This window comes from Aquamicrobium sp. NLF2-7, from assembly GCF_022359935.1.
Taxonomy (GTDB): Bacteria; Pseudomonadota; Alphaproteobacteria; order Rhizobiales; family Rhizobiaceae; genus Mesorhizobium; species Mesorhizobium lusatiense.
In genome coordinates this window covers 1,615,001-1,670,316 of sequence record NZ_JAKSED010000001.1, presented here as the reverse complement: position 1 = coordinate 1,670,316, position 55,316 = coordinate 1,615,001, and the positions used below count along the sequence as shown (strand labels likewise).

Below are 55,316 nucleotides of genomic sequence, written 5' to 3'. Positions count from 1 at the left end.
CTCAGGCGTGTCGATGCGGCCCGACTGGCAAGCGAGATCGAAGGATCGATCCGGGCGGTGGAAGAGTGGACGGACAAGCGGCCATCGAGCTTCGCCTATCCCTATGGCTTCGCCACGGCGGCGGGGGAGCGAGAGTTCAGCGCTGCGCGCGAGGCGGGGCTCTCCATTGCCGTGACCACCCGGCCGGGCGTGCTGGGGGCGGCCAGCCCCGGTCAGCCGACAGCGCTGCCGCGGGTGTCGCTGAACGGTCTTTACCAGAAGCCGCGCTATGTAAAGGCGCTGGCTTCCGGCATTCCGTTCAGGCTGATGTGAGGACGGCCGGGCCGCGCTTCACAGGATGAAGCGCGACAGGTCCGTGTTCTTTGCCATCTCGCCGACATGCTTCTGCACATAGGCGGCATCGATGGTGACGGTGGTGCCGTCGCGGTCCGGCGCGTCGAAGGAAATTTCGTCCAGAACCCGCTCCATCACCGTCTGCAAGCGGCGCGCGCCGATGTTCTCGACCGTCGAATTGAGGTCCACGGCGATGCCGGCCAGCGCGTCGATGGCGTCCTCGGTGATTTCCAGTTTCACGCCCTCGGTCGCCATCAGCGCCACATATTGCTTGATGAGGCTGGCTTCGGTTTCGGTGAGGATGCGCACGAAGTCTTCCTTCTCCAGCGCCCGCAGCTCGACCCGGATAGGCAGGCGGCCCTGCAACTCGGGCAGCAGGTCCGAAGGCTTGGAGACGTGGAAGGCGCCCGACGCGATGAACAGGATATGGTCGGTCTTCACCGGTCCGTATTTCGTTGCCACGGTGGTGCCCTCGACCAGCGGCAGCAGGTCGCGCTGCACGCCTTCGCGCGAAGGACCGCCGGAAACGTCGGAACGGGCGGCGATCTTGTCGATCTCGTCGAGGAAGACGATGCCGTCATTGGCGGCCGATTCCAACGCCTGGCGCACAACCTCGTCCTGATCGAGCAGCTTGTCGGACTCGTCGGCGATCAGCAGATCGTAGGACTCCTTGACGGTCGTCTTGCGCATCTTGGTGCGCTTGCCGCCCATGGCCTTCGACAGCATGTCGTTGATGTTGAGCACGCCGATATTGGCGCCCGGCATGCCGGGAATGTCGAAGCCGGGCATGCCGCCATTGCCGGTATCGGCCACCTCGACCTCGATCTCCTTGTCGTCCAGCTCGCCATCGCGCAGCTTCTTGCGGAAGGAATCGCGGGTCGCGGGCGAGGCGGTCTTGCCGACAAGCGCTTCGAGCACACGTTCCTCGGCGTTGAGATGGGCGCGGGCCTTGACGTCCTCGCGCATCTTCTCGCGGGTCAGGCCGATGGCGATTTCGACCAGATCGCGCACGATCTGCTCCACGTCGCGGCCGACATAGCCGACTTCGGTGAACTTGGTGGCCTCGACCTTGACGAAGGGCGCGTTGGCGAGCTTCGCCAGCCGGCGCGAGATCTCGGTCTTGCCGACGCCGGTCGGGCCGATCATCAGGATATTCTTCGGCGTCACCTCTTCGCGCATCTGGCCGTCGAGCTGCTGGCGGCGCCAGCGGTTGCGCAGCGCGATGGCCACCGCACGCTTGGCGTCCTTCTGGCCGATGATGAAGCGGTCGAGTTCGGAAACGATCTCGCGGGGGGAAAAATTGCTCATATTGAATAACTCGTGAAACAGATGCTGCGGCTTATGTATGGGCTGGCAGCCTGTGTACAAGGGCAGCGGGCAGCAACGCGAACAGGCGCCGCCGCAGCGCATGCCAGCCGGCGCTCAGCAGCAGCACCAGCGCACCCAGCACCAGAAGGGTCAGCGGCACCATCACTTCGCCAAGGCCGATCTGCCGGACCAGCGAGCCGAAGGCGATGCCGGCATAGGAAAGGCCGGACACCAGAACGGCGCGACGGTCCACCAGCACGGCCACCACGGCAAGCCCGATGAAGATCGCCAGCACGCCAAGCGACGTTGCCGCGTTCAGGTTTCCGGAGGCGACCAGCCCGCTGATCAGCGGATGGACGACCAGCGGGGCTGCCAGCATGTGCAGCCAGAAGGCGATGTCGGTGCGCCGCGTCAGGCGTTGCGGGTCGCTGAGGTCGAAGCGCATGGCAAGCGCGAAGACCGCGATGCCGCAGACAAGCAGGACAGGGCGCAGGTAGTTTTCCGCAAAATCGGGTGCAATGGCGATCACCAGCGCCAGAACGCTGGCAACGAGGGCGGCGACGCCGGCCGCGAAGGTGATGGGGATGCGGAAACGCCGGTAGTGCAGGGCCGTGGCGGCAATAGTGATGAGCCCGGCAATCACGACGGGCCAGCTGTCCTTCGCTGCCGCGGAGACATTGAAGGCTTCCGTGCCGGCCATGACGATCAGCGTTCCCGAAAAGACGGAAGCCGCATAGACGAGCAGCAGAACGATGCTGGGAAGCGCCATGCGACGCTTGCGGGTGAAATATTCGGCCAGCAGCCAGCTTGCCAGTGCCACGGTGAAGCCGGCACCGGCACCGCCGATGCCTTCCACCGCGAAATAGGAAAGCGCGCCGAGGAAAAGGGCAATGCCGATGGTGACGAAAATGTCACCGAAACCGTTGATGAAGCGGAATTTCTCGTCGTCCGACGGTGCGGTCGCGGGCAGGCCAGTGGCGGTGTTTTCCAGATAGCGCAGCATCTCGACCTGCTGCAGCGTCAGTACGCCCTGCGTAAGAGCGCGCTGGAGCGTGTCGCCGGAGATTGTGGTCTGGTCAGGTATCAGGGCTGCCATTACAGACCTCCCTGCCAGGCCTTCACCGAGTCCAGCGGATAGACCAGCATCAGGACATTCAGGGTGAGATTGTCACGAATGATATAGCCGACGATCAGTTCCGCCGCGACGGCCAGCGTCACGATCAGCCAGACGGGCAGGCGCGCGGCAAGGAAGAAGCCGAACATCATGAACAGCGTGTCGAAAACCGAATTCAGAATGCTGTCGCCGAAATAATCCAGCGAGATTGTCGCCTCGCGATAGCGGTTGATGATGATCGGGCTGTTTTCGAGGATTTCCCATGCGGCTTCGAGCACGATGGCGAAGGAAAGCCGGGTCCACACGGTGGAACGGCGAAACAGCGCCCAGAACAGCAGGTAAAACAGGAAGCCGTGGATGATGTGCGAGAAGGTGTACCAGTCGGAAATGTGCTGGGAGTTCTCGGAACTCACCACCACGCCGTGCCACAGCTTCACGTAGCCGCATTTGCAGATCCAGATGTGGCCCATGAGGCGCAGGATCGCGGCTTGCGCAGCGACCAGCAGCACTGCTGCCAGAACGCCTTTTTTCCAGTCCAGTCCCCAGAGAGGGCGTTCGTGCGGCGCTGTCAGCTCGGTCAAGCGATGTCCCCTTTTCGCGGCGAATCAACGCCATGCGGTCGCCGAGAAGACAACACATAGTGTGGCAAATTGAAGAGGAAAGTTTCGCTGGCCCCCGCGGTGCCTGTGCAAATGCAGGCTCTCAGGGGGAGGGCAAGCAGATCAGTCGCTCGCCACAGGGGGAACCCGGTAGATCACGCTGGCATATTTCGGATGTGTCTCGTGGGCGACGACCTGTCCGCCCAAAGCCTCGGCGATGCGCCGGCTGGAAAGGTTCCGTTCCGCGACGGGGTAGCGGAAAGAGGAGGGTTTCAAGGCAGCCGTGGCCCATCGGGCGACGGCTTTGACGGCTTCGCGCCCATAGCCGTGACCATGCTCGCGCTCGCTGATCCATATGCCAAGCTCGGGTTCGGCAGATTGCGCATCGTGTAGGCCGGCCAGTCCAAGAAACCGGCCGGAGTCCCGGTGACGGATGCAGAAAGTGAGGTCCGAACCATCTGCGATGGCGGGAAGCCATGCCTGCCAGATGGCGTCGAAGGCGGCGCGCGTGGGCGGCAGGTCGAAGCTCATGAACCGTGTCAGGCTGGGGGTGATGGCGACGAAAGTCTCGTCCGCATCCGTGGCGGAGAATGGCCGCAGAATGATGCGGGGCCCATCAATTGCCGCGATAGTCATTCTGCCGCCTCAGTCGTGTTCGTCGCTGTCGAGCACCATCACCATCGCTTCGCCGTCCGGGGTCATGCGCGGGCCGATTGGAAGAAAGCCTGCCTTCTCGTAGGCGCGGATGGCGCGGCTGTTGGCGGGGGCCGGATCGACAAGCAGGCGCGGCGCTCCTTCCTCGAACATCATCTGCGCAAACTGCGCGATCAGCCAGGGGCCATGGCCCTGCCCGATAAAAGAAGGCTCGCCGATGAACTGGTCGATGCCAAGCGTGCCGAAGGGCTGGTCGTCGAAAGGATTGTCGCCGTCTTCCAGATAGGGATCATAGCTCTGGATATAGCCTATGGGTTTGCCGCCAAGCTCTATGATGAAGGGCTCGACGGCAATGCTGTCGATGTGGCTGGCAATGCCTTCCAGTTCCTTGTCGCGCTCGCCCCACCAGCGGGCGACATGCGGCTCGGCCAGCCAGCGCGCCACCAGCGGCAGATCAGCCTGCGTCAGCGGCCGGAATTCGTAGTCCGGCGTATCGTCAGGCTTCATCGAGGGTTTCGACCACGAAGTTGTGGTTGGTGTAGACGCAGATGTCGGCTGCGATCTGCATGGCCTTGCGGGCGATGTCCTCGGCGCTCAGGTCGGTATCGATAAGCGCGCGTGCGGCGGCCAGTGCGTAGTTGCCGCCGGAGCCGATGGCCATGACGCCCTGTTCGGGCTCCAGCACATCGCCATTACCGGTCAGCGCGAGCGACACGCTCTTGTCGGCCACCAGCATCATGGCTTCCAGCCGGCGCAGATAGCGGTCGGTGCGCCAGTCTTTGGCCAGTTCCACGCAGGCGCGTGTCAGCTGGTCAGGATATTGTTCCAGTTTCGCCTCAAGCCGCTCCATCAGGGTGAAGGCGTCGGCGGTGGCGCCCGCGAAACCGGCGATGACGTTGCCGCCCTTGCCGATGCGGCGCACCTTGCGCGCATTGCCCTTCATGATGGTCTGGCCAAGGCTGACCTGTCCGTCGCCGGCGATGACCACCTTGCCGCCCTTGCGCACGGTGATGATGGTCGTGGCGTGCATGGTCAGTTCATTCGACATGTGATGCTCCGATATCGCGCCGCTCCTTCATCTGAAGCAAGCGGCGCATGACGAGATGTTTCGCCTGCTTATTTATGTCGCCGCCACGCGATTGCAAACGCTGCTTTGCCAACTGGCAATCGCATCTTCATGCTGCTAGAAGGCTTGCGTTTTCCAGATTTCCCCCGAGGAAGAGATTTCATGGTCGAACGTTCCGCCGAGGTCAGCCGCAAGACGAAAGAGACCGAGATCACGGTTTCGCTCAATGTCGACGGCACCGGCAAGTCCGACATCTCCACCGGCGTCGGTTTCTTCGATCACATGCTCGACCAGCTGTCGCGCCATTCGCTGATCGACATGACGGTGCGCGCCAACGGCGATCTTCATATCGACGACCACCACACGGTGGAGGATACGGGCATCGTCATCGGTCAGGCGCTGGCCAGGGCGCTGGGCGAACGGCGTGGTATCATGCGCTATGCCTCCCTCGATCTGGCCATGGACGAGACGCTGACAAGTGCTGCGCTCGATGTCTCCGGCCGGCCGTTCTTCGTCTGGAACGTGGAGTTCTCCGCACCGAAGATCGGCACTTTTGACACTGAGCTGGTGCGCGAATTCTTCCAGGCGCTGTCGCAGCACGCGGGCATCACGCTGCATGTGAACAACCGCTATGGCGCCAACAATCACCATATCGCAGAAACCTGTTTCAAGGCGGTGGCGCGGGCGCTGCGCGCGGCGACGGAAGCCGATCCGCGCCAGCCCGACGCCATTCCCTCGACCAAGGGATCGCTGAAGGGGTAGCGATGGCAAGCCATGTCGTGATGCTGCCGCCTTCCGGCAGTCCGCAAAGCAGGAGCGAGCAGGCCATTCTGGTTCGCGACCGCTTTTCGTGGCCGGCTTTCCTTGTCCCACCGCTATGGCTTCTGTGGCACCGGCTGTGGCTTGAGGCCGTCATCGCCATCGCCGTCATGGCTGGGACAACGGCCATTGGCGAGCTGGCCGGCATGGGCGCCGCTGGTTCGCTGATGGGGTTGCTGGTGTCGATCTATGTGGGTCTGGAAGGGCAGGCGATGCGGATCGCAGCGCTTCGCCGTCGCGGCTACACGCAATGGGGCGTCGTCGAAGGCGGCAATGCCGACGAAGCCTATATTCGCTATGCGCATGAGGCTGCCGCCGCGCCGGATGAACCGGAGCCCAGCCCGGCCATCGTTCCCGCAGAAACAACCGGACAGCGTCCGGTCTACCGGGCGGCGCCTGCGCCTTCGCTCGGCCTCATCCCATACGGCAGAAACTGACATGCGCGTTGCCATCATCGATTACGGGTCGGGCAATCTGCGCTCGGCGACCAAGGCCTTCGAACGGGCGGCGCGCGAGGCGGGCATTGCGGCCGACATAGAACTCACGGCGAATGCGGACCGCGTGCGCGGCGCCGACCGCATCGTGCTGCCGGGTGTCGGTGCCTACGCCGATTGCGCCGCCGGGCTGCGCGCCGTGGACGGCATGTGGGAAGCGGTGGAGGAAGTGGCCATTGATAAAGGCCGCCCCTTCCTCGGCATCTGCGTGGGCATGCAGCTCATGTCCGCGCGCGGGCTGGAAAAGACGGTCACGCAGGGCTTCGGCTGGATCGCCGGCGACGTGAAGGAGATCACGCCCTCCGATCCGTCGCTGAAAATTCCCCAGATCGGGTGGAACACGCTTGAGGTGACGCGCGATCATCCGATCTTTGCCGGCATCCCGACCGGGCCGAAAGGGCTGCATGCCTATTTCGTCCATTCCTATCATCTCGATGCGCAGAAGCCGGAACAGGTCATTGCCGTGGCCGACTATGGCGGGCCGGTGACGGCCGCCGTGGCGCGCGACAATCTCGTCGGAACCCAGTTCCACCCCGAAAAGAGCCAGGCGCTCGGCCTTGCTCTCATCGCCAATTTCCTGAGGTGGACGCCATGATCCTTTTTCCCGCCATCGACCTCAAGGACGGCCAGTGCGTGCGCCTGAAGCTCGGCGACATGGAGCAGGCCACCGTCTACAACGACGACCCTGCCGCTCAGGCGCGCGCCTTCGAGGAACAGGGTTTTGAGTGGTTGCATGTCGTGGACCTTAATGGCGCCTTCGAGGGCCAGAGCGTCAACGGTGCCGCCGTTGAGGCGATCCTGAAGGCGACGAAGAACCCGGTGCAGCTCGGCGGCGGCATCCGCACCCTGGCGCATATCGAAAGCTGGCTGGACAAGGGGCTGGCCCGCGTCATCCTCGGCACGGTGGCGGTGCGTGAGCCCGAACTGGTAAGGCAGGCCTGCAAGACGTTCCCCGGCAAGGTCGCGGTCGGCATCGATGCACGCGGCGGCAAGGTCGCGGTCGAGGGCTGGGCGGAAGCCTCGGAACTCGGCGTCATCGAGCTGGCGAAACAATTCGAGGGCGCAGGCGTGGCGGCCATCATCTACACCGACATCGACCGTGATGGCGTGCTGGCCGGCATCAACTGGAATTCGACCATCGATCTGGCCGAGGCCGTTTCCATTCCGGTGATCGCCTCGGGCGGGCTCGCCTCGATCGCCGACATCGTGCGCATGACCATGCCGGACGCCGCGAAGCTCGAAGGCGCGATTTCCGGCCGCGCGCTCTATGACGGGCGCATCGACCCGGCCGAGGCGCTGGCCGTTCTGCGCGGCGAGGCAAAGCCGCAGGCTGCCATGTTCGAGGACCGCTCATGACCCTCAAGGCGCGTGTCATTCCCTGTCTCGACGTCAAGGACGGCCGCATCGTCAAGGGCGTCAATTTCGTCGATCTGGTGGATGCAGGTGATCCGGTGGAGGCAGCACGCGCTTATGACGCGGCGGGCGCGGACGAGCTTTGCTTCCTCGACATCACCGCTTCCTCCGACAACCGCGAGACCATTTTCGATGTGGTGGCGCGCACGGCCGAGCATTGCTTCATGCCGCTGACGGTCGGCGGCGGGGTGCGGCAGGTGGCCGATATCCGCAAGCTCCTGCTGGCTGGCGCAGACAAGGTGTCGATCAATACGGCTGCGGTGAAGAATCCTGAATTCGTGGCCGAAGCCGCCGACAAGTTCGGCAACCAGTGCATTGTCGTCGCCATCGATGCCAAGAAGGTGAGCGGCGAGGGCGAGGCGGATCGCTGGGAAATCTTCACCCATGGCGGACGCGGAAACACCGGCATCGACGCAATCGAATTTGCCCGGAAAGTGGTGGATCTCGGTGCCGGCGAAATCCTGCTCACATCCATGGATCGCGACGGCACCAAGGCCGGCTACGACATCGCCCTGACGCGCGCCGTGGCCGACGCGGTGCGCGCGCCGGTGATCGCCTCCGGTGGCGTTGGCACGCTCGACCACATGGTGGCGGGCATCCGCGATGGTCATGCGACGGCGGTGCTGGCGGCATCGATCTTCCACTTCGGCACCTATTCGATAGCCGAGGCAAAGGCGCATATGGCTGCCGCCGGCATCGACGTTCGACTCGACTCCGGTCCGGTTCGGATTTAAACGGCGCCATGGCCAGTTTCACGCTCTCCGACCTGGAAGCAACGATCCGCGAGCGGGCGCGCTCCGGCGATGCTGATTCCTGGACCGCACGGCTGTTTGCCAAAGGCATGGACAAGGCGGCCCAGAAGCTGGGCGAGGAAGCGGTGGAAACGGTGATCGCAGCGGTTACGAAAGATCGCGACGGCATCGTTTCGGAAAGCGCCGATCTCATCTATCATCTGCTCGTCGTGCTGGGGATCGCAGATGTTCCCTTCGACGAGGTGCTTGCCGAACTCGAACGACGGACCGGACAATCGGGCGTCGCCGAAAAGGCATCCCGCAACCAGCCGGGTTGAACCCCGGAGCGAGGGCTGGAGTCGCGATGGATCAGCTTGCGCCGACCGCACAGTATTCTCCCTATCTGTTTTTTTCGGCGGAAGAGTGGGCCAAATTCAGGGCCGACACGCCGCTGACCCTGACGGGCGAGGAAATCAAACGCCTGCGGTCGCTGAACGATCCGGTCGATCTCGACGAGGTCCGGCGCATCTATCTGTCGATGTCGAGGCTGCTTTACGCTCATGTCGAGGCGAGCCAGCTTCTCGCCAGCCAGCGCCGCGTTTTCTTCAATGGCAAGGGGGTCTCCAAGACGCCCTTCATCATCGGCCTTGCCGGTTCGGTCGCTGTCGGAAAATCGACGACCGCGCGCGTGCTGATGGAATTGTTGTCGCGCTGGCCCTCCAGCCCGAAGGTCGATCTGGTGACGACGGACGGTTTTCTGCTGCCCAACGAGGTTCTGCGGCGCGAAAACCTGATGGAGCGCAAGGGCTTTCCCGAGAGCTATGACGTCGGCGCGTTGCTGCGCTTTCTTTCGGCGATCAAGTCCGGCGAGAAGGACGTGCAGGCGCCGCTTTATTCGCACCTGACCTACGACGTCGTGCCGGGTGCTTTCACCACCATCGACCGGCCGGACATCCTGATCTTCGAAGGGCTGAACGTGCTGCAGACGCGCCATCTGCCGCCGGATGGCAAGTTCGTGCCGTTCCTGTCCGATTTCTTCGACTTCTCCATCTATATCGATGCCGACGAGAAGCTGATCCACGACTGGTACATCGCCCGCTTCATGCGGCTGCGCGACACCGCCTTCCGCAATCCGGATTCCTTCTTCCATCGTTATTCGCAGCTTTCGGAAGGGGCGGCGCAGGCTATTGCCGAGGGGTTGTGGATGAACATCAACCTGCGGAACCTGCGCGAGAACATCCTGCCGACCCGCCCCCGCGCCGATCTCATCCTGCGCAAGGGCGCCGATCACCTGATCGAGGAAGTGGCGCTGCGCAAGCTGTAGAGCATTTTGCAGTCAGACCGAATCGTCTGACATTGCACAAATGCGGCCAAGGGAATCAAGCTGGAGGAGTGGGGATACGCTCGTCAGAGCGCCCGGTGCTCCAGCCCGCCGCTCAGGCGGTGACGCGGCGCAGCGTCAGGTTGATGCGGCCGCCATTCTTCAGCAGCGTGGAACTTTGCGGGTAGATGCGGTCGACGCCATGAAAGGCGAGGCGGCTTTGTCCACCCAGAACCAGCACATCGCCGCTCGCCAGCCTGAGCGAAGCGGTCGATCCGCCGCGCTCTGCGGTACCCACCCGGAAGCGGCAGTCATCACCCAGCGAGACGGACACCACCGGAGCGGAAAAGTCGGATTCGTCACGATCCTGATGCAGACCCATGCGGGCCTTCTCATCGTAGAAATTGACCAGGCAGGCCTGCGGCGGCTTGTCGTGGCCCGCTACGTCGCGCCAGATATCGAGCAGCATTTCAGGAATCGGCGGCCATGGCGCACCGGTCAGCGGGTGCGTGGGCTGGTAGCGATAGCCGCGCTCCTTGTCCGTGACCCAGCCGAGCTCGCCGCAATTGGTCATGCGCACGCTCATTTCCTTGCCGGTGCGTGGCATGGCCGGGACAAAGAGGGGAGCTTCCTGCACCACCTGCCTGATCTCATTGATTAGGGACGCCTGCTGCTGCGGCGACAGGTAAAGCGGAAAATGGCGCACGCCTTCGGGCAGGGTGGGCATCAGTCTTTTCATGGCCTTCAGTTATGAACCACTGAAAAGCAGAACGGCGACCCGAAAGCCGCCGCTCCTTCAGGATATTTTCCGGTCTCAGCCTTCGAGATCGGGAATGCGCAGCACCTGGCCGGGATAGATCTTGTCCGGGTGCGTCAGCATCGGCTTGTTGGCCTCGAAGATGACGGTGTATTTGGAAGCCTTGCCCTTGCCGTAATGGGCTTCGGCGATCTTGGAGAGGTTGTCGCCCTTCTTGACCGTGTAGAAGACGGCTTCCTTGACCGTGGCATCCGGTGTTGCCACCGTCAGCTCGTCGGCCTGAACCTTGGAGACACCCAGCGTGTTGCCGACCGCGATGATCGCCTTCTCGAGTGCCGACTGGTCGGCGACCTGACCCTTGAGCACGGCGGTGTCGCCATTGACCTCGATCTTGACGTCGTCAGTGCCGAGCTTGTGGGAGTCCAGCTCCTTCTTCAGCGCATCCGCATCAGGAGTCTCGTCGTCCCCGAAGCCAAGCTTGGCGCCGACATTCTTCACGAAGTCGAAAATACCCATCGGGTTCTCCTTTTATTAACCATCATTGTCTTCGCAGCTAATTGAGAAAAATGGAAGACGCGCGGGAATTTTCAATCGCTGTCGACCCTGCCGCGCATTTTTTTCACCACCGAGCGGCCTGCCTTGGCTTTCAGCCGGCGTTCCACCGATCCCTTGGTCGGCTTCGTCTTCTTGCGTGGCGGGGGCGGCGGCTCGGCTGCTCTGGCGACAAGCGCCGCCAGGCGCTGGCGGGCGTCGGCGCGGTTCTGCTCCTGAGTGCGAAAACGTGCTGCCTCGATGACGATGACGCCGTCCTTGGTGGCGCGCTGCCCGGCGAGCTTCAGGGTGCGCTCGCGCACCCGTTCGGAAAGGCCGCGGGCATTGGCAGCGTCGAAGCGAAGCTGAACGGCGGTGGCCACCTTGTTGACGTTCTGCCCGCCGGGACCGGAAGCACGGATGAACGCCTCTTCCAGCTCGTCGGGATAGATGACGGCTTCCCTGCCAATGACGATGTTGTCTTCGAATGCCATGTGAGCACTCATGCGGCCTGAGAACCAAAAAGAAAAGGCCCGATCGAAACCGGGCCTTTTGCAGTTGCGGTGTGTGCGCCTTACTCGGCGGCTTCCTGCACCTTCGGGGCCGCGCTCCTGACGGTTGCATCGACATGGGTTTCGAACTTGCCGAAATTGTCGATGAACATGCCGACCAGCTTCGCGGCCTGACGGTCGTAGCCTTGCTTGTCGGCCCAGGTCGAGCGCGGGTCGAGGATCGACTGGTCGACGCCCGGCACCGAAACAGGCACCTCGAAGCCGAAATTCGGGTCGGTGCGGAATTCGGCCTGCTTGAGCGAACCGTCGAGGGCGGCCGTCAGAAGGGCACGCGTTGCCCTGATCGGCATGCGGCTGCCGACGCCGTAGGCGCCGCCGGTCCAGCCGGTGTTGACGAGCCAGCAATCGACATTGTGCTCGGCGATCAGTTCGCGCAGCAGATTGCCGTATTCTGAAGGATGGCGGGGCATGAAGGGTGCGCCGAAGCAGGTCGAGAAGGTCGCTTCCGGTTCAGTCACACCACGCTCCGTGCCGGCCACTTTGGCGGTGTAGCCTGACAGGAAGTGATACATGGCCTGCGCCGGCGTCAGCTTCGCGATCGGCGGCATCACGCCGAAGGCATCGGCGGTCAGCATGATGATGTTCTTCGGGTGGCTGGCGCGGCCGGTGGCGCTGGCGTTGGGGATGAAGTCGAGCGGATAGGCGCAGCGCGTGTTCTCGGTGCGCGAGCCGTCGTCGAAGTCGGGAACGCGCTTCTCATCGAGCACGACATTTTCCAGCACTGTGCCGAAACGGCGCGTGGTGGCGAAGATTTCCGGCTCGGCCTCTGCCGAAAGACGGATGGTCTTGGCGTAGCAGCCGCCCTCGAAGTTGAAGATGCCGTCCGGGCCCCAGCCATGCTCGTCGTCGCCGATCAGCGTACGCTTCGGATCGGCCGAAAGCGTGGTCTTGCCGGTGCCGGAGAGGCCGAAGAACACGGCGGCGTCGCCGTCCGGGCCTTCGTTGGCCGAGCAGTGCATGGGCATGACGCCCTTGGCGGGCAGGATGTAGTTCAGCGCGGTGAACACCGATTTCTTCATCTCGCCGGCATATTTCGTGCCGCCGATCAGAACGATCTTGCGGGTCAGGTCGACGGCGATGAGCGTCTCGCTGCGGCCGCCATGCCTGCTGTTGTCAGCGCGGAAGGAGGGCAGGTCGATGATGGTCATTTCCGGAACGAAACCGGCGATCTCCTCATCGGTGAGGCGGATCAACAGGTTGCGGATGAACATGGAATGCCATGCGAATTCGGTGATCACGCGCGTCGGCAGGCTCAGCGAGCGATCGGCGCCGCCGATCAGGTCCTGCACGAACAGGTCCTTGCCCGACGCATGCTTCAGGAAATCGGCATAGAGCGCGTCGAACTGCGCCGGCGTCATGGCATTGTTGTTGTCCCACCAGACATGGGCTTCGGTGTTCCCGTCGCGAACGACAAACTTGTCCCTGGGCGAACGTCCCGTAAACTGCCCCGTGTCGGCGACAAGCGCGCCATGGGCGGTCAGCGTTGCCTCGCCGCGGCGGACAGCCTCCTCGCAGAGCTCTGCCGGGCCGAGATTGAAATACACCTGTCCCGTCGTGCTGAGACCGAGTGTATCGAGCCCGAGTGCAGGATTGCGTTTGCCGATTTCCGACATGGAAGTCCTTTCAATATACGCGGATGCGATGAGGGAAAGGCTGGCGTTTCCGGAGCCTTTTCTGCTCACAAACAGAAAAAGTCAGTAATTTCAAATCATTAATCGATTTAAAAATTTTGAAAGTTGTTTAAATCGTTTATATGTGTGTAAAAACTCGTCTGCCAGCGGGACAGAAGGCTTGGCGGTTCGTTTTTTGTCGGCTGCAAATGTGCCTGGCGGCCTTGGCGCGGTTGAATGGACGTGCCACATTTTGTACCTAATTTGTCCTGCACAAGCCCTTCTGCTTTTAGAAGGGATACTCGCCCATGAGGGAGCCGCTCGAAATGGCAACGATCGCGCTTGTCGACGACGACCGCAACATTCTGACTTCGGTTTCCATAGCGCTGGAATCCGAGGGCTACAGGGTGGAGACCTATACCGATGGTGCTTCGGCGCTGGAAGGGCTGGCCGCCCGTCCGCCGAACCTCGCTATCCTCGACATCAAGATGCCGCGCATGGACGGCATGGAGCTTCTGCGCCGGCTGCGGCAGAAGACCGATCTGCCGGTGATCTTCCTCACCTCCAAGGATGACGAGATCGACGAGCTGTTCGGCCTCAAGATGGGCGCCGACGATTTCATCCGCAAACCGTTCTCGCAGCGCCTGCTTGTCGAGCGCGTCAAGGCGGTGCTGCGCCGTGCAGGCGCGCGCGAAACCGCCGCCAAAACCCCGAACCAGCAGACCCGTTCGCTGGAGCGCGGCCAGCTGGTGATGGATCAGGAGCGCCACACCTGCACCTGGAAGGGGGTGCCGGTCACGCTGACGGTGACGGAATTCCTCATCCTCCATTCGCTGGCGCAAAGGCCCGGCGTGGTGAAGAGCCGCGACGCGCTGATGGATTCGGCCTATGATGAGCAGGTCTATGTGGATGACCGCACCATCGACAGCCACATCAAGCGCCTGCGCAAGAAGTTCAAGATGGTGGACGACGACTTCGAGATGATCGAGACGCTTTACGGCGTGGGCTATCGTTTCAAGGAAGCCTAGAGCATTTCTGCTTTTCCCGGAATCGCAGAAACGCTCTGACCTTTTGTTTTGAGGCAATTCCGAACGCAAAACCGCTGCGCATTCTTGCTGGAATTGCTATAGGCGCGGCACGCATGAGGCTGCGGGGGCCATGGTCAGCGAAGCACAGCTCAGGAAGCAGGGGGGTGTATCGAGACGCCCCGTGCGCCGTCTTTCGGTGCTGTCGCGGCTGACCGTGCCCGTGCGCCGCTTCCTCGGCCACCACGTCTTTTCCAGCCTCACGCGGCGCATCCTGTTCGTCAACCTTGCCGGCCTTGCCGTCATGGTCACCGGCATTCTCTATCTGAACACGTTCCGCGACGGCCTGATCGACGCGCGCGTGGAAAGCCTGATGACGCAGGGCGAGATCATCGCCAGCGCCATCGCCTCTTCGGCTACGATCGAAACGGATTCGATCAGCATCGACCCGGAAAAGCTGCTGGAACTGCAGGCCGGTGAAAGTCTCGCGCCGGGATCGGACCAGCTCGACAATCTCGATTTTCCGATCAACCCGGAGCGCGTCGCGCCCCTGCTGCGCCGGCTGATCTCCCCCACCAACACGCGCGCGCGGGTCTACGACCGGGACGCCATCCTGTTGCTGGATTCGCGCCGGCTCTACTCGCGCGGCCAGATCCTGCGCTACGACCTGCCGCCTCTGGAAGAGGACAAGCCGAACTTTCTTGAGCGGGCGGAGCGTTTCGTCTTCGACCTGTTCAGGAACCGGGACCTGCCCGTCTATCACGAGCAGCCGGGCGGCAATGGCGCCGCCTATCCGGAAGTGATGAAAGCGCTGACCGGCAGCCCTTCGACGATCGTACGCATTTCGGAAAAGGGCGAGCAGGTGGTTTCTGTCGCCGTGCCGATCCAGCGCTTCCGGGCGGTGCTGGGCGTTCTGATGCTGTCCACCGAGGGCGACATTGACAAGATCGTCGCCGCCGAGCGCAAGGCGATCCTGCGCGTGTTCGGCATTGCCGCGCTGGTCACGGCGCTGATGTCGCTGCTGCTGGCTTCCACCATCGCCAACCCGCTGCGCCGGCTGGCTGCCGCTGCGGTGCGCGTGCGGCGCGGGGTCAAGAGCCGCGAGGAGATCCCGGATTTCTCCGACCGGCAGGACGAGATCGGCAATCTCTCCGTCGCGGTGCGCGACATGACCAATGCGCTCTATGCCCGCATCGACGCCATCGAAAGCTTCGCGGCCGATGTCAGCCACGAACTGAAGAATCCGCTCACTTCGCTGCGCAGCGCGGTCGAGACCCTTCCGCTTGCCAAATCCGAAGCATCGCGTGAGCGGCTGCTGGAGGTGATCCAGCACGATGTGCGCCGGCTGGACCGGCTGATCACCGATATTTCCGATGCCTCGCGCCTCGATGCTGAACTGGCGCGCGAGGATGCGGACAGCGTCGACCTGAAGAAATTCATCACCGATCTGGTCGCGGTCTCGCGCGAGGCGTCGGGCCACAAGAAGCCGGTCGATATCAGGCTTCATGTCGCCGATCTGCCCGCAGGTTTCAAAGGCTACCGGGTAAGCGGCCACGAATTGCGGCTCGGGCAGGTGATCACCAATCTGATCGAGAACGCACGTTCCTTCGTGCCGGAAGAACACGGCGTTGTTTCGATCTCGCTGGCGCGTAAGGGAAATTCGAACGTCATCACCATCGATGATAACGGCCCGGGCATCCGTCCCGATGCGGTCGAGCGCATCTTCGAGCGGTTTTATACCGACCGCCCGTCGAGTGAGGCATTCGGTCAGAATTCGGGCCTCGGCCTGTCGATCAGCCGCCAGATCGTGGAGGCGCATGGCGGCACGCTGACGGCCGGTAACATTCCGGCCGACAAGCCGGGCGAAGTGCTGGGGGCACGGTTCACCATCGTGCTGCCGGGCGAGCTGTGAGCGCCGTCGTGCAGGCCGGGCCGGCGTCGAATATCCATGGCACGGCTGTTGTGGTCGCCGACAAGGGCGTCCTGATCATCGGCCCGTCAGGGTCGGGGAAAAGCACGCTCGCGCTCGCCCTGGTCGACAGGCTTGGCACCCGCGGGCGTTTCTGCCGGCTGGTGGCGGACGATCAGGTTTTTGCAAGCGGCCATGGCGGGCGGCTGGTTTGCCATGCTCCCGACACGATTTCGGGTCTGGCTGAAGTCTGCGGCATCGGGCCGCAAAGACTGGCGGCCAGCGAAGATGGCGCCGTGATTGATCTGATGGTGCGGCTGGTGCCCGATACGGAATTGCCGCGCCTTCAGGAAGAGGCGCATGAAACCGTCGCCGGATGCGTGGTACCGCGCATTGATCTGCCGGCCCGGAATGTCGTTTGTGCGCTGCAGATGCTGGCCGCCTGGCTGAAATTGCCGCCTTTCAGGGCAGAATGATGCTGCAATGCGGCAATATGGCCACCCGAGGTGCACTTTAGGGCTTGTCAACGCGCCACGTCTCGACAAGATAGCGCTCCCAAGTCGCCGGGGTGGCGAGTATAAAAAGCGCTTGTGAAGGGGCCATGACGGGAGCCATCCAACGATGATCGGACTCGTGCTCGTGACGCACGGTCGACTGGCCGAAGAGTTCCGCTATGCGCTGGAACATGTGGTCGGACCTCAGGAACAGGTTGCAACGGTCTCGATCGGTGCCGATGACGACATGGAGCAGCGCCGCCGCGACATTGTCGAGGCGGTGGCCGAGGTGGACACCGGAACCGGCGTCATAGTTCTCACCGACATGTTCGGCGGCACGCCCTCGAACCTTGCGATCTCGGTCATGGAGGCCGGCCGCGCCGAAGTGATTGCCGGCATGAACCTGCCGATGCTGATCAAGCTTTCGAGCGTGCGCAAGAATGACGACATGCAGGCAGCCCTTGAAGAGGCGCAGGCGGCAGGCCGCAAATACATCAATGTCGCAAGCCAGCTGCTGGCCAGTAAATGAGCCGGCACATGAGCATTGAAGCCGATAACATGGAAGAGCTGGCGCGCGACGTGAAGATCGTCAATCAGCGCGGCCTTCATGCGCGCGCTTCGGCCAAGTTCGTGCAGATGGTATCCGGTTTCGAGGCGGAGATTTTCGTCGAGAAGGACGGTACCCGCGTCGGCGGCACCTCGATCATGGGGCTGATGATGCTGGCTGCCAGCCCCGGCTGCTCGGTGCGCGTGATTGCCCGCGGCGCTGATGCCGGCGCGGCGCTGGATGCGCTTGAGGAACTGATTTCCAACCGCTTCGGCGAGGAATGCTGACCGCCGGGGCCAGGCAAGCGCCTCACGGTTCCAGTTCGACATCCCAGTAGAGAAAATCCATCCAGCTTTCGTGCAGATGGTTGGGCGGGAAGAGCCGGCCGTTGTTGTGCAGGTCCTGCACCGTGGGCTGGTAGGGCTTCTGCTGAGGCCACATTCTGGCCTGAGACGGCAGCATGCCCCCTTTTCGCAGATTACAGGGGGAACAGGCGGCGACTATGTTCTCCCACGTCGTCATGCCGCCACAACGACGTGGGATGACGTGGTCGAAGGTCAGATCCTCGGTCGTGTTGCAATACTGGCAGCGGAAGCGGTCGCGCAGGAACACGTTGAAGCGGGTGAAGGCCGGGTAGCGGGAGGGCTTCACATAGGTCTTCAGGCTCACCACGCTCGGCAGCTTCATGGAGAAGCTCGGCGAGGAGATCGCATGCTCATATTCGGCGACGATGTTGACGCGTTCGAGGAACACGGCCTTGATGGCGTCCTGCCATGACCACAGCGACAGGGGATAGTAGCTGAGCGGGCGATAATCCGCGTTCAGCACCAGCGCGGGAAGCCCATCCGGAGATACGGCGACCGTCACCTGTCCAACCTCCTTTGCTGCGTTGATCATGCTCTGGATGTCGCGGATATTCTACGCCTCCCATGACAGTCATGTGAAGCGGATTGTGCAGGTCGCGATGCCTGCAAAACCCCCGTTTTGTGCGGTTTTTCGAGGTTTCAGGCGGGAGGTGCGGCCTCACGCCCCTTCAGTTCGCGGTAATAGGCCCAGAAAAGGCGCGCCGCCACGCCCCGCCATGGGCGCCATGATTCGGCCAGCCGCAGAAGCGGCTTTTCACCCGGGCGCGGGTCTATGGTCAGGGCATGGCCCACTGCGGTCTGCAGCGCGACATCGCGTGCGGGAAAGATGTCGGGATGGCCGGCAGCAAACAGCAGATAGCAATCCGCCGTCCATGTGCCGATGCCGGAAATGGCGGTAAGGCGGCGGTGCGCCTCGGCGGCATCGAGCCGGCAGAGCCCGTCGAGATCGAGGCCCTCCGCCACCGCCGTCGCAGCAGCAAGAATGGAGCGTTGTTTGGGGCGCGAAAGGCCGGCGGTGCGGAAGATGGCTTCGTCGGCCTCCAGCACGGCCTGCGGCGTCAGCGGATCGAGCATGGCGGTGAGGCGGCCGAATATGGCATCCGCACTGGCCCGCGACACCTGCTGCGAGATCAGGATCGAGGCGAGGCTGTGAAAGCCGGGCTCGGAAAGGCGCAGCGGCACGTCGCCGGCGCGTTCGCGTACTATGGCGAGACGCGGATCGAGCGCGACGAGCGCATCGAGACCCTGCGTGATATGTACCATTGTTTCGATGCGCTGCATGGGAATGCTTGTGTTCAGGGTTTGCTTGTGTCGATTGCCCGGCGAGAGTAGCAATCGGCGAGAGCGCCGCACAACCCGATTTGCCGCAGCAGCATGACAGCACCGATCTTTCGCTTCGCACCCAGCCCCAACGGCGAACTGCACCTTGGCCATGCGCTTTCCGCCATGCTCAACGACGATCTGGCGAAGATGGCTGGCGGCAGGCTGCTCCTGCGCATCGAGGACATCGACACCACGCGCTGCACACCACAGTTCGAGGCAGGCATCTATGAGAATCTGCGCTGGCTCGGCATTGCCTGGGAGGAGCCAGTGCGTCGCCAGTCCGCCCATTTAGGCACGTATCGGGAGGTGCTCGCCGAACTCATCCGCGAGGAGCTGGTCTACCCGGCTTTCATGAGCCGGGGGGAAATCAGGACATTTGCGGAAGCGCGGGAAGGGGATGGCACGGGCTGGCCCCGTGACCCGGATGGCGCGCCGCTCTATCCGGGGCTCGACAAGACGCTTGGCTCGCAGGAACGGCAGCATCGCATCGATGAGGGCCACGCCTTCGCTTGGCGGCTGGATATGGCGGCGGCGCTCGCCCGGATTGGGCGGAAGCTGTCATGGCAGGAGTATCAGGATGACGGCCTCGCCGAGGTCGCAACCGTGGAAGCCGATGCCGCCGCATGGGGTGACGTCATTCTGGCGCGTCGTGAAATCCCGACCAGCTATCATCTGTCTGTGGTGACCGACGATGCGCTGCAGGGCGTAACCCATGTGGTGCGGGGTCGCGATCTTTATCATGCAACCGCCGTCCAGCGTCTTTTGCAGGAGCTTCTGGGGCTGCCTGCACCGCTTTATCGCCATCACCGGCTGATTCTGGGCGAGGACGGGCGCAAGCTGTCGAAAAGCATGAAGTCCACCGGACTTTCCGCCCTGCGGACCGCTGGCGCCACGCCGCAGGAAATCCGGCGGCTCGTCGGCCAGTAAGCCCGATGGCCTACAGGTTTTGCTTTGCCTGACAGGGATGAGGCCGCTAAGCCGTGAACAACAATGTCGGTCTGACCGGCTGAAAGGTTTACGATGAAGCGCTTCATCCCATCGCTGTTCGTGGTTCTGTGGGCGACAGGCTTCATCGGCGCGCGCTACGCCATGCCATGGGCGGAGCCGTTCACCTTCCTCGGTGCGCGTTTCGTCATCGCAGCCGTCATCTTCGCCTTCCTCGCCGTCGTCCTGCATGCGCGCAGGCTGCCGGCACGCACCGCCTGTCACGCCATGGGCGCAGGGGTGCTGATGCACGGCGTCTATCTCGGGGGCACATTCTGGGCGGTGCGCCACGGCATGCCGGCCGGCCTGTCGGCGCTGGTGGCCGGCCTCCAGCCGCTGGTCACGGCGGTGATGGCGGGGCAGGTGCTCGGCGAGAAGATCCAGCCGCGCCACTGGCTGGGGCTGGGCATCGGCCTTGCCGGCGTCATCCTCGTGCTGTGGCCGAAATTCGGAGTGGCGGGCAGCGGCATCACCCCGGCCACGCTCGGTGCATCGATCTGTGCGGTTCTGGCGATCAGCGCCGGAACCATCTGGCAGAAGCGCCACGGCTCCGGCGGCGATCTGGTGACGGGAACCTTCTGGCAATATGTGGGCGGCGCGGCCGTCGCCGTGCCCATCGCTCTCCTGTTCGAGACGCGCACCGTGGTGTTCAATGGCGAACTGGTGTTTGCCATGACGTGGCTGGTGCTGGTCCTGTCGGTGGGCGCGATATTCCTGCTGATGATCCTGATCAGGGACGGCGAAATGTCGAAGGTGGGCTCCCTGTTCTATCTGGTTCCGGCGGTGACCGCGCTGATGGCCTGGGCGCTGTTCGGGGAAACGCTCACGCCCGTCCAGATCGTCGGCATGGCCATCACCACGCTGGGCGTTGGGCTGGCCACGGCGCGTGCTCAGGCGCCGACGCGGGCTCGCGCTTCCTGATAGCGGCTGATGGCTGCGTTGAGTTCACCGCCGAGGATGAAGATCGCCGACACGATGTAGAGGAAGACCACCGCGATCATGATCGAGGCAAGCCCCGCATAGGTCGAGGCATAGGACGAGAAATTGTCGATATAGGCGCCAAAGATCATCGAGCCGACAACCCATGCCACGAGGGTAAAGCCGATGCCGGGCAGGATGGACAGAAAGCTGCGCCGCCCGGTCGGCAGCCACATATGCACCGCCAGCAGAGCGCCGATGATGACGGTGGCGGCGATGGTGTAACGCCAGAAGGTGATGGTGCCCATATAGGGGCTGATCCATTCGAAATGCGCTTCCGCCAGCCGCGCCAGCAACGGCGCGAACACCAGAAGCACGCTGATGGCGAAGAACACGGCGGAGCCGATCAGCACGAAAATGAGGCTTTGAATGCGCCGGTAGATGATGCCGCGATCTTCCGTCACCCGGTAGGCGCGGTTCAGCGAGGTGCGCAGGGCCTCGATGCCGTTCGAGGCGAAGAAGGCGGCCAGCAGAACGCCGTAGGTCAAAAGGTCCGTGCGCTGCACGGTCAGCACGTTGAGGACTTCGTTGGCGATGGGCTTTGCGATCTGTTCCGGCCATGTGTCGAACACCAGATGCACGGCGGTGTCGGCGAAGGCCTCCGCACCGAGGAACGATGCCAGCGTGGTCGCGAAGATCAGGAACGGGAACAGCGCCATCAGCGCCGAAATGGCCAGATGACTGGCCATGGACCATCCGTCGTCGTCGTTGAAATGCCCGAGCGCGTCATAGAGAACGCGTTTGACGGCTACAATCCTGCGTAACAATGGCTGGTCCCGTGATTGAATCAAGGCCGCGAATATGGGAAAGGTTGCCCCTGAAAGACAAGCCCCGGGGAAGAATGGCCGGTCCTGACGCACAGTTGCCCACCATCATCGTCACCGGAGCATCTTCAGGCATCGGCGCTTACTGCGCCCGCGCGCTGAAGGCCGATGGCTGGCGGGTTTTCGCCACGGCGCGCAAAAAGCAGGACATCGAAGCGCTGGAAGCCGAGGGCTTCGAAGCCTTCTATCTCGACTATCGCGAGCCAGCCTCCATCGAAGCGCTCGTCCGGGACGTGATGGACCTGACCGGCGGGCGTCTCGATGCACTCTACAACAATGGCGCCCACGCACAGGCCGGGGCGGTGGAAGACCTGCCGGTGGAGGCCCTGCGCGAACAGTTCGAGGCCAATGTGTTCGGCTGGCATGACCTGACGCGGCGCGTGCTGCCGGCGATGCGCGCACAGGGGCATGGCCGGCTGGTTCACTGCTCCTCGATACTCGGCCTGATGCCGGCGCGGCTGCGCGGCGCCTATTGCGCCTCCAAGCATGCGGTGGAAGGGCTGATGCTGACGCTGCGTTTCGAACTGGAAGGCTCGGGCATTCATGTCTCGCTGATCGAGCCCGGCCCGGTGCGTTCCAACATTCACAGGAACGGCATGGTCTGGTTCCTCAAGCATGTCGACTACGGTAATTCTTCCTATCGCGACGATTATCGCGCGCAGATGGAGCAGGTGCGCAGCACCACGGACAAGGTGCGCTCGGAGCCCGCCGTCGTCTACCGGGCACTGCGCCATGCGCTTGTGTCGCAACGCCCGCGCGCGCACTATGTGGTAACGATGCCCGCCAGGGTCGGCGCGCTCATCAAGCGGCTTCTGCCGGCGAACCTGTTCTACCGCATACTTTCGCGGGCCGCCTGAACCCGAAAGCCCGATACAGCAACGGACATCTGCATATGGCAACCGCTTTCAACATCATCGCCGTCGTCTTCATGTTCGCCGTGGTCGTCGTGCTGATCCGCGGCCTGATGAACATGATGCGCGGCGGGTCGGGCAACACGTCCAACAAGCTGATGCAGGCGCGCATCATTCTGCAGTTCGTGGCGCTGGTCTTCCTGCTTCTCGCCGTCTACATCGCCGGCAGGTAAGCCGGCCGGAGGTTATCCCAAGGGGTGTCCCAGAGGTTGTCATGGTCAGGCTCAACAAGATCTACACCCGCACCGGCGACGCCGGCACCACCGGGCTCGGGACCGGCGAGCGGCGGCTGAAATGCGACCAGCGCGTGGAAGCCTACGGCGCCGTGGATGAGGCCAATGCCTGCATCGGCATGGCCCGTGTCCACACGGCATCCGCACATCCTCTCATCGACGCCATGCTGGGGCGCATCCAGAATGATCTGTTCGACCTCGGCGCAGACCTTTCGACGCCGGACACCGGCCGGAAGCTGGACTACGAGCCGCTGCGCATCGTGGCCTCGCAGGTCGAGCGCGTCGAGCAGGACATCGATCTGCTGAACAAGGATCTCCAGCCACTGCGCTCTTTCGTGCTGAACGGCGGAACGCCGGCAGCCGCCGCGCTGCATCTGGCGCGCACGGTGGCTCGGCGCGCCGAGCGCGAGATGGTGGCGCTGGCGCAGCAGGAGGGCGAGCACGTCAACGCGGAAGGCATCCGCTACATCAACCGCGTGTCGGATCTGCTTTTCGTTGCGGCACGGGCCGTCAATGACAACGGAAATGCCGATGTGCTATGGGTTCCAGGCAAGAACCGCTGAGCCCGTATCCACAGGAGCCGCATGTTCATCCCGCTTTATGACACCAACCGTCTGCACCACATACGGTTTGCCTATGTCACGATCGGGCTGATCGCGCTCAACATCGTCGTCTATTGCGTCACGACGCTGGGCGGCCAGGATTTCTCCAACGCCGCGATGCTTGGGCTGGGCTTCATACCGTCGGTCGTCTACCACTATGCCGAGCTGGCGCCGCAGTTCATCGTGGTGCCGGAGCGCTGGAGCTATCTCACCTATTCCTTCCTGCATCTGGATGTCCTGCACCTTGGCGGCAACATGCTGTTTCTGTGGGTGTTCGGCGACAATGTCGAAGATGCCATGGGGCATCTGCGCTTCCTCGCCTTCTATCTGCTGAGTGCTGCGGCCGGCGCCTTGATGCATGGGCTGGTGGCGCCGGAATCGCAGGCGCCGCTGATCGGTGCATCCGGCGCGGTGGCCGGCGTCGTCACCGCTTATCTGATGCTTTATCCGCGCAACAAGGTGTGGATCCTTGCCTTTGCCCGCATTCCGTTGCGGGTGCCTGCCGCGTGGGCGCTGGCGGCCTGGATCGGCCTGCAGTTCGTGATGTTCCTGTGGGCGGGGGAAGACCAGATTTCATGGGCCTGCCATGTCGGTGGGATTCTGGGCGGTGCGGTGCTGCTGCTTCTGTTTAAACGCCGGGACGTGCCTTTGTTCGCGCCGGCAGAAGTGGCTGATGCTGCCGCTGAGGATGACGTAACGTTGGCTCCGGTGGCCGTGAGCGAAGATAAGCCGGCTGCGCGTTGGGGCAGGCAGTAAAGCAGGCAATTCAAACGATTTTGTTTGCACTGCACATATTGACGGGCCAAAGGGCCGCAACTACGGTTCCGCCCGCCTGAGGAAGCCCTCCCGCCACTACAGGGTGCCGCATACCAGTCTATGGCGAACGGGCCTATAGCGAACGGAAATGTCGGCTTTGAACAATTTTGACTGGAAAAGCGCTGTTATGGCGCACCCAAGGAAATCTCGAGAGGTGAGTGCAACATGAAAGTTCTCGTCCCCGTCAAGCGGGTTGTTGATGCGAATGTGAAGGTTCGCGTGAAGGCCGACGGCAGCGGTGTTGAGCTTGCCAATGTGAAGATGGCGATGAACCCGTTTGACGAGATCGCGGTCGAGGAAGCGATCCGCCTGAAGGAAGCGGGCAAGGTTACGGAGATCGTCGTGGTCTCGGTCGGCCCGCAGCAGGCGCAGGAGACGCTGCGCACGGCGCTGGCCATGGGCGCCGACCGCGCCATTCTGGTGAAGTCGGACGAGACGGTCGAGCCGCTGGGCGTCGCCAAGGTGCTCAAGGGTGTGGTCGAGGCCGAACAGCCGGGCCTGGTGGTCATGGGCAAGCAGGCGATCGACGACGACAGCAACCAGACCGGCCAGATGCTGGCAGCGCTTCTGGGCTGGGCACAGGGCACCTTCGCCTCGAAGGTCGAGCTCGACGGCGACAAGGCCAGGGTTACCCGCGAGGTCGACGGCGGTCTGCAGACGGTGGAGCTGAAGCTGCCGGCGATCGTGACCACGGACCTGCGCCTCAACGAGCCGCGCTATGCCTCGCTGCCCAACATCATGAAGGCCAAGAAGAAGCCGCTGGACGAGAAGAGCCCGGCCGATTTCGGCGCTGATGTGGCGCCGCGCCTGAAGGTTGTGAAGACCGAAGAGCCGGGCGGCCGCAAGGCGGGCGTGAAGGTTGGCTCGGTGGCCGAGCTTGTCGACAAGCTCAAGAACGAAGCCGGCGTGCTCTAAGCGAAGCGGAAAGGGACAAAAAATGGCAATTCTTCTGATCGCCGAACATGACAACGCCTCGCTGTCGGACCAGACGGCCAAGGCGCTCTCTGCCGCTCTCCGGATCGGCTCCGAGGTGGATGTGCTGGTCGCCGGCAAGGGCGCGAAGGCTGCCGCCGACGCCGCTGCAAAGCTCAAGGGCGTGCGCAAGGTGCTGCTGGCCGAGGCCGACGAACTGGCCGAGCGTCTGGCCGAGCCGTATGCGGCACTGATCGTTTCGCTGGCCGGCAATTACGATGCCATCGTCGCGCCGGCGACCTCGTCGGGCAAGAATGTCGCCCCGCGCGTTGCGGCGCTGCTCGATGTCGCGCAGATCTCCGAGATCATCGAGGTCGTGTCGGCCGACACCTTCAAGCGCCCGATCTATGCCGGCAACGCCATCCAGACGGTGCAGTCGGGCGATGCGAAGAAGGTCGTGACCGTGCGCACGGCTTCCTTCCAGGCCGCCCCCGAGGGTGGTTCGGCCGCGGTCGAGAGCGTTTCGGCCGCGTCTGATCCGGGCGTGTCGTCCTTCGTGGAGAACAAGCTGTCGGAGAGCGACCGTCCGGAGCTGACATCTGCGAAGATCATTATCTCGGGTGGTCGTGCGCTGGGCTCGGCCGAGAAGTTCCAGGAAGTGATCCTGCCGCTGGCCGACAAGCTGGGTGCTGCCGTCGGCGCCTCGCGCGCCGCCGTCGATGCCGGCTATGCGCCCAACGACTGGCAGGTGGGCCAGACCGGCAAGGTGGTCGCGCCTGAGCTCTACATCGCAGCCGGCATCTCCGGCGCGATCCAGCATCTGGCCGGCATGAAGGATAGCAAGGTCATCGTCGCCATCAACAAGGACGAGGAAGCCCCCATCTTCCAGGTCGCCGACTACGGCATCGTCGGCGACCTCTTCACCATCATCCCAGAGCTCCAAAAGGCGCTTTGACCGCCAAGCGCAATACGTATTAAACTGTCAGGGACGGGGTGGACGCAGTCGCCCCGTCCTTTTAGTTTGCAGTGCACAAATATCAATCAGACGGGGTCAGGAATGAGCAGGATCGGAACGGTCGGCATCGTCGGAGCGGGGCAGATGGGCGGAGGCATCGCGCATGTTTCGGCTCTCGCCGGCTATGACGTGCTCGTCTACGACATTTCCTCCGACCGCATTGAAAAGGGTCTCGCCACCATCAGTGGCAACCTCGCGCGGCAGGTGTCTTCCGGCAAGCTCGACGAGCAGGTCCGCAAGGAAGCGCTTTCGCGTATTTCCGGCGCCCAGTCCATGTCCGATCTGGCCGCCGCCGATCTCGTCATCGAGGCGGCGACGGAAGACGAGACGGTCAAGCGCAAGATTTACGCCGAGCTTTGCCCGCAGCTCAATCCGGCGGCCATCCTTGCGACCAACACCTCCTCCATCTCCATCACGCGCCTTGCGGCGCAGACAGATCGTCCGGAGCGTTTTATCGGCATCCACTTCATGAACCCGGTGCCGGTGATGAAGCTGGTCGAGCTGGTGCGCGGCATCGCCACCGATGACCAGACCTTCGAGACGGCGAAGGCCTATGTGAATGCGCTCGACAAGACGATCACCGTCTCGGAAGATTTCCCGGCTTTCATCGTCAACCGCATCCTCCTGCCGATGATCAACGAGGCGATCTACACGCTTTACGAGGGCGTGGGCTCGGTCGAGGCGATCGATACGGCGATGCGGCTTGGCGCCAACCATCCGATGGGCCCGCTCCAGCTCGCCGATTTCATCGGCCTCGATACCTGCCTGTCGATCATGCAGGTGCTGCATGACGGGCTCTCGGATTCCAAGTACCGCCCGTGCCCGCTGCTGGTGAAATATGTCGAGGCCGGCTGGCTGGGCCGCAAGGCAGGCCGCGGCTTCTACGACTATCGCGGCGAGCACCCGGTGCCGACGCGCTGATTTCTGCTTCACGGCAATAAAAAAGCCCGCTGTTATCAGCGGGCTTTTTTGTTCTTAGGAGAAGCCTTCGCCGATCAGGCGAAGGTGCCGTGGCAGTGCTTGTACTTCTTACCGGAGCCGCAGGGGCAAGGCTCGTTGCGGCTGACCTTGCCCCATGTCGCCGGATCGGCCGGATCGCGGTCCTCGGGGGCGATGACGGCGCTGGCATCAGCGCGCAGCAGCACGGCCGAATCACCAAAATCGTCCTCGCCGGTGGTGGCGTCGATGTGCTGGCCATGCGCCTCCGGCGCCTGGGGGGGAGGAGCATCGGCTGCCTGACGCACCAGCTCGACGCGCATGAGCTGCGCGGTAACAGCCTGACGCAGATTGCCCAGCATGGCCTGGAACAGCTCAAAGGCCTCGGCCTTGTATTCCTGCAGCGGGTCGCGCTGGGCGTAGCCGCGGAAGCCGATCACCGAACGCAGATGGTCGAGGTTGACGATGTGCTCGCGCCACAGATGATCGAGCGTCTGCAGCATGATCGAGCGTTCGACATAGTTCATCACATCCGGGCCGAAGCGTTCGGCGCGGTCCTTCGCGGCGGCCTCGGCTGCCTCGGTAATGCGCTGGCGAATATCGTCCTCGGCGATGCCTTCTTCCTTCGCCCATTCCTCGACGGGCAGGTCGAGATTGAGGTACTGGGCGACCTCGGCGCGCAGACCTGCCAGATCCCACTGTTCGGGATAGGCGTTCTCGGGGATTGCCTTGTTGACGATTTCCTCGATGACGCCGGTCCGCATTTCTGCGATCGTCTCGCCAAGGCCTTCGCCGTCCATCAGCTCGATGCGCTGTTCGAACACCACCTTGCGCTGGTCGTTGGCGACGTCGTCATATTTCAGCAGGTTCTTGCGGATGTCGAAGTTGCGGGCCTCAACCTTGGTCTGGGCCTTTTCCAGAGCCTTGTTGATCCACGGGTGGATGATGGCCTCGTCTTCCTTCAGGCCAAGCTTCTGGAGCATGCTGTCCATGCGCTCGGAGCCGAAGATGCGCATCAGGTCATCCTGAAGCGAGAGATAGAATTTGGAGCGGCCGGGGTCGCCCTGACGGCCGGAGCGGCCGCGCAACTGGTTGTCGATGCGCCGCGATTCGTGGCGCTCGGTGGCGAGAACGTAAAGCCCGCCGGCGGCCAGCGCCTGCTCCTTCAGCCTTGCAATGTCCTCGCGGATCGCCTTCTCGCGCGCCTCGCGCTCGGGGCCGGCTGGCATGTCGCCCAGCTCTTCCTCGATGCGCATGTCGGCATTGCCGCCAAGCTGGATATCGGTGCCGCGGCCGGCCATGTTGGTAGCGATGGTGACTGCGCCCGGCTTTCCGGCCTGCGCGACGATCGACGCTTCGCGCTCGTGATGGCGGGCATTGAGGACCTCGAAGTCGGTCAGCCCGTCCTTCTTCAGCCTCTCAGCCAGATATTCGGACTTTTCGATGGAGGTGGTGCCGACGAGGATCGGCTGGCCCTTGGCGCGCGCCTCCTTGATTTCCTTGACGATCGCCTTGTATTTCTCTTCGACCGTCCGGTAGACCTCATCATCCTCGTCGATGCGCTGGACGGGGAGGTTGGTCGGGATTTCGGTCACTTCCAGGCCGTAGATGTTGCCGAATTCCTCGGCTTCGGTCAGCGCCGTGCCGGTCATGCCCGACAGCTTCTCATACATGCGGAAGTAGTTCTGGAAGGTCACCGAGGCCAGCGTCTGGTTTTCCGGCTGGATCTGGACGTGTTCCTTGGCCTCCAGCGCCTGATGCAGGCCTTCCGAATAGCGGCGGCCGGGCATCATGCGGCCGGTGAATTCGTCGATGATGACGATTTCGTTGTCGCGGACGATATAGTCCTTGTCCCGCTGGAACAGGCGGTGCGCCTTCAGCGCGTTGTTGACGTGGTGAACCATGGCGACGTTCTCGACGTCGTATAGCCCGTCGCCCTTCAGCAGGCCGGCGGCACGCAGCATGCCTTCGAGCTTCTCGGTGCCATCCTCGGTGAAAATGGCTGTCTTCTGCTTTTCGTCGACCTCGTAGTCTTCCGGCTTGAGCTGGATGATGAAGGCATCAACGGTATTGTACATCTCGGAACGGTCCTCAAGCGGACCGGAGATGATCAGCGGCGTGCGGGCCTCGTCGATGAGGATGGAGTCCACCTCGTCGACGATGGCGTAGTTGTGGCCTCGCTGAACCATCTGCGCGCGCTCATACTTCATGTTGTCGCGCAGATAGTCGAAGCCAAGCTCGTTGTTGGTGGCGTAGGTGATGTCGCAGGCATAGGCATCGCGGCGCTCTTCGTCGGAGAGCCCGTGGACGATGATGCCCACCGTGAGGCCGAGGAACCGATGGAGCTTGCCCATCCAGTTCGCGTCGCGCGAGGCGAGGTAGTCGTTGACGGTAACGACATGGACGCCCTTGCCGGTGAGGGCATTGAGATAGGTCGGCAGGGTGGCGACCAGCGTCTTGCCTTCGCCGGTGCGCATCTCGGCGATGCCGCCATTGTGCAGCACCATGCCGCCGATCATCTGAACGTCGAAGGGGCGCATGCCGAGCACGCGCCGTGCCGCCTCGCGCACGGTGGCGAAGGCGGGAATCAGAAGGTCATCGAGGGTCTTGCCATCGGCAAGCTGTTTGCGGAATTCGTCGGTGCGCGCTCTCAGCTGTTCGTCGGAAAGAGCCTTCAGCTGCTCTTCCAGCGCGTTTATTTCCGCAACCCGGGCTCGGGTCGCCTTGATGCGCCGATCGTTTGAGGAACCGAAGATCTTACGGGCGAGTCCGCCAAGACTGACCATGAAATGGCCCTTTCAATTGCAATCCTGAATATCGCGGCAGATGCCGGTTTGCTCCGTCATATCCGCCATTGCGCATTGGGAATACCATAAATCGCTTGGAAAACGGTTATGGACGCAAAGTCGTGGGACAGATAAGAGTCGCCACCACCGATGTCAACGGCACGATCTTTTTCGCATGAATGCGCGGAATTCCGCCACATTTTCGCTAACTGGAAGTGCTTTGAAACAGTTCGCAATCTCCACCGGAGTTTCTTTCATGTCATTTTCGTACCGTCGCGTGTCGCTTGCCAGCCTTGGCATGGCCGTTGGCCTTTCCGCTCTGGCTCTGGCGCCGCTCGCGGCTCAGGAGCAGGCTCCGGCCGCAGCTGCGGCAGAAGCTGCAACCCCGGTCGATCCGAAGGCCGTCGTTGCCACCGTCGACGGGCAGACGATCACCGAAGCCGATCTGGAACTCGCGCAGAGCGAGCTTGCGCAGCAGTTCGCGCAGTTGCCTGAGGCCCAGCGCCGGGCCGCAGCCCTCTCGGCCGCGATCGAGGTGAGGGTGCTGTCCAACAAGGCAATTGCTGAAGGCCTCGACAAGGACGAGGATTTCCAGCGCCGCGCCGCCTTCCTCCAGGCCCGCGCTCTGCATGGCCAGCTGGTCGAGAAGGAAGTTGTCGGCAAGATCACGGATGACGAGATCCGTGCCCGCTATGACAAGGAAATTTCAGCCACCACGCCCGTCAACGAGGTCCACGCCCGCCATATTCTGGTGAAGACCAAGGAAGAGGCCGACAAGATCGTCAAGGATCTGGACGGCGGCGCCGATTTCGAGAAGCTCGCCAACGAGCACACCACCGACCCGAGTGGCAAGACCAGCGGCGGTGATCTCGGCTACTTCGGTCCCGGCCAGATGGTGCCGGAATTCGAAAAGGCCGCCTTCGAGATCGCGCCGGGCAGCTATGGCAAGGAGCCGGTGCAGACGCAGTTCGGCTGGCACGTCATCAAGGTTGAGGACAAGCGCGCCAAGGAGCCGCCGGCGTTCGATGTGGTCAAGGAGCAGGTCAAGTCGCTGCTGATCCGCGACAAGTATTTCGCGCTGGTCAAGGACGCCCGCGCCGCGGCCAAGATCGACATTCCCGACGCTGACCTGAAGAAGGCCGTCGAAAGCGCCGACGGCGAATAAGCCATTTTCCCTGGATGGGGAAACAGAAAGGCCGGTCATGGGACCGGCCTTTTTCATGACGGGCCGTTCAGAACCTTCAAACGCCTTGCGTGACGTTGCGCGATGAGGCAAATCCTGTCGCGTTCCACCTTTTTCAGCCGAGGCCACATGTCCGCTGCCATTTCCCCGCTTGCCCCCAAGAAATATCCGAAAATGCCGGCCATCGAGGGCGTGCGCATGGCGACCGCGGAAGCGGGCATCAAGTACAGGGGCCGCACCGATCTGCTGGCCATGGTGTTTGATGCGGGCACTGCCGTGGCTGGCGTGTTCACCCGCTCGAAATGCCCTTCCGCCCCGGTCGACTTCTGCCGGGAGAACCTGCCCGGCGGCAAGGCGCGGGTGCTGGTCGTCAATTCGGGCAATGCCAACGCCTTCACCGGCAAGAAGGGCCGCGAGACGACCGCCGCCACCGGCAAGGCGGCGGCGAAGGCAGCGGGTTGTGCCGAGGGCGAGGTTTTCCTCGCCTCCACGGGCGTGATCGGCGAACCGCTCGATCCGGCCCGGTTCACGCATCTGCTCGATGCGCTGGTCAGCGATGCAAAGCCCGAGCTCTGGAAAGAGGCCGCCAGCGCCATCATGACCACCGACACCTATCCCAAGGTGGCGACGGCGACGGTGAAGCTTGGTGACGTGGACGTGACCATCAACGGCATCGCCAAGGGCGCGGGGATGATTGCGCCGGATATGGCGACGATGCTCTCCTTCATTGCCACCGATGCGCCGATCGCCGCGCCTGTGTTGCAGGCGCTGCTGTCCGGCGGCACGGCAAAGACCTTCAACGCGGTGACCGTCGATTCCGACACCTCGACCAGCGACACGCTGCTGCTGTTTGCGACCGGCGCCGCTGCAAAGCGCGGCGCGCCTGCCATCAACGACGTGAAGGATCCGCGCCTGTCGTCCTTCAAGCGCGCACTCGGCAAGATCCTGAAGTCGCTGGCCTTGCAGGTCGTGCGCGACGGCGAAGGCGCACGCAAGCAGATCGAGATCACCGTGGAGGGCGCAAAATCGGCACGCTCGGCCAAGCGCATCGCGCTTGCCATCGCCAATTCGCCGCTGGTCAAGACCGCTGTCGCCGGCGAGGACGCCAACTGGGGCCGGGTGGTGATGGCCGTCGGCAAGGCGGGCGAGCCGGCCGACCGCGACCGCCTGTCGATCTGGTTCGGCGACAATCGCCTCGCCCATGAGGGCGAGCGCGACGTTTCCTATTCCGAAGAGGCGACATCGGCCTATATGAAGCGCGATGAGATCGCCATCCGGGTCGATCTGGGCATCGGCAGGGGCAAGGCCACGGTGTGGACCTGTGACCTGACCAAGGAATATGTCACCATCAACGGAGACTATCGGAGCTGACCACCGTGATCCATCCGAGCGAGCAACTGGCTTCGGTGCGCCGCTTCGAGGCGGCGGGCTTCCGCGCGTGGCCGGCTGCCGCTGTCCATTACGATGGCACCTGGGTGATCCGGCTGACCGCCGGGCATCCGGCCAAGCGTCTGAACTCCGTCAATCCGCTCGACCGGGGCGATGTGGCCAGCATTACGGAGCGTGTGGCCCGCGCCGGACGCCGTTTCGAGTCCTATGGTCGTCCCCTCACGTTTCGCGTGTCGCCGCTGGCAGGGCCTGAGCTTTCCGCATGGTTCGATGGCGAGGGCTGGTCCCGCTTCGACGATTCGCTGGTCATGAGCATGCCGCTGGTCGAGGCGCAGGTTGATGAGGCCATCGACCAGATTCCATTGAAGGACATCGGACGCTTCGTGTCAGCTTCGCTGGAAGTGCAGGGGGCGGATGCTTCTCTGCGCGCGGGTCTTTCCGAGATCATCGGCGCGATACAGCCGCAAACCGGACTGTTTGCGATGGAACGCGGCAATGAGCCGCTTGCCAGCCTGATCTGCGTTCACGACGGTGACCTGGCCGGGCTGTTCGAGATTGCGACCCGTGCCGTAGAGCGTCGGCAGGGGCATGGCCGCAAGCTGGTTCTGTCGGCGCTGAAATGGGCGCGCCTGCGCGGGGCGCGGCAGGCGTGGTTGCAGGTGGAAGCCGCCAACGAGCCGGCGCTTGCGCTTTACCGTTCCCTCGGGTTCACCGAGGTCTATCGCTATCACTATCGCCGTCCGCCCGGAGCCTGAAAGCGTGACCGACAAGCCGAGACGTCTTTTGCTGGTCAGCGCCTGCGCGCTCGTCGACGCCGACGGGCGGGTGCTGATCGCCCAGCGCCCGGAAGGCAAGCAGCTTGCAGGCCTGTGGGAATTTCCCGGCGGCAAGGTGGAGCAGGGTGAGACGCCGGAGGAGTGCCTGGTGCGGGAGCTGCGTGAGGAGCTCGGCATCGAGACGCAGATCCCATGCCTTGCGCCGCTGACCTTCGCCAGCCACACCTATGACGATTTCCACCTGCTGATGCCGCTCTATGTGTGCAGGCGCTTCACCGGCACGCCGCAGCCGCGCGAGGCGCAGTCGCTGAAATGGGTGCGCCCGCGCCAGATGCGCGACTATCCGATGCCGCCGGCCGATGCGCCGCTGATCCCCTTCCTGATCGATCTCCTGTAACGCGGCAACGCCTCCGGCATTTCGCTTTAAGGTTGTATTAAGCATGTTCTGAAAAACTGAACATGGCTGCGGTCCTTTGCTGGTCCGTAGGGGTATGGGCAATTTTCCGGGGAGGCCGGTTTGAGTCTCGACAACGACTGGGAAAGAATTCGCGGACGCCGCCAGGCGGTCGTGAGACGCGGAGGCATGGGCGTGTTGCGGCTTTCGCTGCTTTTCGGAACTGCGGCTGCCGCCCTCACCCTGCTGGTAACGCCATATCTGGCAGACAGGACCGCTCGCCAGTTGTCCCGCGCCGAGCCGGCAGGACTTGATTTCATGAGCACGGGGTCTGTGGCGCGTGGCACAAACACATACACCATGCGCAGAAGCGTGCTGCAGGCTTCCAACACCGGCGTCTGCATCATTCGCGCCAACGGCTCACGCAGCGGAGATTGCTGAACCACGGCGCTTTACCCTGCGTTAACGCTGTTGCGTTAACCTTCCTTAATCCCTGCCCGATAGGTTCTCTTTAAAAGAGGGGCATTCGCGCATGGTCGTTCTCATCCGGCAGTTCCTTGCAGACCAGACCGGCACTGCCGCGATCGAATATGGCCTCATCGCTACGCTGATCACGCTTGCCATCATCGTGGCGCTCGGCGGAGCCGCGGATCAGGTAACGGCCATGTGGGGATCGAACGATTCAAAGATCAGCCAGGCCATGAGCGGCCCATAAGGGCCTATTCGCCACGTGCGCACTGGATGATGGCGGCCCGCAACTCGTCCAGTCCCTGATTCTTTTCCGAAGACGTGGCCAGCACGGTTGGGAACGCTGCCGGGCGCTTGCGGATTTTCTGCAATGTATCCTCGATCAGCCGTGGCACGCCGGCGGCTTTGATCTTGTCGGTCTTGGTCAGAACGATCTGATAGGAAACGGCAGCCTTGTCGAGCAGGGACAGCACGTCCTCGTCATTGGCTTTGATGCCATGGCGGGAATCGATGAGCACATAGACGCGCTTCAGCGTCACGCGGCCCTTCAGATAGTCGAACACAAGTTTCGTCCACTGATCGACATGCTCCTTGGGCGCCTGTGCGTAGCCGTAGCCGGGCATGTCGACCAGCGCCAGCGGGGGCAGGTCGGCATCCTGCCCGGAAAAACCGTCGGGAACGAAGTAGTTCAGTTCCTGCGTGCGGCCGGGGGTGTTGGAGGTGCGCGCCAAACCCTTTCTTGAGACCAGCGCGTTGATGAGCGACGACTTGCCTACATTGGAGCGGCCGGCAAAGGCGATCTCCGGCGGGCCTTCGGGCGGCAGGAATTTCATCGCCGGCACGCCGCGGATGAAAACCCAGGGCCGTGTGAACAATGCTATATCGAGGCCGGAGGTTGCCGCCGTGGCAACGCTGGTCTGATCGGGCGCGGTCATGAAATGCCTTTCACGCTGGAACCGCGATCATTCTGGCGAATGTGGGTTCGCTGCTCCAGATATTTCTTTGTAGCCATATTGCTGCGGTGCCGGACGATTTCGTCCGGTCGCCCCACGCTCCGGCCTTGTTAAAGCCGCTTATAAGCGGCCCCATGCGGCTAGTCCAGAAAGCGAATGGTTGGGAAGGTGTTAGCCGGCGGGTGAAATTACGCTGTGCGCACAGGAATTTGGCACTTTGTTGCATGGAATATTGCATAGCAGCAATATGTTGTTAATTTCACGGTCCGACAGTGAAGGTCCGGCGTCGCCGTCCTCATAGGTCGTCAGGTGGCAAGGACTTTTGATGTTCTATCAGCTTTACGAACTGAATCATGCCGCATTGCAGCCGGCCCGCGCTTTTGCGGATGCCATGCACGCGCTCTATTCCAACCCGCTCAACCCGTTTTCGGGAACCGTGTGGGGGCGATCGGTGACCGCGACGGCAGAGCTTTTCGAGCGTAGCACCCGCCACTATGGCAAGCCGGAGTTCGGGCTTCATACAACAAAGGTCGACTGGGCCACCGTCGACGTTGCGGAAAGGGTCGTCTGGTCGCGTCCCTTTTGCCGCCTGCTGAATTTTCATCGGGATCTGCCGGCTGGCCGGCGCCCGGATCCAAAGCTTCTGATTGTTGCGCCGATGTCCGGCCATTTTGCGACGCTTCTGCGCGGCACCGTGGAAACCATGCTTCCGCATGCGGACGTCTACATCACCGACTGGACCGACGCGCGCATGGTGCCTGCTGCGGACGGCCGTTTCGATTTCGACGATTACGTGGACTACGTGATCGACATGCTGCACACTCTGGGCCCCGACACGCATGTGATGGCGGTCTGCCAGCCTTCCGTGCCCGTTCTGGTGGCCGCTGCGGTGATGGAGCAGCGCGGCGACCCGCTTGCCCCGGCCTCGATGACGCTGATGGGCGGACCGATCGACACGCGCCGCAGCCCGACCGCCGTGAATGTGCTGGCCGAGGAAAAAGGGCTGGAATGGTTTCGCGACAACGCCATTATGGAAGTGCCGTGGCCGGCGCCGGGCTTCGGCCGCAAGGTCTATCCGGGCTTCCTGCAGCTGTCGGGCTTCATGAGCATGAACCTCGACCGCCACATGATCGCGCACAAGGACTTCTTCATGCATCTCGTCAAGGATGACGGGGACAGCGCAGAGAAGCACCGGGAGTTCTATGATGAATATCTGGCTGTGATGGACCTGACGGCAGAATTCTATCTGCAGACGGTCGACAGCGTCTTCATCAGCCATTCCCTGCCGAAGGGCGAAATACGGCATCGCGGCAAGCTTGTCGATCCGGGCGCCATCCGCAATGTCGCGCTGTTCACGGTTGAAGGCGAGAACGACGACATATCGGGGCTCGGCCAGACGCAGGCCGCGCACGACCTTTGCGTGAACCTGCCGGATTCCAAACGGGCCCACTACATGCAGCCGCGCGTCGGTCACTATGGCGTGTTCAACGGTTCACGTTTCCGTGCCGAGATTGCCCCGCGTATCATGGATTTCATCGCCAGCAACAGACAGGATGCCGCGGCCGCAAAGCCGCGTCTGGTGCGCTCCAGACCTTCCTGACGCCGAGGCAGCGGCGACTGTTGCACATTCGCCGCTCTCCTTAACCATGTTTCAAGGCTCACCTTCAGGTCAATTGACACGAAGTGTAAATCGCCGTTAACGTTTTGTTAACGAACAGAGGCGAGCGGGCCGATGACTTCTTTTTCCTCAGGGCTGCGCTTGCGCGCCATCATGACAGGCATGACCGGACTGGCAGCCGTGCTGGCTCTTGGTGTGCCGGCTGTGATGGCCGGCTCCATGGTGACGAGCGGCATCACCTCGCAGCCAATCGGCCATTACGACTTCTGCCAGATCAACAAGGCTGAATGCTCCATCCGCACGGTCGATCGCGGCCCGGTAAAGATGACGGAGCAGCTGTGGGACATGCTGGTGAAGGTTTCAGCCGGCGTCAACGCGGCCATTACGCCGATGAGCGATATGGAAATTTACGGCAAGGAAGAAGTCTGGGCCTATCCCGACAATGGCGTTGGCGATTGCGAGGACTATGTGCTGGAAAAGCGCCGCCAGCTGAACAAGATGGGCGTTCCGCTTTCCGACCTGCTCATCACCGTGGTCCGCAAGCCAGATGGTGAAGGCCATGCCGTGCTGACGGTGCGCACCAGCAAGGGCGATTTCATTCTCGACAACCTGCGTGACGACGTGCGTTCGTGGGAAGACACAGGCTATCGGTACCTGAAGCGTCAGGCCTCGAACCATACCGGACGCTGGGTCTCGATCCGCGACGACCAGCAGGTTCTGGTCGGCTCGGTCCGTTAAGGTCTGCTTCGCGAACCCTGCGATGCTCCCTGCCGGAAATTGGCCGGAAGCCGGGGTCTCATTGCTTGGTGGAGTTCTGAAGGGCTTCAGCCAGCGACATCTTCGCGCTGCCGGGCTTCAGCGGCTTTTGCTGGGAAGCATCGGGCGCCCAGCCTGACAGCCACACGACGGGAAAGCTTGCCCTGATGCGACCGTCCGGATCGGAGAAGCGCTCGGCGTAGATTTCGGCCGCACGGGCGAACAGGGCGCGCGTGGCGGGGCGGCGTGACCGATCGGCCAGCACATTGGTTTCGCCCATGGCGCGCAGGTCCGCCATCAGCGCGAACATATGATCGTAGCGCACCGTCATGGTCTCGATGTCGGCGACCGGCAACGCGAATCCGGCGCGCTGCAACAAGGCGCCTGCGTCGCGCACATCCACGAAGGGGCTGATGCGCGGGCTGATGCCGCCATGAAGCTCTGTTTCTGCCGCAAGAAGGCTTTCGCGCAACTCGGCCAGCGTGCCTGCACCAGCCATGGCGCCGAGAAACAGGCCGTCCGGCTTCAGCGCGCGCCTGATCTGCACCAGCATGCCGGGAATGTCGTTCATCGTCTGCAAGGACATGAGCGAGATGGCGAGGTCGATGCTTTCCGGTTCGAGCGGCACGGTCTCAAAAGGAGCGAGTACCGTATCCGCACTGCCGGCGAAACAGGTATCGCACTCCACCCGCACGACGCTTTGCGCCTTGCCGCTGTCGGAGATCGCCGCCATTGCCGAAGGCGTCTGGCAAAAAAGTGCTGCCGCCCGCCCGAACCGGCGGTCGACCGCCGAAAGCCGCTCGGCCAGATCGTCGGCGGCATGGCGCATGAGAAAGTCCGCGCCGGGCACATCGAGACGCTGAGCCCGACGCTTGTGGACCAGCCAGAGAGGGGTGTCGAAGAGGGTCTGCACCACGTATTGCGCTTCCGGATTTTCTGCTTAATTTGCCATCTGGGCTTACCAGCTGGCAATCAGGTGGCCGATTGGAGGGGGGAGATCAAGGGGCTTGGCCGAACCATTTTGGACTGGCCGGCGCGGATATTGTTTCCCCCGGTGTGTGCCGGCTGTCGCCGTCAGGTCAGCCAGCCCGGCGTTTTGTGCGGTTCCTGCTGGCCGAGCCTGACCTTTCTGGAGCGACCGTGGTGCCCTGTCATGGGCACGCCGTTTCCGCATGAAATGGGCGAGGGATTTCTGTCGGGCGAGGCGCTGGCCGATCCGCCGCCCTTTGAGCGCGCCCGCGCGGCCGTGATCTATAGCGGAGTGGCCTGCGACATGGTGCGGGGCCTCAAATATCACGATCGCACCGATCTTGCGCCATGGATGGCCGGATGGATGCTGAGAGCCGGCAGCGAACTTCTGGCCGAGGCAGACCTGATCGTGCCGGTTCCGCTTTACTGGCGTCGCTTCTTTCGTCGCAAGTTCAATCAGTCGGCTGAGCTTGCCCGCGCACTGTCGGCGCGTTCGGGCATAAGGTTCGAGCCTTCTGTGGTGAAGCGCGTGCGCCAAACCCGGCCGCAGGTCGGGCTGGAGCGGCGCGAGCGCGAGGACAATCTGCGCGGCGCGTTCCGGGTGCCGCCGGAAGGGATGCTTGCCATAGCCGGGCGGAGGGTGCTGCTGATCGACGATGTCTACACGACCGGCGCCACCGTGCGGGCCGTGACCCTTGCCCTGAAAAAGGGTGGGGCGGGGGCAGTGGACGTGCTCACCTTCGCGCGTGTGCTGCCGGGTGCCGGGACCGATGCCGGCCGGGGGGACTTCCAGCCCGCAACGACAGAGCCTATATGAATTCTGTGAAACAGGCAGGATTGTTGACCAATGGTCGATGTAACCATCTACACGCGCGCAATGTGCGGATATTGTTCGGCGGCAAAACGGCTTCTCGACCGCAAGGGCGTGGCCTACAAGGAGCTTGATGCTTCGTTTTCGCCGGAGCTGCGCCAGGAGATGATCTCCCGCGCCAACGGTCGCTCGACCTTCCCGCAGATTTTTATCGGCTCGCAGCATGTCGGCGGTTGTGACGACCTGCATGCACTGGAAGAAACCGGCAGGCTCGACGCCCTGCTGGCACAGGACGCCTGACATCGGAGGATAAAGCAGATGGGAGTGTTCAGGGCAGCAGCGGTCCAGATGCGTTCGGGCATGGAGCCTGAGCGCAACGCACGGGACATGGAGGCCTTGGTGCGCGAGGCCGCAGGGCTTGGCGCAACCTATGTGCAGACGCCTGAAATGACCGGCGCCATGGTGCGTGAAAAGGAGGCGCGCGAAAAACTCTTCGTGCCCGAGGATCGCGACATCATCGTCGCTACCGCCCGCCGTCTTGCGGAGGAACTGGGCCTGTTCCTGCATATCGGCTCGACGGCGATCCTGCGTGAGGACGGCAAGGTCGCCAACCGGGCGCTGCTGTTTTCTCCCACCGGCGAGACGCTCGCCACCTATGACAAGATCCACATGTTCGATGTCGATCTCGATCATGGCGAAAGCTGGCGTGAATCCGCGGCCTACGAGCCCGGAACCCGCGCCGTCACCGCCCGGATCAACGATGCGACGCTGGGCTTTGCCATCTGCTACGATCTGCGTTTCCCGCAGCTTTTCCGTGCCGAAGCTTTGGCCGGCGCACAGGTGCTGACCGTGCCGGCGGCGTTCACCCGGCAGACCGGCGAGGCGCACTGGCACGTTCTGCTGCGCGCGCGGGCGATCGAGAACGGGGCTTTCGTCGTTGCCGCCGCACAGGGCGGCCAGCATGAGGACGGGCGCGAGACGTTCGGCCATTCGCTCATCGTCGATCCGTGGGGACGTGTGCTGGCCGAGGCCGATCACGACCGGCCGGGCGTCGTCGTGGCCGAAATCGACCCCGCACAATCGGCTGCTGCGCGCGGCAAGATACCGAACCTGAAGAATGCACGGGAATTCACGGTGGCGGACGGCGCCAGCCGGACAGTCGAAAGGGCAGAGGCTTGATCCGCTTTTCCCTCGTTTGCGAGCATGACCACGAATTCGAAGCCTGGTTCCGCAGCAGCGAAGACTTCGAAACCCAGAACAAGCGCGGCTTCGTCGATTGCCCGGCCTGCGGCTCTTCGAAGGTGGAAAAGGCGCTGATGGCGCCCGCGGTCTCCACGTCGAAGAAGAAGGAAAAGATGGCGCTGGCCATGGGTGAGGCACAGCGCCGGGCGCTGGAGGAGATCAAGGCGCTGGCGACGAAAGTGCGGGAGAATGCCGACTATGTCGGCGACAAATTCGCCGAGGAAGCCCGCAAGATCCATTTCGGCGAAGCGGATGCGCGCGGCATCTATGGCGAGGCGACGCTGGAAGAGGCGAAGGGCCTTGCAGACGACGGCATCGAGTTCATGCCGATCCCGGTTTTCCCTGACGACAGGAACTGACCGGATCCTGCGTCCGGTCGGTCGGCGTCCGCTCTGGCCCAATTGCCCTGATGGGTGCTGACACATTTGCGTGCCGCGCCCAGCAGGCTAGCTTCCCTGCATGAAAGCACTCTGGGACTCGGCCGCCGGCCTTCTTCTGATCACCGGATTTCTGCTCGGCGTCGGGCTTCCGCTCGGCAAGATCGCATCTGCGGCCGGCGTTCATGCCATGGTGTGGTCTTTCGTCATCTCGATGGGAGCGGGCGGCGTGCTGTTGTGCGTTCTGCTGGCGCGCCGCCAGCGCATGAGGCTGACCGGCCACCGGCTGCGCTATTTCCTGATCGCTGCCGCTATCTCCTATGCCCTGCCCAATCTGCTCGTCTTTTCGGTGATACCGAAGCTTGGAGCCGGCTATACCGGCATCATGTACACGCTGTCGCCCGTGGTGACGCTGGCGCTTTCGCTGCTGCTCGGCATGCAGCGCCCAAATGCGCTGGGCATGGCCGGAATCGCGATCGGCTTCGCCGGCGCGGCGCTGGTCGCGCTGACGCGGGGCGAAGCCTCACAGCCGGCCGACCCGGTCTGGGTGACGATCGGCCTTCTGCTTCCGGTGTTGCTGGCAGTCGGAAACATATACCGCACCATCGACTGGCCGGCGGATACGGGGCCGACGGAACTTGCCGTCGGCAGCCATCTGGCTTCAGCAGGGATGCTGCTGGCAGCCATCGTTCTCATCCCGGGCCTGTCCGCGTTCGCGCCGCTTGCCGAAGTGCCGTGGGTGACTTTCGCTCAGGTCGTGGCTGCTGCTGCCATGTTCGCCTTCTATTTCCGGCTGCAGGCGGTAGGCGGGCCGGTCTATCTCAGCCAGATCGGCTATGTCGCGGCGGCCGTGGCGCTGCTTGCCGGCACCATCTTTCTGGGCGAGCACTATCGCTGGGAAACGTGGCTGGGTGCGCTGATGGTGATGATCGGCGTCGCCATCACCACGAAAGCACAGAAAACCGCAGCACGGCGGCAGGCCGCGGGCTGATTCGGCTCTCTTGCCTCAGGCCGGCTTCGTCCGCTCCGCCAGAACCATGTAATTGACGTCCATGTCCTTCGAGCGCTGCCAGCGATCAGCCAGCGGATGATAGACGACGCCGGTGCGGTCGATGACGCTCAGGCCCGCATTGGCGAGTGCGCTTTCCAGCTCGTCCGGACGGACCAGCTTGCCGAACTGGTGCGTGCCGCGCGGCAGCCAGCGCAGGACATATTCGGCGCCGACGATGGCCAGCCCCAGCGCCTTCAGCGTGCGGTTGATGGTGGCCACGAACATGATGCCGTCCGGCTTGACCATATCTGCGCACTTGCTGATGAACAGGCCGATGTCGGAGACGTGCTCGACGACTTCCATGTTCAGCACGACGTCGAATTTTTCGCCCGCATCGGCCAGATCCTCGGCCGTGGTGGCGCGGTAATCGATGTCGACGCCTGATTCGGCGGCATGGAGTTTTGCCACCTCGATGTTGGTGGCGGATGCATCTGCGCCGACGACCTCAGCGCCGAGACGGGCCATGGGCTCGCATAGCAGGCCGCCGCCACAGCCGATGTCGAGAATGCGAAGGCCTTCGAACGGACGCGCCGCATGGGTGTCCCGGCCAAACCGCTCCGCGATCTGGTCGCGGATATAGGACAGGCGCACCGGATTGAACTTGTGCAGCGGGCGGAACTTGCCGTTCGGGTTCCACCATTCGGCGGAAAGTGCCGAAAAACGTTCAACTTCTCCGGAATCGATGGTCGATCGTCGGGTGTCGGACATGTTCTTGCTCTCCGTGGTTCGTACGAAGTCGGGTTTGGGACGCGGAAAGTCAAGGCGACATTTATACCAGACTGCGGCAATCCCTTGCGCGAAAAGTCTCTATTGGCTAAGGAGGCGGCGCATCGGCGCGAGGCTGGTTTGTCCCGTGCCAGACCGATCATCCGGGGATATCCCCGTCATTCAAAGGCATTCCGCTCCCATGGCGCGTATCGTGATGAAATTCGGCGGGACTTCGGTCGCCGACATCGCCCGCATCCGCAATGTGGCGCGGCATGTGAAACGTGAAGTCGATTGCGGCCATGAGGTGGCGGTGGTCGTTTCGGCGATGGCCGGCAAGACCAACGAGCTGGTGGCGTGGACCCGCGAAGCATCGCCCATGCACGATGCACGCGAATACGATGCCGTCGTCGCTTCGGGCGAGCAGGTCACGGCCGGCCTTCTGGCGCTCGCGCTCCAGAATATCGGCGTCAATGCCCGTTCCTGGCTTGGCTGGCAGATCCCGATCCGTACCGACAATTCGCACGGCGCCGCTCGTATCAAGGAGATCGACGGCTCGTTCCTGATCAAGCGCTTCGGCGAGGGACAGGTGGCCGTCATAGCCGGTTTCCAGGGGCTGGCCCCCGACAACCGCATCTCGACGCTCGGCCGTGGCGGTTCCGACACCAGCGCCGTGGCCATCGCGGCGGCCGTCAAGGCCGATCGCTGTGATATTTATACCGACGTGGACGGTGTCTACACGACTGACCCGCGCATGGAGCCGAAGGCGCGCCGCCTCGATCGCATTTCCTTCGAGGAAATGCTGGAGATGGCCTCGCTCGGCTCCAAGGTGCTGCAGGTTCGTTCGGTGGAGCTGGCCATGGTGCACAAGGTGCGCACCTTCGTGCGCTCGTCCTTCGTGGAGCCGGATGCTCCCGGCATGGACGACTTTCTCAATCCGCCTGGAACGCTCATTTGCGACGAGGATGAAATCGTGGAACAGCAGGTCGTCACCGGTATTGCCTACGCCAAGGACGAAGCGCAGATATCGCTGCGTCGTGTCGCCGACCGCCCGGGCGTTTCCGCCGCCATTTTCGGGCCGCTGGCAGAGGCCGGCATCAATGTCGACATGATCGTCCAGAACATTTCCGAGGACGGCAAGTTCACGGACATCACCTTCACGGTTCCTTCCGGAGACGTCGACAAGGCGCTCGCCGTCCTGGACAAGGCACGTGAGACGGTCGGATATGATGCCATCCAGCATGACAAGGGCCTCTCGAAGGTGTCGGTCATCGGCATCGGCATGCGCAGCCATGCGGGCGTCGCAGCCACCGCCTTCGAGGCGATGGCGGAAAAGGGTATCAATATCCGCGCCATCACCACTTCGGAGATCAAGATTTCCATTCTGATCGACGGACCTTATACGGAGCTTGCAGTGCGCACACTCCATTCCGTATATGGTCTTGACAGGCAGTAAGGGTCGCGGGCCCGGCCGCGGGCCATTTCCGGCGCGCAGGTCCGGATAGAGCGGCCATTGGAGAAAGACGCCGCAATGCGCGAAACGGCGGTCGGCCCACGCGTTCTACTGAAACGGCTGCGCGAGCTCATGCAGGAGCCGCTGGAGCCGCAGGATCGACTCGACCGGATTGTGCGCGATATTGCCGCCAACATGGTGGCGGAAGTCTGCTCTCTCTATGTGCTGCGCGCCGATTCGGTTCTTGAACTCTACGCTACCGAAGGCCTCAACCCCGGCGCCGTTCACCTCGTACAACTGCGCCTTGGTCAGGGTCTGGTCGGCACGATTGCCGCCAGTGCCCGGCCGCTCAACCTGTCCAATGCGCAGGAACACCCCGCATTCGCCTATTTGCCCGAGACCGGCGAGGAGATTTACAGCTCCTTCCTCGGTGTGCCGCTTCTGAGGGCAGGGCGCACGCTGGGCGTTCTGGTCGTCCAGAACAAGACCATGCGCACCTATCGCGACGACGAGGTCGAGGCGCTGGAAACCACCGCCATGGTGATCGCCGAGATGATCGCCACGGGGGACCTTGCCCGGCTGTCGCGTCCCGGCCTCGAGCTCGATCTCAAGCGTCCGGTTTCGTTCGGCGGCGTGTCCTTCAATGACGGCATGGGGCTTGGCCATGTCGTGCTGCACGAGCCGCGCGTCGTCGTCACCAATCTGTTCAACGAGGACAGCGACGAGGAAATCCGGCGGCTGGAAACGGCGCTGGGCTCGCTCAGGCTGTCCATCGACGACATGCTGGAACGGCGCGACGTGGCCTTCGAGGGCGAACACCGCGAGGTTCTGGAAGCTTACCGCATGTTCGCCAACGATCGCGGCTGGGTGCGCAGGCTGGAAGAAGCGATCCGCAACGGGCTGACCGCCGAGGCTGCGGTCGAGAAGGTCCAGAGCGACATGCGCGCACGCATGATCCACATGACCGATCCCTATCTGCGCGAGCGGATGAGCGATTTCGACGATCTCGCCAACCGTTTGCTGCGCCAGCTGATGGGAGCCGGCCCGGAGGACATCGCGGCGGCCTTGCCCAAGGATGCGATCATCGTGGCGCGCTCCATGGGGGCGGCGGAACTGCTCGATTATCCGCGCGAGAAGCTGCGCGGACTGGTGCTGGAAGACGGCGCCGCCACAAGCCATGTGGTGATCGTGGCGCGCGCGACCGGCATTCCGGTGGTCGGGCAGGTCAAGGGCGCCGTGTCGATGGCCGAGAACGGCGACGCCATCATCGTCGACGGTGAGGAAGGCTCGGTTCATCTGCGCCCGCAGTCGGACCTCGAATCGGCTTATGCGGAAAAGGTAAGGTTCCGCGCGCGGCGGCAGGAGCTCTATCGCGAACTGCGCAACAAGCCTTCCGTGACCAAGGACGGCGTCCAGATCGATCTTCTGATGAATGCGGGCCTCATGGTCGACCTGCCGCAACTGGCGGAATCGGGCGCGGCGGGCATCGGCCTGTTCCGCACCGAGCTGCAGTTCATGGTGGCCTCCACCTTCCCGCGCGCCGAGAGCCAGGAACAGCTTTACCGGGATGTGCTGGATGCCGCGCGCGGCAAGCCCGTCACCTTCCGCACCATCGACATCGGCGGCGACAAGGTGCTGCCCTACTTCAAGAACAACACGCCGGAGGAGAACCCGGCGCTCGGCTGGCGCGCCATCCGCCTCACCCTCGACCGGCCGGGCCTGCTGCGTACCCAGATCCGCGCTTTGCTCAAGGCTGCCGGCGGGCGCGAGCTGAAGCTGATGCTGCCGATGGTGACGGAGCTTGGCGAGATCGCGCAGGCGCGCGAGATCATCGACCGCGAGGTGCGCCATCTGTCGCGCTTCGCGCATCTGTTGCCCAACAGCCTCAAGCTCGGCGCCATGATCGAGGTCCCCTCGCTGCTGTTCCAGCTCGATGAGCTGATGAAGGCGGTGGATTTCGTCTCGGTCGGTTCCAATGATTTGTTCCAGTTCGTCATGGCCGTGGATCGCGGCAACACGCTGGTGGCCGATCGCTTCGACCCGCTTTCGGTGCCGTTCCTGAGGGTTCTGAAGACCATCGCGGATGCAGGCCGGCGCAATCACACGCCGGTGACGCTGTGCGGAGAACTGGCCGGCAAGCCGATCTCGGCCATGGTCCTGATCGGCCTCGGCTTCCGCTCCATTTCCATGTCGCCGGCGTCGATCGGCCCGGTCAAGGCGATGCTGACGGAGCTGCCGGTGGCGGAGCTGGAGGCGTTTTTCGCCGACAATCTGTCGGCCACCGCGAACGATATTCCGATGCGGGCGCTGTTACACGCCTTTGCCGACGACCATTCTATCCCCCTTTAGTTCATTCCGGCGTTTTGAAGAAAGTTGGAGTGAACAGGGTCTTTTCATCCGCATCTGTGCCAAGCTGGCTTTACGGTCCGTTTGCTGGATGCCCAGCCCGGCAACGGTAGCAGCATGAGCAGTCTTCCCCGCGATCGCATGGATCAGGTCGTCAAGCGTTTCGAAATGCTCGAAGCGCAGATGGCGGCTGGCCCGGAGCCGGAAGCCTATGTGAAGATGGCTTCGGAATATTCCGAGTTGCAGGATCTTGCGGGCAAGGTCCGCGTTTTGCGGGAAGCGGAGCGCGAGCAGGCGGATCTCACCGCCATGCTGGCCGACAAGTCGACCGATGCGGAGATGCGCGAACTGGCTGAAGCCGAATTGCCTGATGTCGAAGATCGCATCGAGGCGCTGGAGCATGACATTCAGATTCTGCTTCTGCCCCGCGATGCGGCAGACGAGAAGAATGCCATCCTTGAAATCCGCGCCGGCACCGGTGGCGATGAGGCGGCTCTGTTCGCGGGCGATCTGTTTCGCATGTATGAGCGCTATGCGGCCGGGCGCGGCTGGCGCTTCGAGGTCATTTCGGCCAGCGAAGGCGATGTCGGCGGCTACAAGGAAATCATCGCGACAGTCTCCGGCAAGGGCGTGTTCGCGCATCTGAAGTTCGAATCGGGCGTGCATCGCGTCCAGCGCGTGCCCGAAACCGAGGCGCAGGGGCGCATCCACACCTCCGCCGCGACGGTCGCCGTGCTTCCGGAGGCGGAGGAGGTCGATATCGACATTCGCGCCGAGGACATCCGCATCGACACCATGCGCGCCTCTGGCGCCGGCGGCCAGCACGTCAACACCACCGACTCGGCCGTGCGCATCACCCACCTTCCCACAGGCATCATGGTGGTGTCGGCTGAAAAATCGCAGCATCAGAACCGGGCGCGGGCCATGCAGATCCTGCGTGCGCGCCTGTTCGACATGGAGCGCACCCGTGCAGCGGAAGAGCGCTCCGAATCGCGCAAGTCGCAGGTTGGCTCCGGCGACCGCTCCGAGCGCATCCGCACCTACAATTTCCCGCAGGGGCGGGTGACCGACCACCGCATCAATCTCACTCTCTACAAGCTGGATCGGGTGATGATGGGCGAGATGGACGAAATCATCGATGCCCTCATTTCCGACCATCAGTCGAAGCTGCTGGCCGATATGACGGAGAGCTGAGATTTTGCGCCGTCGCCGGAGGCTTCCGTGACCCTTGCAGAGCTGTTGCGTCTTGCCCGGCAGAGGCTTGAAGCTTCGGGAATTGAAGATGCCGCGCTGGATGCGCGCCTTCTGGTGGAGCATTTCACCGGCACCAGCCGCAGCGACGCCATTGCGCGGCCGGACATGGTCACAGAGGCACGAGCGGTGGCAGCGGTCGAGGCTGCACTTGAACGCCGATGCGCCGGCGAGCCCGTCCACAGGATCCTTGGCTTTCGGGAGTTCTACGGCCTTGAGCTGTCGCTGTCGGCGCAGACGCTGGAGCCGCGGCCGGACACCGAGATCCTTATCGACACAATCCTGCCTTTCATCCGTGACGTCGCTGCGCGGGAAGGGGCGTGCAGGGTGCTGGATCTTGGCACGGGAACCGGCGCCATTGCGCTTGCCCTGCTCGCCAATGTGCCGGAGGCCTCGGCAATCGGCGTCGATGTTTCGCCGGATGCTCTGGCAACCGCAGCGCGCAACGCCATCGGTCTCGGCCTTGCAGACAGGTTCACGGCCCTGCGCAGCGACTGGTTCTCACAAATAAACGGCCGTTTCCATGTAATTGCCTCAAACCCTCCCTATATTCGTTCCGAAGAAATTGCCGGCCTGCAAGCTGAAGTCCGGTTATTTGATCCGGTGCGCGCTCTGGATGGTGGAGAGGATGGGCTGCAACCCTACCGCGTCATCGCCGCGCAGGCAGCCGCCCATCTCGAACAAGATGGTGCCGTGGTCGTGGAAATCGGCAATACGCAGCGTCTGGAGGTCATCTCCATTTTTGAAAATGAAGGTTTTCGACTGCTGGAAGCCAGACGCGATCTGGGCGGAAATGACCGGGTTCTTCTGTTCGCAGTTGCGTAAAGAGCTTGTACCCGCGGCGAAATAACGCTTGGCAAGGTCTGCAAATATAGATAGGGTCACCTCAACCGGATGAGTTGAAGCAGGCAGATCTTCCAGAGATTCGGTTCCCTTGGACATAGCTGCCTTATGCGCAAATGGCGCTGAATGCTTCGCGGGGAATCATCCGGTAAGTGTTATGTGACCGGGACAAGGTGGCACGTGGCGCCAGCGCAATTGATGCGGGCGAGCACCGGCGGGATGACAAATCGGCAGGCCCCTTGAGCCTTGCCGCCGCGATAGGTTTTTCTTGATTTTCCAACTGAAGAGACTCGGATGAGGCCACAACAGCAGAACAGGCGTATGCGCGGTCGTAACAATGGCGGCAATAATAACAATAATAACAATAACAACCGCAAAGGGCCGAACCCTTTAAGCCGTAATTACGAGAGCAATGGTCCGGACGTCAAAATTCGTGGCTCCGCTCAGCAGATCGCCGAAAAATACACGACGCTCGCTCGCGATGCGATGAGCTCCGGTGACCGCGTGATGGCTGAAAACTATCTGCAGCACGCCGAGCACTACAATCGAATCATTGCAGCCGCACAGGCGCAGATGCCGATCCAGCATGTACAGCCCGTACGTGACGACTTCGACGATGAAGACGATCGCGATGACGCAGAAGTTGCTGCCAGCACCGGCAATGAAGCGCATCAGAACCAGCCTCAGGCCGGGAATGGCTCGGGTCCGCAGCCGGTGATCGAAGGCGTTCCGGCCGAAGTTGCGCTGAACGCGGAAGAAGTTGCTGAGAATCGCGTTAACCGCGAAGGCGGTCGGGGCCGCGAGAGAGCCGGCGGCCAGCGCGGCGAACGCCGCACTCGCGAACCGCGCCAGAAGGACAGTGAGGCTGCTGCTGCACCGGCCGTGGCTGAGGCGGAAGAAGCCGCTTCGCCTGCTGTCGTAGCTGATGATGCCGCACTGGCACCTCAACCCGATCTCGGCCCGGCCGCTCTGGCCGCCGAGGCCGGGAAGAAGGAAGCAAAGCCGGAGGCGGAAGCGCCTGCCAAGCCGCGCCGTCCGCGCAAGCCGCGCGCCACTGCGGCCAGCAAGGAAGCGGCCGAGGGAGCGCAGGCTGAAGAGCCTGCCGTGGCCGCTTCGGAAAGCTGATCCGGAAAACTCTTTTTTGAAGCTATGAAAAGCGGTGGAGAGAAATCTCCGCCGCTTTTTGTCGCCAATAGAGTGTGCGGCGAAGAAGCCCGGAAAATTCCTTCTGTTATGTCCACAGGCTCCTTGAGAGCATTGGTTGTGCGCCCCATATCTGTGAAGAATTGAACCTGGCTCCATGGGGCGGGTTCGTCACCGCAATCTGCTCCGGTGCCGTGCAGCGGGCCGGACAGCCAAGGAGACAGGCATGAATCTTGATAAATATTCCGAGCGCGTGCGCGGCTTCATTCAGTCGGCACAGCAATATGCACTGAACCGAAACAACCAGCAGTTCACGCCCGAGCACATCCTCAAGGCTCTTATCGATGACGATGAAGGTTTCGCGGCCTCGCTGATCGATCGCGCCGGCGGTCGTGCGAAGGATGTGGAACTCGGCGTTGACGCAGCACTTGAGGCGCAGCCGCGCGTCGAGGGCGGCAATGGCCAGCTTTATCTGGCGCAGCCGCTGGCCAAGGTATTTTCCACCGCCGAGGATCTGGCGAAGAAGGCCGGCGATAGCTTCGTCACGGTGGAGCGTCTGTTGCAGGCGCTGGCGATGGAGAAGTCGGCGGCAACCTCCGACATTCTCGCCAAGGCAGGCGTGACACCACAAGCGCTCAATCAGGTCATCAATGACATCCGCAAGGGGCGCACTGCCGATTCGGCTTCGGCAGAGCAGGGCTATGATGCGCTGAAGAAATATGCGCGCGACCTGACGGCTGATGCGCGCGCGGGCAAGCTCGATCCGGTCATCGGCCGGGATGACGAGATTCGCCGCACCATTCAGGTGCTTTCGCGGCGCACCAAGAACAATCCGGTGCTGATCGGCGAGCCGGGCGTCGGCAAAACGGCGATCGCCGAAGGGCTGGCGCTGCGCATCGTCAATGGCGACGTGCCCGAATCGCTGAAGGACAAGCAGTTGATGGCGCTCGATATGGGCGCACTGATTGCCGGCGCGAAGTATCGCGGCGAGTTCGAGGAGCGGCTGAAAGCCGTGCTGAACGAGGTCACTGCCGCGGCCGGCGGCATCATCCTGTTCATCGACGAGATGCACACGCTGGTCGGCGCCGGCAAGGCGGATGGGGCGATGGACGCTTCCAACCTGCTGAAGCCGGCACTTGCGCGTGGCGAACTGCACTGCGTTGGCGCAACCACGCTCGACGAATACCGCAAGCACGTGGAAAAGGATCCGGCGCTCGCGCGGCGTTTCCAGCCCGTATTCGTGGATGAGCCGACGGTCGAGGACACGGTGTCGATCCTGCGTGGCCTGAAGGAGAAGTACGAGCAGCACCATAAGGTGCGTATTTCCGACTCGGCGCTGGTGTCGGCTGCGACCCTGTCCAACCGCTACATCGCCGACCGCTTCCTGCCCGACAAAGCCATCGACCTTGTCGACGAGGCGGCATCGCGCCTGCGCATGCAGGTCGATTCCAAGCCTGAGGCGCTGGACGAGATCGACCGTCGCATCATGCAGCTCAAGATCGAGCGCGAGGCGCTGAAGGTCGAGAAGGATGAAGCTTCCAAGGATCGCCTGGTGCGGCTGGAGAAGGAGCTTTCCGATCTGGAAGAGGAATCTTCGGGACTGACCGCCAAGTGGCAGGCTGAAAAGCAGAAGCTTGGTCTGGCTGCCGATCTGAAGAAGGAACTGGACGCAGCGCGCAACGAACTTGCCATTGCCCAGCGCAAGGGTGAATTCCAGCGCGCCGGCGAGCTTGCCTATGGCCGGATCCCGGAACTGGAAAAGAAGCTGGCCGAGGCTGAAGCCCATGACGGCATGCCGGGCGGCATGGTCGAAGAGGTCGTCACGCCCGATCACGTGGCACATATCGTATCTCGCTGGACGGGCATTCCGGTCGACAAGATGCTGGAAGGCGAGCGCGACAAGCTTCTGCGCATGGAAGACGAACTGGCAAGGCGTGTGGTCGGCCAGGGCGAGGCCGTGCAGGCGGTCTCCAAGGCCGTGCGCCGCGCGCGCGCGGGCTTGCAGGATCCGAACCGGCCGATCGGCTCGTTCATGTTCCTCGGCCCCACGGGCGTGGGCAAGACGGAGCTGACCAAGGCTCTGGCTTCGTTCCTGTTCGATGACGAGAACGCCATGGTGCGCATCGACATGTCGGAATTCATGGAGAAGCACTCCGTGTCCCGGCTGATCGGCGCGCCTCCCGGCTATGTCGGCTATGAGGAAGGTGGCGCCCTGACGGAAGCTGTGCGGCGCCGCCCTTATCAGGTCGTGCTGTTCGACGAGATCGAGAAAGCGCATCCGGACGTTTTCAACGTTCTGCTGCAGGTTCTGGATGACGGACGCCTGACCGACGGACAGGGCCGCACGGTCGACTTCCGCAACACGCTGATTGTGATGACTTCCAACCTCGGTGCGGAATATCTGGTCAATCTGACCGACGATCAGGACGTGGATGTGGTGCGCGACGATGTGCTGAATGTCGTCAAGGCTTCGTTCCGGCCGGAATTCCTGAACCGCATCGATGAGGTGATCCTGTTTCACCGCCTGCGCAGGCAGGATATGGGCCAGATCGTCCGCATTCAGCTCAAGCGTCTGGAGAGCCTGCTGGTCGATCGCAAGATCCATCTCGAGCTGGACGACGAGGCGGTCGAATGGCTTGCGCAGAAGGGTTATGACCCTGCCTATGGCGCACGCCCGCTGAAGCGCGTGATGCAGAAGGAGTTGCAGGATCCGCTGGCCGAGAAGATTCTCGGGGGCGAAATCCTGGACGGTTCGACGGTGAAGGTGACCGCCGGCTCCGATCGCCTGAACTTCCGCAGCCGGTCGGGTGCGGGAACCGAGGCCGAACAAGCGGCGTAAGCTCCGCTCCAGCCGTGCTGGCTAAACAGGATGGCCGCAGCAATGCGGCCATCTTCATGCCCGGTTCATCTTGGAAAATTATCTTCAAAGGTCGGGTTGCGGGCAAAATGCCCTGAAAAATGATTCGCCCCTGCGGGCGTATGGAATGCATGGAGAGCTTAGCCTGCATGTCGTCGCATATTCTTCTGTCTGCATCGGTGATCGCCGCCGCATTGTTTTCGTTCGATGCGATGGCCTCCCGGAGCTTTGGTCCTGCCGAAGAGCAGAGGCTGGTGTCCGAACCGGCCGGTTCGCTGATGCTGGCGCAGTCGGGCGATCTTGAAGTGTACTTCGATGGTGCCGGCAACCGCGTTATCGTCGACAGCTATACGGGCGAGGTGATCGCGGTCGAGCCGCCGGATACGCGCCGCGACCGGCGCGCGATGCGCCGGCAGCAAAGGCAGCAGGAACGGTATTACAACGACGACCCCGGCGACATGGAGCGCTTCCTACAGCGCCAGCGTGAAGAAGAGGCCCGGGTCTACGATCCCTATTCCGGCGGCTATTATCAGGAATTCCCTGAACCGCCGGGCGATACCTATCGCGGACCATCAGGCGAGTTCCCGCAGGCGCCGGATTCTTCCCGAATCGAAAGGCGTCAGCTTGAAGAGGCTTCGCTCGAACCCAATCTTCGCGCACCCAACTCGCCATCCAAGCCGGTGACGCCGACGACGCGAGTCGATTCTTCCCTCGCACTTGGCGCGCGTGAGGATATAGCCGCACTGCAAATCCTGCTCGATCGGGCTGGCGCCTCGCCGGGCGTGATCGATGGCCGGTTCGGTTCCAATGTGGAAAAGGCGTTGGGCGTCTATCGGGAAATCACCGGCCAGACGCTGCGTTCCACGGATGCCATCGCCATTACCGAGGCTCTGGCGAACACCGGCGGTGACGCCTTTTCTCATTACGAGATCACCAATCAGGATGTGGCGGGACCCTATATCGCCTCGGTTCCGGTTGATTACAGCCATAAGGCTCAGCTCGAACACATGTCCTACACCTCCGTGGAGGAGGCACTGGCCGAGCGTTTCCATATGGATGAAGCCTACCTGAAGGCGCTCAATCCGGAAGCCAACTTCAATCGTCCCGGCACCATTATCAGGGTTGCGAATTTCGGCAGGCTGGTTTCGACGCCCGTGGCGCGTATCACCGCCGACAAGGCGATGAAGCAGGTGCGTGCCTATGATGAAAGCGGCAAGCTGGTCGCGGCCTATCCCGCAACCATCGGCTCCTCGGCGACGCCTTCACCTTCAGGAATCCATGCCGTGACGCGCATCGCCGTCAATCCGAACTACACCTACAATCCAAAGGTCAATTTCAAGCAGGGCGAGAACGACAAGGTACTGACGATTCCGCCTGGCCCCAACGGGCCGGTCGGTTCGATCTGGATTGCGCTCGACAAGCCCACTTACGGTATCCATGGGACGCCGGAGCCCTCGAAAATCGGCAAAACCGAGAGCCATGGCTGTATCCGCCTGACCAACTGGGACGCGGCCGAGCTCGCCAAGCTGGTGAAGCCGGGCGTAACGGTGGAATTTATAGACTGATCCCGCGGGGCGGCGTCGGTGACTGAAGGGCGCCCGCCAAAACTCCTTTGCAGCCAGAATTTTTGCGGGAGAGGGGCGGGGTTTTGCGTCAGCCTTCGACCTTGTTGGCGCTCGCGACCTTGAGCCCGTTGCGGTCCTGCCGCTGCAGCAATTCGTCGATCCGCGCGCGCTCGCGCTGGAAGCTGGCCAGTTCATCGCCCTTCAGAACCTTGCCGACAGGCAGGCGCACGCGCATCGGATCGACCTTGGTTCCGTTGACGATCAGCTCATAGTGAAGGTGAGCGCCGGTCGAGAGGCCGGTCGAGCCGACATAGCCGATAACCTGGCCCTGCCGCACCCGCGCACCGGCAACGATGTTCTTCGCAAAACCGCTCTGGTGATTGTAAGAACTGACATAGCCATTGGCATGGCGGATCAGCGTCTGGTTGCCATAACCGCCGGCCCAGCCGGCCTTTTCGACGACGCCATTGCCCGCGGCGATGATCGGCGTGCCGCGCGGGGCAGACCAGTCCACACCGGTGTGCATGCGGGTGTAGCCCAGGATCGGGTGCCTGCGTCCGCCGAAGCCGGACCGGAACTTGCCATTCGGCAATGGATTGCGCAGCAGGAACTGCTGGGCGCTGCTGCCGTTTTCGTCGAAATAGTCGAATGAGCCGTCTTCCATGCGGAAGCGATAGAAATTGCGGGACTGTCCGCCAATGGTTGCGGACACATAAAGAAGCTCGGAATTTTCCGAGGCATCGTCGTCCTCGTCGGGCTGAGAGAAAAGCACTTCCAGTCGGTCCGACGTTGTGGTGCGCGACTGGAAGTCGACATTCGAGGCGAGCAGCCTGATCAGGCGCTGCGTCATTTCCCGGGACATGCCGTAGGAATAGGCGGCCCGGTAAATGCCGTCATATACGGTAGGCAGGTTGCCACGCGCCTGAACCGGCGGGGAATCATCAAAGGCGGTCAGCAATTCGGGATTTGGTTCCGGTTCGCCGGCAGGTACATATTGCCCGTCATCATTGCGGGCTATGGTCACGATGTGGCGCTTCCTGTCGTAAACGCCCGTGCGAACCACGGTGGCAACGTCGCCACGGATCTCCAGCCCGACCCGCAGAACCGTGCCGGATTTGAGGGCGGGCGCATTCAGCAGCTTGGCGATGGAGGCTGCCATCCCCTTTGCATCACTTCCGTCATAG

Annotated in this window: 60 protein-coding genes (2 of these 60 running past the window's edge); 42 read left to right on the top strand and 18 right to left on the bottom strand. The window is 62.8% G+C overall.

Annotated elements, in window-relative coordinates:
- Positions 1 to 312: the final stretch of a polysaccharide deacetylase family protein gene (locus tag MIC97_RS08190; RefSeq protein WP_239799609.1), read on the top strand. The gene continues 735 nt to the left of window position 1, outside the view; the window shows 312 of its 1,047 coding nt (coding positions 736-1,047); its start codon lies beyond the left edge, outside the window; it ends in the stop codon at positions 310 to 312.
- Positions 313 to 330: 18 nt separating this feature from the next.
- Here the strand turns inward: MIC97_RS08190 and hslU are convergent, their stop codons facing one another.
- The 6 genes from hslU to hslV form a co-directional block, all read right to left on the bottom strand.
- Entirely contained in the window at positions 331 to 1,641 is a 1,311-nt protein-coding gene (gene hslU, locus MIC97_RS08185) for an ATP-dependent protease ATPase subunit HslU (RefSeq protein WP_239799608.1), read from the bottom strand.
- Positions 1,642 to 1,672: 31 nt separating this feature from the next.
- Positions 1,673 to 2,737 carry a hypothetical protein gene (locus MIC97_RS08180; RefSeq protein WP_239799607.1) on the bottom strand — a complete coding sequence of 355 codons (1,065 nt, stop codon included), beginning with the start codon at positions 2,735 to 2,737 and terminating at the stop codon, positions 1,673 to 1,675.
- Positions 2,737 to 3,336 carry a DUF2585 domain-containing protein gene (locus tag MIC97_RS08175; RefSeq protein WP_239799606.1) on the bottom strand — a complete coding sequence of 200 codons (600 nt, stop codon included), beginning with the start codon at positions 3,334 to 3,336 and terminating at the stop codon, positions 2,737 to 2,739. The genes MIC97_RS08180 and MIC97_RS08175 overlap by 1 nt, the downstream gene beginning before the upstream one ends.
- 141 nt (positions 3,337 to 3,477) lie before the next feature.
- Entirely contained in the window at positions 3,478 to 3,990 is a 513-nt protein-coding gene (locus MIC97_RS08170) for a GNAT family N-acetyltransferase (RefSeq protein WP_239799605.1), read from the bottom strand.
- Positions 3,991 to 3,999: 9 nt separating this feature from the next.
- Complete coding sequence (locus tag MIC97_RS08165) at positions 4,000 to 4,515, bottom strand: GNAT family N-acetyltransferase (protein WP_239799604.1); 516 nt, start codon at positions 4,513 to 4,515, stop codon at positions 4,000 to 4,002.
- Positions 4,505 to 5,056, bottom strand: a complete 552-nt coding sequence (gene hslV / locus MIC97_RS08160) for an ATP-dependent protease subunit HslV (protein ID WP_239799603.1) — start codon at positions 5,054 to 5,056, stop codon at positions 4,505 to 4,507. Before hslV ends, MIC97_RS08165 begins: the two co-directional genes overlap by 11 nt.
- Before the next feature lie 180 nt (positions 5,057 to 5,236).
- On the opposite strand from hslV, the gene hisB reads away from it, so the two are divergent.
- The 7 genes from hisB to coaA are packed head-to-tail and all read left to right on the top strand — an operon-like array spanning position 5,237 to position 9,855.
- Positions 5,237 to 5,836, top strand: a complete 600-nt coding sequence (gene hisB / locus MIC97_RS08155; RefSeq protein ID WP_239799602.1) for an imidazoleglycerol-phosphate dehydratase HisB — start codon at positions 5,237 to 5,239, stop codon at positions 5,834 to 5,836.
- 2 nt (positions 5,837 to 5,838) lie between these two features.
- Complete coding sequence (locus MIC97_RS08150; protein ID WP_239799601.1) at positions 5,839 to 6,330, top strand: DUF2628 domain-containing protein; 492 nt, start codon at positions 5,839 to 5,841, stop codon at positions 6,328 to 6,330.
- Between the two features lies 1 nt (position 6,331).
- Complete coding sequence (hisH, locus tag MIC97_RS08145; RefSeq protein ID WP_239799600.1) at positions 6,332 to 6,982, top strand: imidazole glycerol phosphate synthase subunit HisH; 651 nt, start codon at positions 6,332 to 6,334, stop codon at positions 6,980 to 6,982.
- On the top strand, positions 6,979 to 7,743 hold the full coding sequence (hisA, locus tag MIC97_RS08140) for a 1-(5-phosphoribosyl)-5-[(5-phosphoribosylamino)methylideneamino]imidazole-4-carboxamide isomerase (RefSeq protein WP_239799599.1): 765 nt from the start codon (positions 6,979 to 6,981) through the stop codon (positions 7,741 to 7,743). Before hisH ends, hisA begins: the two co-directional genes overlap by 4 nt.
- Positions 7,740 to 8,534 carry an imidazole glycerol phosphate synthase subunit HisF gene (gene hisF / locus MIC97_RS08135; RefSeq protein ID WP_239799598.1) on the top strand — a complete coding sequence of 265 codons (795 nt, stop codon included), beginning with the start codon at positions 7,740 to 7,742 and terminating at the stop codon, positions 8,532 to 8,534. Before hisA ends, hisF begins: the two co-directional genes overlap by 4 nt.
- 8 nt (positions 8,535 to 8,542) lie before the next feature.
- On the top strand, positions 8,543 to 8,869 hold the full coding sequence (locus MIC97_RS08130; protein WP_239799597.1) for a phosphoribosyl-ATP diphosphatase: 327 nt from the start codon (positions 8,543 to 8,545) through the stop codon (positions 8,867 to 8,869).
- Between the two features lie 26 nt (positions 8,870 to 8,895).
- Positions 8,896 to 9,855, top strand: coding sequence for a type I pantothenate kinase (coaA, locus tag MIC97_RS08125; RefSeq protein ID WP_239799596.1), 960 nt, complete (start codon positions 8,896 to 8,898; stop codon positions 9,853 to 9,855).
- Between the two features lie 112 nt (positions 9,856 to 9,967).
- Here coaA and MIC97_RS08120 read toward each other — a convergent pair whose 3' ends face one another.
- From MIC97_RS08120 to MIC97_RS08105, 4 genes are all read right to left on the bottom strand, one after another.
- Positions 9,968 to 10,579 (bottom strand): alpha-ketoglutarate-dependent dioxygenase AlkB, encoded by a 612-nt coding sequence (locus MIC97_RS08120; RefSeq protein ID WP_239801070.1) that lies wholly within the window; start codon positions 10,577 to 10,579, stop codon positions 9,968 to 9,970.
- A gap of 87 nt (positions 10,580 to 10,666) precedes the next feature.
- On the bottom strand, positions 10,667 to 11,125 hold the full coding sequence (gene lysM / locus MIC97_RS08115; protein WP_239799595.1) for a peptidoglycan-binding protein LysM: 459 nt from the start codon (positions 11,123 to 11,125) through the stop codon (positions 10,667 to 10,669).
- Between the two features lie 71 nt (positions 11,126 to 11,196).
- Positions 11,197 to 11,634, bottom strand: coding sequence for an alternative ribosome rescue aminoacyl-tRNA hydrolase ArfB (gene arfB, locus MIC97_RS08110; RefSeq protein ID WP_035027148.1), 438 nt, complete (start codon positions 11,632 to 11,634; stop codon positions 11,197 to 11,199).
- Positions 11,635 to 11,714: 80 nt separating this feature from the next.
- Positions 11,715 to 13,325: a phosphoenolpyruvate carboxykinase gene (locus MIC97_RS08105; RefSeq protein WP_239799594.1), complete on the bottom strand. Its 1,611-nt coding sequence runs from the start codon at positions 13,323 to 13,325 to the stop codon at positions 11,715 to 11,717.
- Between the two features lie 323 nt (positions 13,326 to 13,648).
- Between MIC97_RS08105 and MIC97_RS08100 the strand changes: the two genes are divergently transcribed.
- The 5 genes from MIC97_RS08100 to MIC97_RS08080 all read left to right on the top strand — a co-directional run bounded on the left by MIC97_RS08100 (position 13,649) and on the right by MIC97_RS08080 (position 17,584).
- Positions 13,649 to 14,350, top strand: coding sequence for a response regulator transcription factor (locus tag MIC97_RS08100; protein WP_183831199.1), 702 nt, complete (start codon positions 13,649 to 13,651; stop codon positions 14,348 to 14,350).
- Positions 14,351 to 14,480: 130 nt separating this feature from the next.
- Positions 14,481 to 16,259 (top strand): sensor histidine kinase, encoded by a 1,779-nt coding sequence (locus tag MIC97_RS08095; protein ID WP_239799593.1) that lies wholly within the window; start codon positions 14,481 to 14,483, stop codon positions 16,257 to 16,259.
- Entirely contained in the window at positions 16,256 to 16,732 is a 477-nt protein-coding gene (locus MIC97_RS08090) for an HPr kinase/phosphatase C-terminal domain-containing protein (RefSeq protein ID WP_239799592.1), read from the top strand. The genes MIC97_RS08095 and MIC97_RS08090 overlap by 4 nt, the downstream gene beginning before the upstream one ends.
- Positions 16,733 to 16,877: 145 nt before the next feature.
- Entirely contained in the window at positions 16,878 to 17,279 is a 402-nt protein-coding gene (locus tag MIC97_RS08085) for a PTS sugar transporter subunit IIA (protein ID WP_183824202.1), read from the top strand.
- Positions 17,280 to 17,287: 8 nt separating this feature from the next.
- Positions 17,288 to 17,584, top strand: coding sequence for an HPr family phosphocarrier protein (locus MIC97_RS08080; RefSeq protein ID WP_239799591.1), 297 nt, complete (start codon positions 17,288 to 17,290; stop codon positions 17,582 to 17,584).
- A gap of 22 nt (positions 17,585 to 17,606) precedes the next feature.
- Here the strand turns inward: MIC97_RS08080 and MIC97_RS08075 are convergent, their stop codons facing one another.
- Entirely contained in the window at positions 17,607 to 18,164 is a 558-nt protein-coding gene (locus MIC97_RS08075; RefSeq protein WP_239801069.1) for an HNH endonuclease, read from the bottom strand.
- A 137-nt stretch (positions 18,165 to 18,301) separates the two neighbouring features.
- Positions 18,302 to 18,943: a DNA-3-methyladenine glycosylase gene (locus tag MIC97_RS08070; protein WP_239799590.1), complete on the bottom strand. Its 642-nt coding sequence runs from the start codon at positions 18,941 to 18,943 to the stop codon at positions 18,302 to 18,304.
- Positions 18,944 to 19,036: 93 nt separating this feature from the next.
- On the opposite strand from MIC97_RS08070, the gene gluQRS reads away from it, so the two are divergent.
- Positions 19,037 to 19,912: a tRNA glutamyl-Q(34) synthetase GluQRS gene (gluQRS, locus tag MIC97_RS08065; RefSeq protein ID WP_239799589.1), complete on the top strand. Its 876-nt coding sequence runs from the start codon at positions 19,037 to 19,039 to the stop codon at positions 19,910 to 19,912.
- A 93-nt stretch (positions 19,913 to 20,005) separates the two neighbouring features.
- Positions 20,006 to 20,890, top strand: a complete 885-nt coding sequence (locus MIC97_RS08060; protein WP_239799588.1) for a DMT family transporter — start codon at positions 20,006 to 20,008, stop codon at positions 20,888 to 20,890.
- Here the strand turns inward: MIC97_RS08060 and MIC97_RS08055 are convergent.
- Positions 20,860 to 21,714 carry a YihY/virulence factor BrkB family protein gene (locus tag MIC97_RS08055; RefSeq protein ID WP_183824186.1) on the bottom strand — a complete coding sequence of 285 codons (855 nt, stop codon included), beginning with the start codon at positions 21,712 to 21,714 and terminating at the stop codon, positions 20,860 to 20,862. The two genes, MIC97_RS08060 and MIC97_RS08055, sit on opposite strands and share 31 nt — an antisense overlap.
- 74 nt (positions 21,715 to 21,788) lie before the next feature.
- Between MIC97_RS08055 and MIC97_RS08050 the strand changes: the two genes are divergently transcribed.
- From MIC97_RS08050 to MIC97_RS08020, 7 genes are all read left to right on the top strand, one after another.
- Positions 21,789 to 22,628, top strand: a complete 840-nt coding sequence (locus MIC97_RS08050) for an SDR family oxidoreductase (protein ID WP_239799587.1) — start codon at positions 21,789 to 21,791, stop codon at positions 22,626 to 22,628.
- A 35-nt stretch (positions 22,629 to 22,663) separates the two neighbouring features.
- Positions 22,664 to 22,855, top strand: coding sequence for a twin transmembrane helix small protein (locus tag MIC97_RS08045; RefSeq protein WP_239799586.1), 192 nt, complete (start codon positions 22,664 to 22,666; stop codon positions 22,853 to 22,855).
- A 41-nt stretch (positions 22,856 to 22,896) separates the two neighbouring features.
- Positions 22,897 to 23,478, top strand: coding sequence for a cob(I)yrinic acid a,c-diamide adenosyltransferase (locus MIC97_RS08040; protein ID WP_239799585.1), 582 nt, complete (start codon positions 22,897 to 22,899; stop codon positions 23,476 to 23,478).
- A 21-nt stretch (positions 23,479 to 23,499) separates the two neighbouring features.
- A complete protein-coding gene (locus MIC97_RS08035; protein WP_239799584.1) occupies positions 23,500 to 24,273 on the top strand; it encodes a rhomboid family intramembrane serine protease in 774 nt (257 codons plus the stop codon).
- A gap of 225 nt (positions 24,274 to 24,498) precedes the next feature.
- On the top strand, positions 24,499 to 25,248 hold the full coding sequence (locus tag MIC97_RS08030; RefSeq protein WP_239799583.1) for an electron transfer flavoprotein subunit beta/FixA family protein: 750 nt from the start codon (positions 24,499 to 24,501) through the stop codon (positions 25,246 to 25,248).
- 22 nt (positions 25,249 to 25,270) lie between these two features.
- On the top strand, positions 25,271 to 26,200 hold the full coding sequence (locus MIC97_RS08025) for an electron transfer flavoprotein subunit alpha/FixB family protein (protein WP_239799582.1): 930 nt from the start codon (positions 25,271 to 25,273) through the stop codon (positions 26,198 to 26,200).
- Positions 26,201 to 26,302: 102 nt separating this feature from the next.
- Positions 26,303 to 27,181, top strand: coding sequence for a 3-hydroxybutyryl-CoA dehydrogenase (locus tag MIC97_RS08020; protein WP_239799581.1), 879 nt, complete (start codon positions 26,303 to 26,305; stop codon positions 27,179 to 27,181).
- A 74-nt stretch (positions 27,182 to 27,255) separates the two neighbouring features.
- Here MIC97_RS08020 and secA read toward each other — a convergent pair whose 3' ends face one another.
- The gene (secA, locus tag MIC97_RS08015) at positions 27,256 to 29,982 is read right to left on the bottom strand and encodes a preprotein translocase subunit SecA (RefSeq protein ID WP_239799580.1); all 2,727 of its coding nucleotides are present in this window, start codon (positions 29,980 to 29,982) and stop codon (positions 27,256 to 27,258) included.
- 256 nt (positions 29,983 to 30,238) lie between these two features.
- Here secA and MIC97_RS08010 point away from each other — a divergent pair, with 256 nt between their 5' ends.
- The 6 genes from MIC97_RS08010 (at position 30,239) to MIC97_RS07985 (ending at position 34,439) form a co-directional block, all read left to right on the top strand.
- Complete coding sequence (locus MIC97_RS08010; RefSeq protein ID WP_239799579.1) at positions 30,239 to 31,147, top strand: peptidylprolyl isomerase; 909 nt, start codon at positions 30,239 to 30,241, stop codon at positions 31,145 to 31,147.
- 147 nt (positions 31,148 to 31,294) lie between these two features.
- On the top strand, positions 31,295 to 32,536 hold the full coding sequence (gene argJ, locus MIC97_RS08005) for a bifunctional glutamate N-acetyltransferase/amino-acid acetyltransferase ArgJ (RefSeq protein ID WP_239799578.1): 1,242 nt from the start codon (positions 31,295 to 31,297) through the stop codon (positions 32,534 to 32,536).
- A gap of 5 nt (positions 32,537 to 32,541) precedes the next feature.
- Positions 32,542 to 33,309, top strand: a complete 768-nt coding sequence (locus MIC97_RS08000; RefSeq protein WP_239799577.1) for a GNAT family N-acetyltransferase — start codon at positions 32,542 to 32,544, stop codon at positions 33,307 to 33,309.
- A gap of 4 nt (positions 33,310 to 33,313) precedes the next feature.
- Positions 33,314 to 33,727 (top strand): 8-oxo-dGTP diphosphatase MutT, encoded by a 414-nt coding sequence (gene mutT, locus MIC97_RS07995; protein ID WP_345773542.1) that lies wholly within the window; start codon positions 33,314 to 33,316, stop codon positions 33,725 to 33,727.
- Between the two features lie 120 nt (positions 33,728 to 33,847).
- On the top strand, positions 33,848 to 34,165 hold the full coding sequence (locus tag MIC97_RS07990) for a hypothetical protein (RefSeq protein ID WP_239799576.1): 318 nt from the start codon (positions 33,848 to 33,850) through the stop codon (positions 34,163 to 34,165).
- 91 nt (positions 34,166 to 34,256) lie between these two features.
- Entirely contained in the window at positions 34,257 to 34,439 is a 183-nt protein-coding gene (locus tag MIC97_RS07985) for a Flp family type IVb pilin (RefSeq protein WP_239799575.1), read from the top strand.
- A 4-nt stretch (positions 34,440 to 34,443) separates the two neighbouring features.
- Here the strand turns inward: MIC97_RS07985 and yihA are convergent, their stop codons facing one another.
- A complete protein-coding gene (yihA, locus tag MIC97_RS07980) occupies positions 34,444 to 35,127 on the bottom strand; it encodes a ribosome biogenesis GTP-binding protein YihA/YsxC (protein WP_239799574.1) in 684 nt (227 codons plus the stop codon).
- A 343-nt stretch (positions 35,128 to 35,470) separates the two neighbouring features.
- Here yihA and phaZ point away from each other — a divergent pair, with 343 nt between their 5' ends.
- Both phaZ and MIC97_RS07970 read left to right on the top strand, forming a co-directional pair.
- Positions 35,471 to 36,745, top strand: a complete 1,275-nt coding sequence (gene phaZ / locus MIC97_RS07975) for a polyhydroxyalkanoate depolymerase (RefSeq protein WP_239799573.1) — start codon at positions 35,471 to 35,473, stop codon at positions 36,743 to 36,745.
- Between the two features lie 171 nt (positions 36,746 to 36,916).
- On the top strand, positions 36,917 to 37,501 hold the full coding sequence (locus MIC97_RS07970; protein ID WP_239801067.1) for a transglutaminase-like cysteine peptidase: 585 nt from the start codon (positions 36,917 to 36,919) through the stop codon (positions 37,499 to 37,501).
- A 58-nt stretch (positions 37,502 to 37,559) separates the two neighbouring features.
- Here the strand turns inward: MIC97_RS07970 and MIC97_RS07965 are convergent, their stop codons facing one another.
- Positions 37,560 to 38,432: a methyltransferase domain-containing protein gene (locus MIC97_RS07965; RefSeq protein WP_239801066.1), complete on the bottom strand. Its 873-nt coding sequence runs from the start codon at positions 38,430 to 38,432 to the stop codon at positions 37,560 to 37,562.
- A gap of 84 nt (positions 38,433 to 38,516) precedes the next feature.
- Here MIC97_RS07965 and MIC97_RS07960 point away from each other — a divergent pair, with 84 nt between their 5' ends.
- The 5 genes from MIC97_RS07960 (at position 38,517) to MIC97_RS07940 (ending at position 41,909) form a co-directional block, all read left to right on the top strand.
- Positions 38,517 to 39,305 carry a ComF family protein gene (locus MIC97_RS07960; protein WP_239801065.1) on the top strand — a complete coding sequence of 263 codons (789 nt, stop codon included), beginning with the start codon at positions 38,517 to 38,519 and terminating at the stop codon, positions 39,303 to 39,305.
- A 30-nt stretch (positions 39,306 to 39,335) separates the two neighbouring features.
- Entirely contained in the window at positions 39,336 to 39,599 is a 264-nt protein-coding gene (grxC, locus tag MIC97_RS07955; RefSeq protein ID WP_239799572.1) for a glutaredoxin 3, read from the top strand.
- Positions 39,600 to 39,617: 18 nt separating this feature from the next.
- The gene (locus MIC97_RS07950) at positions 39,618 to 40,478 is read left to right on the top strand and encodes a carbon-nitrogen hydrolase family protein (RefSeq protein WP_239799571.1); all 861 of its coding nucleotides are present in this window, start codon (positions 39,618 to 39,620) and stop codon (positions 40,476 to 40,478) included.
- Positions 40,475 to 40,900, top strand: coding sequence for a DUF1178 family protein (locus tag MIC97_RS07945; RefSeq protein WP_239799570.1), 426 nt, complete (start codon positions 40,475 to 40,477; stop codon positions 40,898 to 40,900). Before MIC97_RS07950 ends, MIC97_RS07945 begins: the two co-directional genes overlap by 4 nt.
- Positions 40,901 to 41,000: 100 nt before the next feature.
- Positions 41,001 to 41,909 carry a DMT family transporter gene (locus MIC97_RS07940; RefSeq protein WP_239799569.1) on the top strand — a complete coding sequence of 303 codons (909 nt, stop codon included), beginning with the start codon at positions 41,001 to 41,003 and terminating at the stop codon, positions 41,907 to 41,909.
- Positions 41,910 to 41,924: 15 nt separating this feature from the next.
- Here MIC97_RS07940 and ubiG read toward each other — a convergent pair whose 3' ends face one another.
- Positions 41,925 to 42,677, bottom strand: coding sequence for a bifunctional 2-polyprenyl-6-hydroxyphenol methylase/3-demethylubiquinol 3-O-methyltransferase UbiG (ubiG, locus tag MIC97_RS07935; RefSeq protein ID WP_239799568.1), 753 nt, complete (start codon positions 42,675 to 42,677; stop codon positions 41,925 to 41,927).
- A gap of 199 nt (positions 42,678 to 42,876) precedes the next feature.
- On the opposite strand from ubiG, the gene MIC97_RS07930 reads away from it, so the two are divergent.
- From MIC97_RS07930 to MIC97_RS07900, 7 genes are all read left to right on the top strand, one after another.
- Positions 42,877 to 44,130, top strand: coding sequence for an aspartate kinase (locus MIC97_RS07930; RefSeq protein ID WP_183833185.1), 1,254 nt, complete (start codon positions 42,877 to 42,879; stop codon positions 44,128 to 44,130).
- Between the two features lie 75 nt (positions 44,131 to 44,205).
- Positions 44,206 to 46,476, top strand: coding sequence for a phosphoenolpyruvate--protein phosphotransferase (gene ptsP, locus MIC97_RS07925; protein WP_239799567.1), 2,271 nt, complete (start codon positions 44,206 to 44,208; stop codon positions 46,474 to 46,476).
- Positions 46,477 to 46,590: 114 nt separating this feature from the next.
- A complete protein-coding gene (gene prfA / locus MIC97_RS07920; RefSeq protein WP_239799566.1) occupies positions 46,591 to 47,667 on the top strand; it encodes a peptide chain release factor 1 in 1,077 nt (358 codons plus the stop codon).
- Positions 47,668 to 47,694: 27 nt separating this feature from the next.
- On the top strand, positions 47,695 to 48,549 hold the full coding sequence (prmC, locus tag MIC97_RS07915; RefSeq protein ID WP_239799565.1) for a peptide chain release factor N(5)-glutamine methyltransferase: 855 nt from the start codon (positions 47,695 to 47,697) through the stop codon (positions 48,547 to 48,549).
- A 312-nt stretch (positions 48,550 to 48,861) separates the two neighbouring features.
- On the top strand, positions 48,862 to 49,692 hold the full coding sequence (locus tag MIC97_RS07910) for a DUF4167 domain-containing protein (RefSeq protein WP_239799564.1): 831 nt from the start codon (positions 48,862 to 48,864) through the stop codon (positions 49,690 to 49,692).
- A gap of 244 nt (positions 49,693 to 49,936) precedes the next feature.
- Complete coding sequence (clpB, locus tag MIC97_RS07905; RefSeq protein WP_239799563.1) at positions 49,937 to 52,549, top strand: ATP-dependent chaperone ClpB; 2,613 nt, start codon at positions 49,937 to 49,939, stop codon at positions 52,547 to 52,549.
- Between the two features lie 167 nt (positions 52,550 to 52,716).
- Positions 52,717 to 54,132 carry a L,D-transpeptidase gene (locus MIC97_RS07900; protein WP_239799562.1) on the top strand — a complete coding sequence of 472 codons (1,416 nt, stop codon included), beginning with the start codon at positions 52,717 to 52,719 and terminating at the stop codon, positions 54,130 to 54,132.
- A gap of 88 nt (positions 54,133 to 54,220) precedes the next feature.
- On the opposite strand, the gene MIC97_RS07895 is transcribed toward MIC97_RS07900, so the two are convergent.
- Positions 54,221 to 55,316 carry the 3' portion of a M23 family metallopeptidase gene (locus tag MIC97_RS07895; protein ID WP_239799561.1) on the bottom strand. Its footprint extends 872 nt past the window's final position, so 1,096 of the gene's 1,968 nt are visible here — the last part of the coding sequence; its start codon lies off the right edge, out of view; it ends in the stop codon at positions 54,221 to 54,223.

Coding starts and splice junctions, on each gene's coding strand:
- MIC97_RS08085 (WP_183824202.1), top strand. CDS start 16,878: ATGATCGGACTCGTGCTCGTGACGCACGGTCGACTGGCCGAAGAGTTC.
- MIC97_RS08010 (WP_239799579.1), top strand. CDS start 30,239: ATGTCATTTTCGTACCGTCGCGTGTCGCTTGCCAGCCTTGGCATGGCC.
- MIC97_RS08070 (WP_239799590.1), bottom strand. CDS start 18,943: ATGCAGCGCATCGAAACAATGGTACATATCACGCAGGGTCTCGATGCG.
- hslU (WP_239799608.1), bottom strand. CDS start 1,641: ATGAGCAATTTTTCCCCCCGCGAGATCGTTTCCGAACTCGACCGCTTC.
- MIC97_RS08060 (WP_239799588.1), top strand. CDS start 20,006: ATGAAGCGCTTCATCCCATCGCTGTTCGTGGTTCTGTGGGCGACAGGC.
- hisA (WP_239799599.1), top strand. CDS start 6,979: ATGATCCTTTTTCCCGCCATCGACCTCAAGGACGGCCAGTGCGTGCGC.
- MIC97_RS08020 (WP_239799581.1), top strand. CDS start 26,303: ATGAGCAGGATCGGAACGGTCGGCATCGTCGGAGCGGGGCAGATGGGC.
- lysM (WP_239799595.1), bottom strand. CDS start 11,125: ATGGGTATTTTCGACTTCGTGAAGAATGTCGGCGCCAAGCTTGGCTTC.
- MIC97_RS08050 (WP_239799587.1), top strand. CDS start 21,789: ATGGCCGGTCCTGACGCACAGTTGCCCACCATCATCGTCACCGGAGCA.
- MIC97_RS07930 (WP_183833185.1), top strand. CDS start 42,877: ATGGCGCGTATCGTGATGAAATTCGGCGGGACTTCGGTCGCCGACATC.
- MIC97_RS08100 (WP_183831199.1), top strand. CDS start 13,649: ATGGCAACGATCGCGCTTGTCGACGACGACCGCAACATTCTGACTTCG.
- argJ (WP_239799578.1), top strand. CDS start 31,295: ATGTCCGCTGCCATTTCCCCGCTTGCCCCCAAGAAATATCCGAAAATG.
- hisB (WP_239799602.1), top strand. CDS start 5,237: ATGGTCGAACGTTCCGCCGAGGTCAGCCGCAAGACGAAAGAGACCGAG.
- MIC97_RS08030 (WP_239799583.1), top strand. CDS start 24,499: ATGAAAGTTCTCGTCCCCGTCAAGCGGGTTGTTGATGCGAATGTGAAG.
- MIC97_RS08035 (WP_239799584.1), top strand. CDS start 23,500: ATGTTCATCCCGCTTTATGACACCAACCGTCTGCACCACATACGGTTT.
- MIC97_RS07950 (WP_239799571.1), top strand. CDS start 39,618: ATGGGAGTGTTCAGGGCAGCAGCGGTCCAGATGCGTTCGGGCATGGAG.
- MIC97_RS08180 (WP_239799607.1), bottom strand. CDS start 2,737: ATGGCAGCCCTGATACCTGACCAGACCACAATCTCCGGCGACACGCTC.
- MIC97_RS08170 (WP_239799605.1), bottom strand. CDS start 3,990: ATGACTATCGCGGCAATTGATGGGCCCCGCATCATTCTGCGGCCATTC.
- yihA (WP_239799574.1), bottom strand. CDS start 35,127: ATGACCGCGCCCGATCAGACCAGCGTTGCCACGGCGGCAACCTCCGGC.
- ubiG (WP_239799568.1), bottom strand. CDS start 42,677: ATGTCCGACACCCGACGATCGACCATCGATTCCGGAGAAGTTGAACGT.
- clpB (WP_239799563.1), top strand. CDS start 49,937: ATGAATCTTGATAAATATTCCGAGCGCGTGCGCGGCTTCATTCAGTCG.
- ptsP (WP_239799567.1), top strand. CDS start 44,206: ATGCGCGAAACGGCGGTCGGCCCACGCGTTCTACTGAAACGGCTGCGC.
- MIC97_RS08105 (WP_239799594.1), bottom strand. CDS start 13,325: ATGTCGGAAATCGGCAAACGCAATCCTGCACTCGGGCTCGATACACTC.
- MIC97_RS08025 (WP_239799582.1), top strand. CDS start 25,271: ATGGCAATTCTTCTGATCGCCGAACATGACAACGCCTCGCTGTCGGAC.
- MIC97_RS08165 (WP_239799604.1), bottom strand. CDS start 4,515: ATGAAGCCTGACGATACGCCGGACTACGAATTCCGGCCGCTGACGCAG.
- grxC (WP_239799572.1), top strand. CDS start 39,336: ATGGTCGATGTAACCATCTACACGCGCGCAATGTGCGGATATTGTTCG.
- MIC97_RS08080 (WP_239799591.1), top strand. CDS start 17,288: ATGAGCATTGAAGCCGATAACATGGAAGAGCTGGCGCGCGACGTGAAG.
- MIC97_RS08150 (WP_239799601.1), top strand. CDS start 5,839: ATGGCAAGCCATGTCGTGATGCTGCCGCCTTCCGGCAGTCCGCAAAGC.
- coaA (WP_239799596.1), top strand. CDS start 8,896: ATGGATCAGCTTGCGCCGACCGCACAGTATTCTCCCTATCTGTTTTTT.
- hslV (WP_239799603.1), bottom strand. CDS start 5,056: ATGTCGAATGAACTGACCATGCACGCCACGACCATCATCACCGTGCGC.
- MIC97_RS08095 (WP_239799593.1), top strand. CDS start 14,481: ATGGTCAGCGAAGCACAGCTCAGGAAGCAGGGGGGTGTATCGAGACGC.
- phaZ (WP_239799573.1), top strand. CDS start 35,471: ATGTTCTATCAGCTTTACGAACTGAATCATGCCGCATTGCAGCCGGCC.
- MIC97_RS08040 (WP_239799585.1), top strand. CDS start 22,897: ATGGTCAGGCTCAACAAGATCTACACCCGCACCGGCGACGCCGGCACC.
- MIC97_RS07985 (WP_239799575.1), top strand. CDS start 34,257: ATGGTCGTTCTCATCCGGCAGTTCCTTGCAGACCAGACCGGCACTGCC.
- MIC97_RS07940 (WP_239799569.1), top strand. CDS start 41,001: ATGAAAGCACTCTGGGACTCGGCCGCCGGCCTTCTTCTGATCACCGGA.
- secA (WP_239799580.1), bottom strand. CDS start 29,982: ATGGTCAGTCTTGGCGGACTCGCCCGTAAGATCTTCGGTTCCTCAAAC.
- gluQRS (WP_239799589.1), top strand. CDS start 19,037: ATGACAGCACCGATCTTTCGCTTCGCACCCAGCCCCAACGGCGAACTG.
- MIC97_RS07910 (WP_239799564.1), top strand. CDS start 48,862: ATGAGGCCACAACAGCAGAACAGGCGTATGCGCGGTCGTAACAATGGC.
- MIC97_RS08130 (WP_239799597.1), top strand. CDS start 8,543: ATGGCCAGTTTCACGCTCTCCGACCTGGAAGCAACGATCCGCGAGCGG.
- MIC97_RS08120 (WP_239801070.1), bottom strand. CDS start 10,579: ATGCCCACCCTGCCCGAAGGCGTGCGCCATTTTCCGCTTTACCTGTCG.
- arfB (WP_035027148.1), bottom strand. CDS start 11,634: ATGGCATTCGAAGACAACATCGTCATTGGCAGGGAAGCCGTCATCTAT.
- hisF (WP_239799598.1), top strand. CDS start 7,740: ATGACCCTCAAGGCGCGTGTCATTCCCTGTCTCGACGTCAAGGACGGC.
- MIC97_RS08045 (WP_239799586.1), top strand. CDS start 22,664: ATGGCAACCGCTTTCAACATCATCGCCGTCGTCTTCATGTTCGCCGTG.
- MIC97_RS07970 (WP_239801067.1), top strand. CDS start 36,917: ATGACAGGCATGACCGGACTGGCAGCCGTGCTGGCTCTTGGTGTGCCG.
- prfA (WP_239799566.1), top strand. CDS start 46,591: ATGAGCAGTCTTCCCCGCGATCGCATGGATCAGGTCGTCAAGCGTTTC.
- hisH (WP_239799600.1), top strand. CDS start 6,332: ATGCGCGTTGCCATCATCGATTACGGGTCGGGCAATCTGCGCTCGGCG.
- MIC97_RS07900 (WP_239799562.1), top strand. CDS start 52,717: ATGTCGTCGCATATTCTTCTGTCTGCATCGGTGATCGCCGCCGCATTG.